We start from the raw sequence: 57,671 nt of genomic DNA on the forward strand, positions 1-57,671 counted from the left end.
ATTTGAAGATTTGAAGATTTGAAGATAGGCTAATTTTTTAGCTCTTAAAATGTAAAAAAGAAGATAAAGCTTAAGCTTGATCTTCTTTCTGGCCGTAGAACCAAGTAGCAGCGATATAAAGACTAAAAGCAATTACCATCAATACACTAGTCAGGGTCATAAAGAAAACTCATCATTCATTTGATAAGCGCATTATGTAAAAGTTTTATGACAGTTATATGACAATGATGAAATTTTCATAATTTCAATTAACCAATAAAAATCATACACTTAATATAAAGTTAATTATATTTAAATAAACTTTAAGCTGCAATATGACAGTAAATATGACAAAAACCTGTCATTTTTAGCCAATCTTTCAGCCAAAGTCATATGCCTTATTGCTTAAACTATAAACTTTTGGCCAATGTCCCTGCAAAACGCCCACAACCGGATTCATTTGTCTTATAATTTAGCCCGCTAGCTAACAGCCCGCTCAAGAGATATTTGTATGACAACTATTATCAAGCAAGATGACTTGATCACATCGGTTAAAGATGCGCTTCAGTTCATTTCTTACTATCATCCACAAGACTTCATCCAAGCGATGAGCCGTGCGTACGACCGTGAAGAGAACAAAGCTGCGAAAGATGCGATCGCACAAATCTTAATTAACTCACGCATGTGTGCAGAAGGCCACCGCCCTATCTGCCAGGATACTGGTATCGTCAACGTATTTGTTGAAGTGGGCATGGACGTTAAATTTGATTTAACCATGAGCCTGGACGATGCGATCAACGAAGGTGTACGCCAAGGTTATCTTGAAAACTCTAACGTACTTCGTGCCTCTGTACTGGCTGACCCTGCTTTTGGCCGTAAGAACACCAAAGACAACACGCCTGCTGTGATCTATCACAAACTTGTTCCAGGTAACAAAGTAGACATCACTGTTGCTGCTAAGGGTGGCGGTTCAGAAAACAAATCTAAACTGGCAATGTTGAACCCGTCTGACTCAATCGTGGACTGGGTATTAAAAACTGTTCCAACTATGGGTGCAGGCTGGTGTCCTCCTGGTATGCTGGGTATCGGTATTGGTGGTACTGCTGAAAAAGCCATGATGCTTGCAAAAGAAGCATTGATGGAAGAGATCAACATGGACGAATTGCTTCGTCGTGGTCCACAAAACAAACTTGAAGAACTTCGTATCGAAATCTTCGAGAAAGTAAACGCGTTGGGCATTGGTGCTCAAGGTCTTGGCGGTTTAACCACTGTTCTAGACATCAAGATCAAAGATTACCCTTGTCACGCTGCGGGCAAACCAGTCGGCATGATCCCGAACTGTGCAGCAACCCGTCATGCACACTTTACACTTGATGGTTCAGGCGTTGCGCATATTCAAGCACCAAGCCTTGAAGACTACCCATCAGTCACTTGGGATTCTTCATCTTCTAAACGTGTTGACCTAGACAACATCACTCAAGAAGAAATGAACTCTTGGAAACCAGGTGATACGCTGCTTCTAAACGGTACAATCTATACTGGCCGTGATGCTGCACACAAACGTATGGTAGACATGCTGAACAACGGTGAAGAACTTCCTGTTGATCTAAAAGGCAAATTCATCTACTACGTAGGTCCTGTTGATCCAGTGGGTGATGAAGTTGTAGGTCCTGCAGGTCCAACAACTGCAACTCGTATGGATAAATTCACTCGCCAAGTATTAGAAGCAACTGGTCTTTATGGCATGATCGGTAAAGCGGACCGTGGTCCTGCTGCTGTTGAAGCAATTAAAGACAATAAAGCGACTTACCTTATGGCGGTTGGTGGTGCTGCATACCTCGTATCTAAAGCAATTCGTGAAGCTGAAGTAGTTGCATTTGCTGATTTGGGTATGGAAGCGATCTACAAGTTTGTAGTGAAAGATATGCCTGTTTCTGTTGCAGTTGACGTAAATGGTACATCTGTACACGCGACTGCTCCAAAAATCTGGCAAGCGAAAATTGGCAAGATTCCAGTAGTTGACGCTGCTGCAGGTTAATTTAAGCTAGATAAAAAAAGCACCCTACTTGGGTGCTTTTTTATTGGAGTTTTAAAATTAATTACCAGGTTCTTGGATCCCAAAGTTTAAATGGTGTGGTTAACTGTACATCTGTAGATGGATCATATTCAGTCGCTTTAATTTTCTGGGCTTTCTTGCGGATTTTCCCAGTTTCCTGATCCTGTGCAAAAAAGTTAAAACTGTCCGATTTTAACTGGGTAAAAGCAATTTCATTGAGGCCCACACTGCTCGGCATCAGCATCAGAGGCCCCGGAACACTACGACGGGTGCTTAGATTTTCTTCATCATACTTAATAAAATAGGATTGACCTGCTTCTACCGTAAAGTCCAGATATTTAGGTTTCTGGAAGTGCAACGCACCTAAAGGACGACTGGTACTCAAGCGATAAGTACCTGCAGGTAGCTCAATCCAGTAATGATGATTATGCAATAAACTCGGAATACGATGCTGATTGATAAACAGACTGGCAGCGACAATTTCCTGACGGTTCCATTTGGAATCCGGGCGGTATAAATAAACGATCGCAGCGTCCTCATGCTGAGGTTTAACTGCCTGAAAATGATTGCCCTGTTTCTGGTTGACCCAGCCACCAATCGTAAACATCCCCACCCGATGCTGTTCAACAAAGCCCGGTTTTTTTTCAAGATCAATATTTTTTAAAGTGCTGAGTGGCTGTGTAGGCTCAACTACGGCTTTTTTACCGTGACAACCCATCAGCGCCAAACTGCCGATGAGCACCATTGCGACTCCACGCATGCTTATCCCTCACTGCGTCTTTATTCTTGTATGCAAGTGCTTTGCGATATATTTTTATAGCTTTCGGCGTCCACGCCTAGATGTTGAGATTAGCATCTGCTTTTATCTTTTGGAAATAAAAAACGTGCGAAAACACGGGGTTTTCGCACGTTTCTGACGAATAGCAATCAAGCAGATTTGCTATTCACCACCTTTAAATCAACTTTTGCCGCTGTTTCTGGCTCGTCATGTGGTTGACGTTCAGCACGAAATTCTGGTGCAGCTTCACCATTAATGACAGCTTCATTCACCACCACGGTGCCTACATCGCTACGACTCGGCAGGTCATACATGGTTTCTAGCAATGAATTTTCCAGAATCGAACGCAGGCCACGCGCACCAGTATTACGTTCCAGTGCTTTTTTCGCAACGGCACGTAGTGCTGAATCTTCAAAGACCAAGTCCACATTTTCCATCTCAAACAAATGTTTATATTGACGAGTTAATGCATTCTTCGGCTCAGTCAGAATCTGCATTAAAGCTTCTTCATCGAGCTCATCCAAAGTCGCAATCACGGGTAAACGACCAATGAATTCTGGAATCAGACCAAATTTCACTAAGTCAGTCGATTCGACCTGACGGAACAATTCAGACAACTTTTTGCTTTCGTCTTTATTACGGACTTCTGCAGTAAAGCCAATACCACCTTTCTCCTGACGCTGCTGTACGATTTTCTCAAGACCTGAGAATGCACCGCCACAGATGAACAGGATATTCGAGGTATCAATCTGAATGAATTCCTGCTGCGGGTGCTTACGACCACCTTGTGGTGGAATTGAAGCAACCGTACCTTCGATCATTTTCAGCAAGGCTTGCTGTACGCCTTCACCTGATACATCACGAGTAATGGATGGGTTTTCAGATTTACGGGTAATCTTGTCGATTTCATCGATATAGATAATGCCCTTTTGCGCTTTTTCGACATCGTAATCAGCTTTTTGCAAAAGCTTTTGTACAATGTTTTCAACATCTTCACCCACATAACCCGCTTCAGTTAGGGTTGTTGCATCTGCCATGGCAAATGGAACGTCCAGAAGACGGGCAAGGGTTTGTGCCAGCAAGGTTTTACCTGAACCGGTCGGACCGACCAGCAGGATATTACTTTTGGCAATTTCAACGGAATCATCTGCTTTCTTACCATTGGTCTGTACTTTCAGACGTTTGTAATGGTTGTATACGGCCACAGATAATGTCTTTTTCGCTACGTCCTGACCAATCACATATTGATCGAGCGCCGCACGGATTTCATGCGGTTTCGGTAAAGGACGGTTCGCCCAGTCATTGGTTTCGACCTGTTGACTGGTTTGAACCAAATCTAAGCATACGTCCACACATTCATTACAAATGTATGCGTCCTCGCCTGCAATCAGCTTTCCGACTTCAGACTGCGTTTTACCGCAAAATGAACAATGCTTTTGTCCTTGAGGATGTTCGGACATATTTACTCCAATATCTCAATCTCTAAAACTTATGGACGTTTCGTTAGAACTTCATCCACAAGACCGTATTCTTTCGCTTGCTGAGCAGTCATGAAGTTGTCACGGTCTGTATCGCGTGCCACTTTTTCATAGTCCTGACCGCTATGTTCAGCCATTAAACGGTTTAAACGTTCTTTAATGAACAGAATTTCACGTGCGTGAATTTCAATATCTGATGCCTGGCCTTTGAAACCACCCAAAGGCTGGTGAATCATGACACGTGCATTTTCAAGGCAGTAACGTTTGCCTTTAGTTCCTGCATTGAGCAGGAATGCACCCATTGATGCTGCCTGACCCATACAGTAAGTCACAACATCCGGTTTAATAAACTGCATGGTATCGTAGATCGCCATGCCAGCAGTCACCGAACCACCCGGTGAATTGATATATAAATGAATATCTTTATCTGGGTTCTCAGCTTCTAAAAACAACATTTGCGCAACGATCAGGTTGGCCATATTGTCTTCAACTTCACCTGTCAGAAAAATTACCCGCTCACGTAAAAGGCGTGAATAAATATCAAAAGAACGCTCACCACGAGAGGATTGTTCTACCACCATTGGCACTAAAGCGTTTTCAATCGTTGGAACATACATAGGTTTATTTATTCCTAAATTTTTGTGACTTAATCCATAATCACAATATGAGGGATAATCAATGAAATTGCAAAATAATCGCGAATAATTCCATCATATTTTTTGCATTAGTTTTGTGAAAATCAGATATGTCAAGAAATTACTAATATGAAAAAAGGCGCACGAAGCGCCTTTTTATGGAAAGCTTGAATTAGCCTTGTTGACGAGCTTGTTGCTCTTTCAATAAGTCTTCATAGCTTACAGTCGCATCAGTCACTTTAGCAGATGACAGAATGTGATCAACAACTTGATCTTCAAGTACAACTGCTTCGATTTGAGCACGTTGTTGCTTGTCATTTTTGAAGTATTCGATCACTTCGTTTGGATCTTCGTAAGAAGAAGCCATGTCTTCGATATAAGCTTCAACGCGCGCTTGATCTACTTCGATTTTCGCATCAACAAGAATACGGCTTACCAATACGCCAAGTTTAACTGATTTCTCAGCTTGTTCTTTGAACAGGTCATCTGGAAGCATGCTTGAATCAAATGCTTTCGCGCCTTGAGCACCGAACTGTTGAGTGAACTGCTGGATCATTTGTTGACGTTGACGGTCAATTTCTTGAGCAACCATTGCAGATGGAAGTTCAACTTCGTTTGCAGCTACAAGTGCATCGAAAGTTGCGCCTTTAACCTGGTTACGCAGGCCGTTTTTCACTTCACGTTCCATGTTTTTACGAACGTCAGCTTTCAGTTTTTCAACGCCATCTTCTTCAGAAATACCGAAGATTTTCAGGAATTCAGCATCAATTTCTGGAAGTTTTTGTTTTTCAACAAGTTTCACATTGATTTTGAATTGAGCTTGTTTACCAGCTAAGTTTTCAGCTTGGTAATCTTCAGGGAAAGTAACATCGATCACTTTCTCTTCGCCTTTCTTCATACCGATGATGCCATCTTCGAAGCCAGGGATCATACGACCAGAACCTAAAACAAGTTTAAAGTCTTGCGCAGCGCCGCCTTCAAATTTTTCGCCATCAACAGTACCTTCGAAATCGAAAGTTACTTGCATGTCTTTTTTAGCCATGCCTTTAGTTTCAGCCCAAGAAGCACGTTGTTTTTGAAGATTTTCAATCATCTTCTCAACGTCTTTGTCATTTACTTCAGACGCTTTACGTTCAACTTCCAGACCTTCGAATTTCACTTCAACTTCTGGATAAACTTCAACAGTCGCTTCATAAACTAAAGCATCATCTTTCATTTCAGTTTTTTCGATGTTTGGCATACCAACAGCGTTGATTTTTTCTTGTTGGATTGCTTCGAAAACTGTGTCACGAATGATGTCGTTGACAACTTCTTGGTAGATACCAGCGCCGTATTCACGACGAACTACGTTTACAGGTACTTTACCTGGACGGAAGCCGTTGATCTTCGCAGTTTTAGCAGTGCGTTTTAAACGAGCTTCAAATTGCTCATTAATACGGCTCGTCGGTACAGAAACATTTAAACGACGGGCAACGCCCGAAACCGCTTCAGAAGTTACTTGCATGGCTTCCTCTATATATTTGGTAATAACAGGTTTATAAAAATGTGCCACATTATATGACAACATTTGCAGATATACAAAACACAATACTTGAATCGTCTTTATTGATGCTGTAATAATCAAATTTATTCAGTCAAATTCATTTTTCTTTGATTAAATATCCCTTCCCTCAAATAAGAATAGATATATTGATTACTCAAACTGGACAGATCATCCCATTCTTCTGCATTTATGGATTTTTATAGGACTTTTAGTAAACTTTTCTTTATCTTTTCTTCAAAATTTTTAAACTCTAATAATCTCAATAAAAGTAACGATAATAATCTATTAATCAGATCTATTTTAAATACATTAACTTAGAAACATTTTGATACACTATCACATTGATCAAACCAATTAATACAATCCTTAAAATCGTCATTTCCTATCAGCAAGTAATTCTTAATTTAAATAAGAATTATTATTATTCGCATACATAAATTTTAAGCTTTTTTTCGGGTTCCCACATGTCGTTTATCAAATCACGTAAAAAACTCGTTTCATCGGCGATTGCCTCTTCCCTCTCGATTGTAACCGTAAATGCTGTGGCTGATGAAAATGTGGTCAAGCTCGAAACTATTCATCAAGAAGTTAAAGCTGAACAGACACCAAGTTTAAAAGTAGATAATTCCGCAAATAAGAAATTTGTTGCACCTTTACTGGATACACCTAAATCTGTATCAGTCATTTCTAAGCAACTGATTGAAGACACTCAAGTCACTACACTTTCTGATGCTTTACGTACTGTACCTGGTATTACTTTGGGTGCGGGTGAAGGTGGCAACCCGAATGGCGATCGTCCATTTATTCGTGGTTATAACTCTGAAAGCTCAATGTATGTAGATGGAGTTCGTAGCGCGACTTCACAAAACCGTGAAATGTTTGCGGTCGAACAGGTTGAAGTGACCAAAGGCTCTTCTTCTGCAATGGGCGGTGCCGGTACGACTGGCGGTAGCATCAACATGATCTCTAAGGTTGCTAAAGCTGGTGATTCTTTAGAAGGTTCCATTGCACAAGGTACCGATAATTACCAGCGCATCACTTTAGATGGCAACAAAGATTTCGGTAATGGCATTGCAGCGCGTATTGCTGTGATGGGTCATCAAAATGAAAAAGCAGGTCAAAAAGACGGTACTGAATATAAACGTGCAGGTATTGCGCCAAGTATTATTTTTGGCCTGGATACCCCTACCCGTGCAACCTTAAGTTATTACTACTTAAAAACTGATGACACGCCAGATTCAGGTGTACCTTATAACAATCCATTTGGTGCCCCAGCTACTGGTGCGACAGACAATAGACCTTTAAATGGCAATGGTAAACCAATTAATGTTAAACAAGGCGTTTACTATGGTTGGGAAGATCGCGACTTCCAAAAACAGGAAAATCAAATCGGTACGATCAAACTTGAACATGATTTAACCGACAATCTGACAATTTCCAATACTGCTAGCTACAGTAAATCTAAAAATGATTACCTGTGGACCAATCCTGATGACTCAAAAGGTAACATTTATCTAAATAATAGTGTTTTTGCACGTGCAAATTCACGTGTAGCTGATACAGATACTTTTACGGATCAATTAGCACTTACAGGTAAATTCAATACTGGCTCACTACAACATAGCTTTAACTTGGGTGCCGAATATTCTGACCAAGAAAATGACCGTACTCAGTACATTATCAATGGCTTAAATGCTACTGGTAATGCCTATCAAACATGTGCTGATAGTGCACCAGCTGGTTGGTGTACTCCAGTTCAAAATCCCAACCGAGGCCCATGGACTGGCACAATTAGTACAGAGGGCGCTGATCAATACAACACAAGAACCAAATCTACCTCGATCTATTTCTTAGACAGTATTGAATTTAATCCTCAATGGATTTTGGATCTAGGTCTTCGTTGGGATAAATTTGATACAGAGCAAACCATGACTTATGGCGCGAATAACGCTGCAACAAAGCCAACAACCGTAGATGGTGTTGTCATTCCTCCTAAGAAGAATGTTGGTGACCAAGACACGGTAACAAGCGATACCGACTTTTTCACCTACCAAGCAGGGGTAACTTTCAAACCTGTTGAAAATGGTTCAATCTATGCAAGCTATGCAACTTCAGCTAACCCAGTTGGTGTTGATGCAGGTGATGGCTCTGAAGGTATCGGAGAGGCTTACAGTAACCTTGACCCAGAAGAAAGCCGTACTTTTGAAGTGGGTACAAAATGGGATTTATTCGATGATCGCTTGAATTTAACCGCTGCGATTTTCCGTACTGAAAAACAGAATGCCCGTATCCAGCTTGATTCAACCACCTATGCAAATATCGGCGAAAGTAAAGTAGACGGTTTTGAACTTGGTTTGAACGGTAACATCACGGATAAATGGGCAGCTTCTCTAGGTTACACCTACTTAGATAGTGAACAAACAGATCCAGGTCCATCTTGTACACGTGCTGGTGTGTGCACCTACCCGAATGCTGCAAAAGGCAAACGCTTACCAAATGTTCCTGAAAACAGTGCAACTCTTTGGACGACTTATGACCTAACCCCTGCTTTCACAGTTGGTGCGGGTGCAGTTGCCATGGATAAAGTTTACGGTAATGCCGACAACACCAAATATGTTCCAGGTTATGTTCGCTACGATGCAATGGCGCGTTATAACGTGAATCAAAATGTTGACCTGCAGTTGAATGTAAACAATCTGACTGATCAACGTTATTTCACTAAAGCTTATGCATCTCACTATGCAACTGAAGCAGAAGGTCGCAATGCAGTCCTTTCTCTAAACTTTAAATACTAAATTTTCGCTTCTTCCCTATTTAAAGATAGCCTCATTCATGAGGCTATCTTTATTTCTGTCCTATATATCAAGGACTACTTGAACATACTGTTTTTAACACCTGTTAGTTATCTTATTTAAGTCATGGCTTAAAACCTCAAGAAAATATAGACCTTACCTTTTTTCTATAGAAATCCTGAATCAAATTCTAAAATTTAAACAGTAATTTCATCCATAAATTCATAAGAATGATTTAATTAAATATTGTTAATGATAATTATTATCACTACAATTCGCAAAATTGTTAAAGGCCATAACAATAACTCCATAATTGCTGCTATTTGATGAACTCGAGCATATCAAGGTGGTAAGGGAAATATTATTCAATTCAGGAATTCTGTCACATGGCGCATATCAAAAGCCGAAAACATCATTACAAGACTTCATTGGTCGCACTTGCTGCAACTTTGCCACTGATCACTCATGCAGATAACATCACCAATGAAAGCGTTATTCAGCTTCCAGAAATTACAGTTAAGAATAAAACTGCAAATGAATATAAAATGGATCAATTGAGTTCTGCTAAATCTAGCCAAGCTTTAGTAGATACGCCTCAAACCGTTTCGATTATCAACAAGAACTTATTAAAAGAACAAGGTGCAACCACCCTGGTTGAAGCCTTACGTAATACGCCAGGAATTACCCTGCAACTCGGTGAGAATGGGAATACCAGTGCTGGCGATGCCTTCCAGATGCGCGGCTTTTCAACTCAAAGCTCCACCTATCTGGATGGTATTCGTGACCTCGGCGCTGTGATTCGTGATGTATTTAACCTGGAACAGGTGGAAGTCGTAAAAGGCCCTGCGGGTGCCGAAGGTGGACGTGGTACGGCGTCTGGTTATGTGAATCTGGTCAGCAAATTGCCTCATTTGGAAAACAGTCGTGAAGTCTCTGCCACCTACAATACGGCTGAACATACGCGTCTTGCCACTGACATTAATCAGGCGATCAATGACAGCGTTGCTGTCCGTTTAAATGCGATGGGTGAAAATGGCGGTGTAGAAGGCCGCGACTTTATCGAGAATCAAGGCTGGGCTGTTGCCCCTTCTATCGCCTTTGGTCTGGATAGTGATACTCGCCTGTATCTTTATTCCCAGCATATCCGCCAACGTAACATTCCGGATGGCGGTATTCCGACGATTGGCATGAAAGGATTTTGGAATGCAGACCCGCTGATCGCCAGCGCACCTAAAGTAGACCGTGAAAATTATTATAGTCACGCAGATGACCATGAAGATGTTGATGCTGACATGTATACAGCCAAAATCGAAAGTGACTGGGCTGAAAATCTGAAATTTACCAATATTACCCGTCTGGGCAATACCCATATGCAGCGCACTTTGACGGGGATTAATAGCCTTTCAAGAAATGACTCTACCAATCCTCAAGACTGGACTGTAAGCCGTTCACGCCAGGGTGTCGATCAGGAAAATGAAATTCTGGCCAATCAGAGCACGGTGAACTGGAATATCAAAACCGGTTCAGTAGAACATGATCTGGTCGCTGGTGTAGAGCTATTAAAAGAGCAGCAACATTCCAGAACACTGGCTACACACATGCCAGGACAGCCAAGCAACACCACACTACCCGCGAATCTATACCATCCTGATCGTCACCAGAATCTGCCTGATCCTGTGTATACGGGCGCTTATTCGGATGGTGAAACCCAAACGGCGGCTGCTTATCTTTTTGATACGCTCAAGTTTGGTGAACGCTTTCAGTTAAATGGTGGCGTCCGTGTCGATTATTACGATACCAACTACGATGCACTGGGTTATTCAACCGACAGTACGACACTAGCAGTGACTGAAACCAAAACAGATTTAAAAGCCCATGACACTTTATTCAGCTGGAAGCTCGGTGGTTTATATAAGCCAACTGCCTACAGCAGTGTCTATGCATCTTATGCCAAATCCCTGACACCACCGGGTAGCAGTAACTTTAGCCTTTCATCCACAGGAATAAACAGCTCAGCCGCAGACCCTCAAGAAACTCATCATTATGAAATTGGCACCAAATGGGATCTGCTAGAGGGTGATCTGGCTTTAAATGCTGCGGCATACTACACCGAAAATGAAAACCAGTTTACCCAAGATCCAATTACCCGCGAGTCTGTTCAGGAAGGTAAAACTACAGTTAAAGGAATCGAATTGGGTGCTGTCGGTAAAATTACTGATGCCTGGAATATTTCAGCAGGTGTTGCCCATATGAAAACCGAGCAAAAACACCAGTTCAGTGTCAACTCCAACACGGGTGTAGTGACCCAGACCAATAGTGTACGTTGGTCACCTGAATGGACCGCTTCTTTATGGACGACCTATAACATTGCTGGTTTAAAACTGGGCTTGGGCGCACGTTATGTGGATGAGCAAAAACGTGTGATTACCGATAGTACTGCAGCAGCGAATATGCCAAGTATTCCAAGCTATGTGGTATTTGATGCTATGGCCGGTTATACCTTTAATGACCAAACTTCCTTAAACCTGAATGTTTATAATCTGGCAGATAAAGAGTACATCAGCACGCTGAATAATGGAGGTGGCCGTGTGATCTTAGGCCAACCACGTTCAGCAGCTTTAACCCTGAACTATAAATTTTAATTCAGCTTTTATCTCTATCTATCAATATCGTGTATTCTCTTGAATGCACGATATTTTCAATTGCAGGAATGCTTTTAAAATGATGTTACATATCCCGGCAGTATTAAGCAAAGCACAAGTTGCCGAACTGAGACAACAACTAGATCGTTCAGAACACTGGATGAATGGGCAACTCAGCGCCGGGAGTCAGGCACAGAAAATCAAAAAGAACCTGCAGCTGGATTCTTCTTCTGTCCTGTATCAGCAGATTAGCCCTATCATTTTACAAGCGCTTAAAAGTCATCATTTAATTACCTCTGCTGCCCTACCGAAACATATCCTGCCGCCCCTGTTTAACTGCTATCAGGATTCTGGCACCTATGGCAATCATGTCGATAATGCCATTCATTACTCTCCTCTACTCGGACAGGCCATTCGTACCGATGTGTCACTGACTTTATTCTTATCTGAAATCGATGAATATGAAGGTGGTGAGCTGGTCGTTGAAGACCAGTATGGCTGCCATGAAGTCAAGCTGGATGCGGGTGATGTGATTGTTTATCCATCGACCAGCCTGCATCGGGTTGAACCAGTAACTCAAGGCAAACGTATTGCTGCCGTAACCTGGATTCAAAGTATGATCCGTGAAGATGCTAAACGCAGTATGTTGTTTGATCTGGACATGACCATTATCAAACTACGCCAGCAGATTGGCGATACTGAAGAAGTCCTGCAGCTTACCCATCATTATCACAACCTGATTCGTCAATGGGGTGATTTATAATGTCACGTGAACCAATGGCGCCATTAACCCAGATCCCGGCCTACCTACAAACCATCGCCGATTATGAGGTCGAAGCAGAAAAACATCTCTCCAGTATGGTCTGGAACTATCTGCAAGGTGGCTCCATGGATGAAGTCAGTGTCCGGGACAATTTACAGCAATTTCAGGATATTCAGCTTCTGCCGCGTATGCTGAAAGATCTGACCCAAGGCAACACTGAAATCGAAATATTCGGACAAAAATTTCCGTATCCAATTTTTTTGGCACCAATTGGACACCAGCAGCAGTTTCATCCTGAAGCCGAAGCCGCTTCTGCCCTCGCTGCAGAAGTGATGGGCAGCAATATGATTCTCAGTACGTTTACCAATACGGATATGCGCGCATTAAAGCAGGACAATCCACACAAATGGTTTCAGCTTTACTGGCAAGGGAATCGGGAAAAATCTTTAGCTTTGGTCAAAATGGCTGAGGCACACCATTATACGGCGCTAGTGATTACGGTAGATTCACCACATACTGGCATCCGCGATCGTGAACGTCGTGCGTTTTTTCATTTACCGGAAGGCATGCAACATCCGCATACGCCTACGCATATTCCCCTTCCAGAATTAAAGGAAGGTGATCATCCTGTCTTTAACGGACTAATGAAAATTGCCCCAACTTGGGAAGATATTGCCTGGATGGTACAGCAGACTCACTTACCTGTGATTCTGAAAGGCATTGTGCATCCTCAGGATGCCCAGCTGGCGATTCAGCATGGGGTAAAAGGCCTGATCATTTCCAATCATGGCGGTCGCGTGCTGGATACCTGCATTTCTCCTCTCATTGCCTTGCAGCTGATTAAAAAGGTGGTGCCAGCAGATTTTCCTCTGCTCTATGATGGCGGCATCCGTCGTGGATCGGATGTATTCAAGGCAATTGCCCTAGGTGCTTCTGCTGTCCTGATTGGCCGTCCTTATATTTATGGTCTGGCGACTGCGGGAGCACTTGGGGTCGCGCATGTGATCAAAATCCTGAAAGAAGAATTTGAGATTACCATGGCCTTAATGGGAACAGCGACCGTGGCAGATATTCAACCGAGCTGTCTATTTAGGGGAATTGATTAATTAGGATTTAATTGAAAATAAAAATGAAAAATAAATTAGTTAAATATCTTACCCTTAACTCCTTGAAGCGTCTTTAAAGGCAATTCAACATAGCTTTATATATCAATAGCTATTATCAATAAAAACCAAATAAGATCCATATTTAATCAATCTATATTAAAAACATGGTTTTAATTCTCAGTTCGCACTCTAGTCTATCTATTTTTTAAATTGATTAAATTTTGTTCATTGCCAATATCAATGTAAGAAGGATAGCAACGATAACAATAATAATTATTATTTGCGAATCCAAACTTAAAAATAAAAAAGAATGATTATGAGTTATATAAAATCTCGTAAAAAAATAGTTTCTTCAGCCATCGTTTCTTCCCTTTCTTTTGCATCTGCACACACGATTGCACAGGAAAATGTGGTGCAGCTTGAGACCATTCATCAGGAAGTACAAGCTGAACCCGTGCCGGGTCTAAAAGTCGATCAGTCAGCCAATAGCAAGTTTGTTGCGCCACTCCTGGACACGCCAAAATCTGTGGTCGTGATTCCCCAACAACTGATTGAAGATACGCAGGTTACGACCTTGGCTGATGCTTTGCGTACCGTACCAGGTATTACTTTAGGCGCAGGTGAAGGCGGCAATCCGAATGGGGACCGGCCTTTTATTCGAGGCTATAACTCGGAAAGTTCGATGTACGTCGATGGCGTACGAAATTCGACTTCACAAAACCGGGAAATGTTTGCCATTGAGCAGGTCGAAGTTACCAAAGGTTCTGCTTCTGCCATGGGCGGTGCGGGCACTACGGGTGGCAGTATTAATATGATCTCCAAAGTGGCGAAAAAGGGAGATGCGCTGGAAGGCTCTGTTGCGGGTGGTACAGATATGTATGCCCGTATCACTTTGGATGCTAACAAGGACTTCGGCAATGGCATGGCTGCTCGTGTCGCGGTCATGGGTCACCAGAATGAAAAAGCGGGTCAACATGACGGTGCTGAATATAAACGTGCTGGTATTGCACCCAGCTTCAGTTTTGGCCTGGACAGCGCAACGCGTGGAACTTTAAGTTATTACTATTTGAAAACTGATGATATTCCAGACTCCGGCGTTCCCTATAACAATCCATTTGCAGCGACCAATGCCAATGCCGCTTTAAATGGCAATGGTAAACCAATTGATGCCAAAGCTGGTCAATACTATGGCTGGAAAGATCGTGATTTCCAGAAACAGGAAAACCAGATTGGTACCTTTAAATTGGAACATGACCTGAATGACAATCTGACCCTGAGTAATACGGCGGTATTTAACCGTTCCAAAAATGACTACCTCTGGACCAACCCCGATGATTCACGCGGGAACTTCATTTTGAATGGCAATGTCTGGGCACGGGCCAATTCACGTATCGCAAATACCGATACCTTTACTGACCTACTGGCTTTAACAGGCAAATTTGATACTGGTGCTATTCAACACAGCTTTAACCTGGGTGCAGAATATTCAGATCAGGATACCGAACGTACCCAATATATTATTAATGGTCTGAATGCTACTGGAAGCTCTTTTGCGGCCTGTGGTACTCCTGCCAATGTGGCCTTAGGCTGGTGTACTTCTGTAGACAATCCAGACCGGGGTGCGTGGACGGGGACACTTAATACAGATGGTGCGGACCGTTATGATATCGAGACCAAATCAAAATCGATCTACTTACTGGACAGTATCGAATTGCATCCGCAATGGATTCTGGATCTGGGTATACGTTGGGATGATTACAAAACTCAGCAAACCTTGACCTATGGACGATTCAATAATGCGGTGACAGGTGCAAACAATACACCGATTACCGCCGTTCCAGGTGATCAGCTGACCCTCGAAAATGAAGAAGACTTTTTTAATTATCAGGCGGGTCTGGTCTTTAAGCCAAGAGAAAATGGCAGTATTTATATCAGCTATGCCACTTCCTCGAATCCGGTCGGTATCGATGGTGGTGATGGCTCTGAAAGTATTAGCGCAGCTATTGAAAATCTAAAAGCTGAAAAAGTCCGCACCATGGAACTGGGAACTAAATGGGATCTTCTGGAAGATAAACTGAATCTGACGGCAGCCATTTTCCGTACTGAAAAAACCAATACCCGCTCCACCGATGCTGATGGCAGTACCCGTAATATCGGTGAGACCCGTGTCGATGGGATTGAGCTGGGTATCAATGGAAATATTACTGAGAAATGGGCAATTTCCGCAGGCTATACCTATTTGGATAGTGAACTGATTGATGATGGCTTTGAAAATATTGGAACCACGGCCGAACCGGTTTATGTTCCAAGCACAAACAATGGCAATCAGGTTCAGAACGTAGCAGAAAACAGTGCAACTCTATGGATGACCTATCAGGTCATACCTCAACTAACATTGGGTGCCGGTGCTGTGGCAATGGATAAAGTTTATGGCAATGCTGCCAATACCAAATTTGTTCCCGGTTATGTGCGTTACGATGCCATGGCACGTTATCAGGTGAACCCAAATGTAGATCTACAGTTGAATATCAATAACCTGTCCGATACACGTTATTTTAGCAAAGCCTATTCTTCCCACTATGCTACAGAAGCAGAAGGCATCAGTGCCGTTTTAGGCCTGCATTTTAAATACTGATCTGAGCAATCTTCATGATATTAAAGACTAGTCTGAATCCATCAAACTAGCCTTTATTTTTTAATATGAAAGATTTCATGCATACATTGCTTAAGAACTTCTAACAAAGCTATTATATAAAGAAATATTTTAGCCTTATCGCTTAATTACAGGAAAATCCAACAAGATTAAAATAGATTAGAGAAATATTTTCCCAATTAGCAACTTTATAAGAAAATCTTTTTAAGATACGACTAAAATCCATAGAAAAAGCAAAAACTTTTCACGTTTTCTGGACTAAAATTTAATTATAGGTTCACCATGCAGGTGTCTGGTTGATCCTGATGATCAAAACTTAAAAAAGACAGGATTGATCTAATTTACCCTCACCTGCCTGTAAACGAATATATAGACAAAATCTATGCTGTAGACCGAGCAACTGCTACACCAAGCAAGTATGCCAGGCTACCTAAGGAGCTCTCTCATGATGTTGGCTGATCCAAGTAAAAAATACCGTCGCATGTATCAACGTGTGGACTTACCAGACCGTCAATGGCCGAACAATGAAATCACTAAAGCGCCAATCTGGATGAGTACTGACCTGCGTGATGGTAACCAGGCGATCTTCGAGCCAATGAACATCGAGCAGAAGTTCAAAATGTTCCAGATGTTGGTAAAAATCGGTTTCAAACATATTGAAATCGGCTTCCCGTCTGCATCGCAAATTGATTTCGACTTCACTCGTAAATTGATTGAAGAAGGTCATATTCCGGATGATGTTTACATCGAAGTATTGGTTCAGGCACGTGACCATTTAATCGCACGTACTTTTGAATCTTTACAAGGTGCGAAACGCGCAATCGTGCATATCTACAACTCTAACTCTCCAACCTTCCGTCAAAAAGTGTTGAACGTAGACGTTGAAGGTGCAAAACAGTTGGCGATTAATGCAGCGCAAAAAGTGAAAGAATACGCAGCAAAACAGCCTGAAACTGAATTTGTTTTCCAGTATAGCCCAGAATGTTTCTCTGCAACTGAATTGGAAGTGGCAAAAGACGTTTGCGACGCTGTGACTGAAATCTGGGAAGCATCTCCAGAAAACAAAGTGATCTTGAACTTGCCAGCCACTGTCGAAGTGTCTACACCAAACGTGTATGCCGATCAGGTGGAATGGATGCACCGTAACATCGAGCGTCGTGACGGCGTGATCATTTCAGTTCACTGTCATAATGACCGTGGCTGTGGGATCGCAGCGTCTGAATTGGCGATTATGGCCGGCGCTGACCGTGTTGAAGGTTGTGTATTCGGTAATGGTGAACGTACCGGTAACGTGGACGTAGCGGCAATTGCCTTGAACATGTATACCCAAGGTGTTGCACCAAACTTGGATTTCTCGAATATCAACGAAATCATTGCAACTGTTGAAGAATGTACTGGCTTGCCTGTACATCCACGTCATCCATATGCGGGTGACTTGGTCTTTACCGCATTCTCTGGTTCACACCAGGATGCAATCAAAAAAGGTTTCGAATTCCAGAAAAACGAAGAAATCTGGGACATGCCGTACTTGCCGATCGATCCGAAAGACTTGGGCCGTGACTATGATGCTGTCATCCGCGTGAACTCACAGTCTGGTAAAGGCGGTATCGCATACTTGTTAGAATCGAACTACAACGTGACCTTACCACGTCGTTTACAGATCGAATTCTCGCAAATCGTGCAGCAAAAAACTGATGAAGATGGTACTGAGATTTCAGCACAAGCGATCTGGAGCTTGTTCAAAGAGACATATGTTGCCGCAAAAGATGCGCATTATTCAGCGAAAAACTACAAATTGTCAGATGAAAATGGCAATCAGGTGATTGAGCTGGATATTGAAGTGAATGGTGAAACCCAGCACTTACGTGGTGAAGGCAACGGTCCGATCTCTGCGATCTTGGATGCCTTACAATTGCCGATTGATGTCTTGAACTATGAAGAACGTAGCATCAGTTCAGGTGCACATGCCAAAGCCTTGGCATTGGTTGAACTTCAAGTAAAAGGCACAGGTAAATCTGCCTTTGGTGCGGGCGTGCATGACAACATCGTGACCTCTTCGATTGAAGCAATTATTGCATGTACCAACCGTCTGATCGATCAGGATGTGTTAAGCACCGAACAGGTGATTGCTGCTGCCGTCTAAACCCGGTATTTGAATTAGCAATAATTCATAGCATTAAAAAGACTTTAGAAGGATACCTGCAAATGGTATCCTTTTATTTATTCATACTAAAGATTTAAGGCGAATCATTCCCGTGTCTTTTCCAGCTGACTCAGTGGGCCTTGTTGTCCCACAAAAGTTCCAATTCGAACAGCCGTTAGAGCTTGAATGCGGTCGCATCCTCCCACGTTTTGAACTGATGGTAGAAACTTATGGCGAACTGAATGCCGATAAGTCCAATGCCATTTTGATCTGCCATGCCCTGTCTGGCCATCACCATGCTGCCGGTTATCATCATGAAGATGATAAAAAACCAGGCTGGTGGGATGCCTGTATTGGCCCGGGCAAGGCAATCGATACCAATAAATTCTTTGTGGTGGCGCTGAATAATATCGGCGGTTGTAATGGTTCTACTGGTCCTACCTCTCCTAATCCCGAAAATGATAACCGTCCATATGGTCCAGACTTTCCGCTAGTCACTGTGCGTGACTGGGTAAAAACACAGGCGATGCTGTCTGACCGTCTGGGGATTGATGTGTGGTATTCCATCATTGGCGGCTCACTCGGGGGCATGCAGGCCTTGCAATGGTCGGTAGATTATCCGGACCGTCTGCAAAAATGTGTGATTATTGCCAGCGCACCAAAACTGTCTGCACAAAATATTGCCTTTAACGAAGTCGCGCGTCAGTCGATTCTGTCAGATCCGGACTTCCATCATGGCCGTTATCTGGAAAATGACAGCTATCCAAAACGTGGCCTGATTCTGGCACGGATGGTTGGTCATATTACCTATCTGTCTGAAGAAGCCATGAAGCAGAAATTTGGCCGTGATTTAAAATCTGGCAAATTCATGTATGGCTTCGATGTAGAATTCCAGGTCGAAAGCTATCTGCGTTATCAGGGTGAACAGTTTAGTCGTAACTTTGATGCCAATACTTATCTGATCATGACCAAAGCACTGGATTATTTTGATCCTTCACGTGAATATCAGCAGTCACTGGTCAAAGCGATGGCGCAAACCAAATGTAAGTTCCTGGTAGTTTCTTTCACGACTGACTGGCGTTTCTCGCCTTCACGTTCTGTTGAAATCGTGGATGCCCTCATTACCAATCATAAGCCGGTCAGCTATGTCGATATTGATGCTGAACAAGGCCATGACTCCTTCCTGTTCCCGATTCCCCTGTATGTAAAATCCTTGCGCGCCTTCCTGGGCGGTGAAGAACATCTGCGATCAACACCGAAGGAGGCTGTGTAATGCGTATTGACCAACAACTTGCTGAGAAATGGATCAAGCCCGGTTCACGTATCCTCGACCTCGGTTGTGGTGATGGCGAACTGCTGGCCCATATGAGCAAAAAGCACAATATTCGTGCATATGGATTAGAAATTGATCAAGAAAAGATTGCAATTGCGATCAGTCGCGGGTTAAATATCATCCAGCAGGACTTAAACCTCGGTTTAAGCCGTTTTGCTGACCAGTCTTTTGACTATGTGGTGATGGCACAGGCTTTGCAAGCTGTAGATGCACCAGACGTATTATTGCGTGACATGGTGCGTGTAGGGAAACAGGCCATTATTACCTTTCCAAACTTTGCGCACTGGAAGACTCGTTCTTTCTTGGCATTAAAAGGGAAAATGCCGGTTTCGGAAGCCTTACCCTATATGTGGTATAACACCCCGAACATTCACCTATGTACCTTCCGTGACTTTGAAGCATTATGCGCGGAAAACAACATAAAAATTATTAATCGACTCGCTGTGAATGGGAATCAAGAAGATAGTTTGCTGAGCAAACATCTCCCAAATCTATTTGGTGAAGTCGCAATTTATCGAGTGAGCGCTCTATGAAAAAATTATTATTAAGTACGACGCTACTGGCTGGACTTTTTGGCATGCAGGCCCATGCCGATTACGTTGCACCAACGCCTTCTGTGGCCAGCCAAGCAGCGCAATATTCAGTAATGGACATTCATAGTCTGACTAAAGCGGCTAAAGCAGGTCAGCCTGGTGCACAATTTTATTTAGCAACAAAATACCAGTATGGTAAAGACATTCAGAAAGATGAACGTCAGGCTTTTGCCTGGTATAAAGCAGCAGCAGATCAAGGTCTGGCAGTGGCTCAATTGAATGTAGGCCGTATGCTGGCAGATGGTATTGGCACCAAGAAAGATGAAACACTGGCTCGCCAGTACTTTGAAAAAGCAGCCAGCCGCGGTGATAATCGTGCTAGCTTTAACCTGGCGATGATGGAAGAGAAAAAGAAAAACTATATGGGTGCTTATCAGTGGTATGAACTCTCTACCCGTGACGGCATGCTGGACAATAAAGTGATTACTTTATCTGAAGGCAAAAAAACTGCATTGGCAGCCAACTTGACCCAGGAACAGATCCGTCAAGCACGTGATCGTGCAGACCGTTGGATTCAGGCACAATAAGCTGGATCTGCAAAAGAGCGCCTTCGGGTGCTTTTTTTATGGCCTAAAAACTGCAGCAAGTTGCTACACTACATATATGTAATTTGAAAGATGAGTAATTGATATGGCTTCAACTGACTGGTTATCCCAAGGCACACTGGTACTGGCAAGTAATAATAAAGGCAAGATTGCAGAATTTGAAAAGATGTTTGCAGAACTCAAACTTCCAGTTGAAGTTATTCCTCAAGGTAAGCTGAATATTGAAGACGCAATTGAAGATGGTTTGAGCTTTGTTGAAAATGCCATTATCAAGGCACGTCATGCCTCACGTATTTCTGGCAAACCTGCGATTGCTGATGATTCAGGGATTTGTGTACCAGTTCTGGGCGGTGCACCTGGAATTTACTCTGCACGTTATGCGGGTGAACATGGTGATGATGCAGCGAACAACGAAAAATTACTGGCTGACCTGAAACCACTGCGTAAAGACGGTGAAGCGATTGAAGGCATGTTTGTGTGTGTACTGGCCCTAGTCCAGCATGCTGAAGATCCACTGCCACAAATTTTCCAGGGCATCTGGAAAGGTGAGATCTTGGAAGCAGCCCGTGGTGAAAATGGCTTTGGCTATGATCCGCTGTTCTGGTTACCTGAACTGGGTATTGCGAGTGCGGAAATGAGCAAGGAAGAAAAAAATAAAATCAGCCATCGTGGTCAGGCGATGAAACTGTTTAAGGCGAGTTTGGAAAAATAAATCTAATTCCTAAAGGAGTCCTCCCTCCTTTTAGGAGGGAGTTAGAGGGAGGCCATTTCCTCACCCTTGGGGAGAAGGAGCCCCTCCCTTTTTCAAAGGGAGGTTGGGAGGGATTTAAATAGTAAATTACCTCTCCCTAACCCTCTCCTACAAGGAGAGGGAACTTTCATAACGTTGGCACCACCGCATGTACCACCATCCCATACACCCCAATCAAAATTGCACTCGCAATCGTTCCTGAGGCAATATATTTCGCTGAATAACCTGTGCCCTGATAATGGGTTTCCAGCGCCACAATATTCGCGGCGGGTGGAAGCAGGAAATACATCATCATCACAGCATAGATCAGGGCTTGATGTGGAATCGGTAATAAGAAATAAGCCCCTGCTGCCAGACCTAGAGCCAGCACAAAACGACCGCTGATCAAGATCAAACTACGTTTTAAATCACTCAGTTGAATCCTGACTTTACTCAACCACATTCCCAGAATACACATACCGGCAAAGGTCACCAGAAACTTGTTCGTGGCATAGCCCCATTGAATCAGCGGATGCGCTTCATAGGTAGTAAAATCCCAGAAGGACAAAATCGCTGCAATAGAAAGCGCAATCACTGGCGGGGATTTCAACATATTTTTAATAATGAATTGAGGAGCCTGTTTTTCAGCACTGACTGCCACTACTGCACTGACATTGCCAAATAAAGAACCGCCAATATAAAGAGCAACAATAGTATTTAAGGCATCCGGACCAAATACAGCTAAGGCAAAAGGAAAGCCAAGCCAGACCCCATTTAAATAACTAAAACATAATGCCCGCAACTTATCTTTGGAGAAAAGAAAGAACAGGCCAAACAGAAACAGCGAGCTAAAGATACTAAAACCGATCAACCAAAGACTGCCCGGCTTATAAAACACCATGTTGTAAATGACAATCAAGGGAATCAAAAGACGTGCCAGCAAGGCCGCCATAAATGGACGGATCGACTTTAAATAATGGACGCCCCAGAATCCAATCAGAAATGAAATAAGCGGAAGGAGCAGTGCCATAGGAGAGCTGAAAATTGCGTAGATAGATGGGCTTTATCCTAGCACACCTATCTACATTCAGAGTTCACTGTTTAAACTAAGCTTTTTATCAAGATCATCATGAATACTATTATTTATACAATGATCTGAATGACTTTTTCTACGATCTGTCCTGCACTATCTCCCTGCTGGGACTTTTCCAGCCATTGCCAATGCTGCTGATGCAATCTTAGAAAATTGGAACAACGTGTGCCGTAGACCGGACTTTGAATAAATGTAGATGATAGGAGTTCTTCCATCTCCTCGTTAATTCCGGTTTTGGGCAATAGTGCCGGAATCACTTTACGTTCATCTTCTAGAATATCCCAGGCAGCATGATAAATGTCTGCTTGTGGAATGCTGTTCTGTTGAAGCATCGGCAGAAGCTCCTGAGTAAAGCGCTTGCGCAAATGCCTGGTCTTTTGCCAGTCTTCGCTCATCAGGCCATTTGAGACTACATATACCCCATGTGCCAGTACTTGTGGCGCCTCACCACGATTACTCATATAGACGGCTTGATCACGATCACCGACAAACAGGTTAAAGCCCGCATAATCACATTGACGTTTTTCCAACTCTTGAGCAAACCGGATAGGTTTCAATTCAGATTCCAGAAAATGCTGAATGATATGTCCACGTGAAGTTGGGTAGTTATTCTTGTCATTACCATCCCTGAAATTGGTAATCACTGCCCATCGTCCTGAAGCAGTTATACCCATCCAGGTACCACCAGACTGCAGATCCTGCCCGGCAATAATCGGACTGTTCTCCCATTCATATAATGCCTGTGTTGGACGTTGATAGAACTCATCACGATTTGAAATCAGACATAAAGGCGTTTCATCCAGAACTCGCCAAGCCAGTGCCACAATACACATAATTGATGCTCTCGATCTTTACACATTGAATGTACAACAATTTTCTTCGCTTTCAGCTAAAATCTGTGCAAAACAGAATCACAAGGAACAGGAATGCTCACCTATCCAAACATAGATCCCGTTGCAATTTCGCTCGGGCCTTTGCAAGTCCACTGGTATGGACTGATGTATCTCTTGGCTTTTTTATTTGCCTGGGGACTGGCGACTTATCGCGCTAAACAACGCGGCTGGACACCAGATATGGTCTCGGATCTGATTTTCTTTGGGGCTTTGGGTGTGATCATCGGCGGCCGGGTCGGTTACGTTTTATTCTACGGTTTTTCTCAGTTTTTGGAAAACCCACTCTGGCTGTTCCAGATTTGGACCGGTGGGATGAGTTTCCACGGCGGTTTCCTCGGCGTAATCGTAGCGATGTTGTGGTGGTGCAAGAAATATAAGATGGCCTGGTTCCAGACACTGGACTTTATTGCGCCCTGCGTTCCGACAGGCCTGATGTTTGGCCGAATTGGTAACTTTATTGGTGGTGAACTCTATGGTCGTCAAGTCACTGATCCAAATTTTGCCTTGGGCATGATTTTCCCAACCGATCCGCTGCAGCTGGTACGTCATCCCTCACAACTGTATCAGGCGCTCTGTGAAGGCTTGATTCTGTTTATCGTACTGTGGTGGTTTAGTAGCAAGCCACGTCCACGTATGGCAGTTTCTGCGGTATTCCTGACCGGCTATGGTCTAGCCCGTTTTATCGTCGAGTTCTTCCGTGAACCGGATAATGGTCAGCTATTTATTGGCTGGATGAGTAAAGGACAATTCCTGAGCCTGCCAATGATCCTGGTTGGTCTGTGGATGCTTTGGTATGCCTATCAGAAGAAAGTTTATGACTGGGGTCCACAGAAAAATAACGGATAATTTTCCTAAATATTGCGAGGCCTCTGCCTCGCTTTTTTATATTTAAAATATGCTAAAGTACTTTTTATCTTTTCTGTTCATACATCATCATGCTTGAGTTCTGGTTCAATCCGCAGGTGTCGCTCCTGAAAAAACTGCTGTTCTTTGTTGTGATTGCTGCAATTGCCGTAGGTCTGTACTGGATGGAACCTTTGCCTTTAGATGCCATCCTGATGTTTGCCGGTACCGGAATTATTTTTCTGATTTGTCGTTACTGCAAAATTCATTTCGCAGCAAAAAATCCGACTGGCCTGTTCTATCGTGTCCTGACCTGGATTCCGATTGCCTTATTAATCAGCCTGATTTTTATGAACATGAAACAGGGTGAAATTCTGCTACCGGGCGCTCAGGGAATTGCCTTTATGGCTTTGGCGATCTGCCTGTTTTCGCCTCTGTCTTTGCTTAATCAGAACAAGTCGGATTCAGGTTCCCCACATGCTTGAGTTCTGGTACTCCGAACGCTGCAACCGTCAGCTCAAGCTCATCATTATTATTGCGGTATGTATCGTAATTTACATAGCATCGACTGTAGCGAAACTGGGTCCGATATTTGTTGGAATCAGTCTGGCGATTGGAATGCTGATACACGTCTTGCGTGAATTCAGATTAAAGCTTGCTCCTGAAAATCCTTATGCCGAAGGTTTTCGTGCTTTAACGATGGCGATTCCGATTGTGGCAGTAATTAGCCTGATCGGTTATTTACCCAAAACGGGTGAGCTCTGGAAAACTGTAGCGCTAGGTCTACAATGCTTGGGTTTTGTGGCGATTGGACTGTTTATCTTGTCGATTTATAATCAACGTGCGAAACGCTTCGAAGATTGAACCATTTCGCGACTTTCATTTTTAAGTTCTGAAATTTTCAGCGTCTGATTTAAAGATATGAATCCAGACGGTAATATGTGTATTTCACATCGGAATTACGATAGACCGCATAGCCATTCTGTTTAAAATCAGAAACCCAAGCAGAACCAGAATACGCTGCAATATGACCATACTGATGCTGTGAAGTCCGGTCGATAATGTAGATATCACCTTTTTTCGGACGGTCAAAAGACAGGTTGATTTTTCGATAGCCTAATTGCTGGAGGGTATTGCCCCAGTCAGCTGCGGCAACAGGATGATTCACAATTTTTGCGCCTGAAGACTGCAAACCGACGCGAATACTGCGTGCACATTTCTGTGTACTGGTACTGCGGGTAATGCCTTGCAGGTAGCTGGTGAATTTTTCAATATCGAAACGCTGACCGTTCATTGCACTAAAAGTCTTGCGAGATTCAGAGCTTTTGTTACGAGCTGACACAGAGGTATAGCGCTGAGGCTGACGTTTGGAATTTTGTCCCGATTGGGAACGAATTATGACGTTCGCTTGAACAGGAGCATGCACTTCGCTCATATTCACTTGATGATCATAAATCATATTGGACCAAGTACTCCTCGCCTGTAAGTTTGGCTTTCAAATCTTCAACACGCGGTGAATACTAGACGGTTAAATGTTACTTTTCACGTTAAAAATGTAAATATATTTTTCCGTATTTGTTTAATTTTACTTAACTTGTTATTTCTTTTAGATTTATAAAATTTACAATTTTCACAAAAAAGTTATAAATTCACTACTTTTCAAATTAATTAGCAGTTCTGCTCAGACTATTTCTAAATCAATATTTGAGCGCCTTTCTGACTAAATCTGTAATTTTACTCACGATAATAAAGTCAACATTTCACTACAGGATTACATCATTCCGGCTAACAACTCTCGTATTAGACTGATTTAGTAAATTTAAATTGAGATGATGAGGAAGAAAAATATGAGTCATGATGTAAAGACTATTTCAAATTTCAATTTAGAACAATATTTAGGGATCTGGTACGAAATTGCTCGTCTACCCATGAAACACCAACCTGAAGACAGTACTGATATTTCCGCAGTCTATAGCCTGAATGAAAATGGCACAGTCCGCGTCCAGAACCGTTGTCTGGATGGTGCGGGCAAACTGGATGAATCTATTGGGGAAGCCACCATTGTGGATGCTGAGCATGGGAAACTGGAAGTCAGTTTCTTGCCTGAAGGTTTGCGCTGGGTACCTTTTACCAAAGGGGATTACTGGATTCTCAAACTGGATGACAATTATGAAACTGCATTGGTTGGTGAGCCAAACATGAAATATCTATGGCTCCTGCATCGTAAGCCGACACTGGATGAAGCAACCAAACAGGAATATCTGGCCTATGCTAAATCTCTGGGTTATGACCTGTCTGATCTGATCCATACGGTACATACCGGTAAGCCAACAGCTTAAAAAAGATGATAAAAAAGCATCCATCATGGATGCTTTTTTATGCCCTTTTCTCTTATGTTTAATCATTTTCACTGCTATGCGGAAGTGCTCAAAAAAATGTTATGATGAGCGCAATTTTAAATTGCCCAATTCAAAGAAAAGCAATTTGCAACAGATTTTAAGAGAGACCTATGCGCCAATATCTTGACCTTTTACAACATATCCTCGACAACGGCGGCGATAAAGGCGACCGTACCGGCACAGGTACACGCTCGGTATTTGGTCATCAGATGCGCTTTGATCTTTCCAAGGGTTTCCCTTTACTCACCACCAAAAAAGTTCATTTTCGTTCGATCGTGATTGAACTGCTGTGGTTCCTGAAAGGTGATACCCATGTAAAGTATCTTCAGGACAATAAAGTCACCATCTGGGATGAATGGGCAACTGCAGAACAGACTGCACGTTTTGGCCGTCCGGAAGGTGAGCTTGGTCCAGTCTATGGCCATCAATGGCGTAATTTTGGTGCCACTCAAAATGCAGATGGCAGCTACAATCAGGATGGTTTTGACCAGATCAAATGGCTGATCAATGAGATCAAGACCAATCCGAATTCACGCCGTCTGATTGTATCGGGCTGGAATCCGAATGAAGCGAGTCAGGTGGCTTTACCGCCTTGCCATACCCTGTTCCAGTTCTTTGTACATAATGGCAAATTGTCTTGCCAGCTTTATCAACGTAGTGCTGACGTTTTCCTTGGCGTTCCATTTAATATTGCTAGCTATGCTCTATTGACTCATATGATTGCACAGGTGTGTGATCTGGATGTCGGTGATTTTGTCTGGACGGGTGGTGATACGCATTTATATGCCAATCATTTTGAACAGGCCAAACTTCAACTCAGTCGTGAGCCTTTAGGCCTGTGCCAGTTGAAACTGAATCCTGAAGTTAAAGACCTGTTTGATTTCAAATTCGAAGATATTGAAATTGTCGGTTATGAATCACATCCAGGAATTAAAGCACCAGTTGCAGTTTAATTCTGGTTAAGCCCCGGAAAATATTCAAATCCCACTTTGCTTAAAGTGGGATTTTGCATTTTAATAGCAATAATTTTTATCTGTTTTTGAGTATGGGTATGGCATTTCAGGATTTAGAAGTCGTTCATGTCGTGGCAATGGATCAGCAGCGCTGTATTGGTAAAGACAATGATCTGCCTTGGCATATCTCAGCAGATCTCAAGCACTTTAAGGAAATTACCCAGGGTGGCGTGATTGTCATGGGCCGTAAAACGCTTGAGTCGATGGGCCGTGCGCTGCCTAAACGTGTGAACTGGGTGATTACCCGCGATCCTGACTGGTCTTTTGAAGGCGTCAAAGTCACGCATACGATTGAAGATGCCTTGACTCAAGCCGTGGCCGATGTGCAGGCTTCAGAGAAACCGAATGCTATTTTTATCATTGGCGGCGGTGAAATCTTTAAACAGACTCTGGAGATCGCTGATCGTCTGGAACTGACCCATGTTGAACTGGATGTACAGGGTCATGCCTACTATCCGGAAATTCCAGCCGAGTTCAAAAAAGTTGCATCAGAACAACATATCGATGACAAAACCGGTATTGCATTTGAGTTCGCAACATACAGAAAATAAAGCCTATTTTCTATAAAAGATTGAACATGCAAGGACAAGATCATTCAGAAAAGCATTGGAGCCTGTGGTTATTAGGGAGTCTGTTTAGTGTATTTGTCCTGTGTTCAAGTCTTTGGCTGAGCCTGATGCTCTGGGTGCAACAACCCTTGGGTAAAATTGGCAGCATCATTCTGATCGGTCTCTGGCTTCTATTTGCCTGTGTGGTCTTGGGCATTTATTTCACCAAGCATCTGATTTCCCGCCAGGTGGATACAGTGCTTTATCTGCTAGCCTTTCTGGTCAGCTTACTGGCTTATTTAAGCATAGAACCTCGTCAGGATCGTGACTGGAATCCTGAAGTTTCCCGACTGCTCTCCTATGAGCAGCAAGGCAATCAAGTCACCTTGCACAATATCCGTAATTTTGACTGGCAAGCAGAGGGTCAATATACCGAACGCTGGGAAAGCCGGAGTTTTGATCTAAACGACATTACCGGGGTAAACATTATTACCTCTTACTGGATGGGACCTAAAATTGCCCATACGCTGGTCAGTTTTGATTTTGCCAATCAGAAACCGCTCGCCTTCTCGATCGAAATTCGCAAAGAAAAGGATGAGAAATTTTCTGCTATTGGTGGCTTCTTCCGAAAATATGAACTGAGTTTGGTCGCCTCAGATGAGAAAGATATTGTATATACGCGTAGCAATATTCGTGGTGAGCAGGTTTACTTTTTTCCGGTCAAAATGCCGCAAGCAGAAGCTCAGGCCCTATTTAAAGAATATCTGCGTAAGGCTGATGAACTGGCCAAAGAACCTAAATGGTATAACACCTTGAGCAGTAACTGCACGACGCTGGTCTTTGATATGGCTCAGGCAGTATCTCAACAACAGCTTCCTTCAGATTACCGTCTGCTGGCTTCTGGATATTTACCCGATTATCTATATGATTTAAAAGCGCTAGATCAGCGCTGGGATATACAAACCTGGTATCAGCGTGCACACGTTAATCCACGGGTTAAAGATATCGGTCAGATCTCCAGTCAGGAGTATTCACAACGCCTGCGTCAAGGCCTACCTGAGCCGAGTTCCAGATAATTTTCTAAGCTATCCAACTTAAAGAAAGATACAAAATCAACTGGCATATATTGCATTTTTTTGTTTATATACAAATAGCTAACTCAGAATTAGAGTCTCTCTCATGCTAAAAAAATTAACAGCAATCATGATTTTAGGTTCAGTCTTTGCTATATCAGGTTGTGAAACCGTACCGAGTACTTCATCAGTCAAAACTGAAAATAATTTACAGCTCCTGCAAAATCGCACCTGGATTGTGAACCAGATTGGTAATACCGAAATTACTACAACACCGACAACACGCAATATTCCAAGTCTGCAATTCGATGCAGCGACTCAACGCGTGTCTGGCGCAGATGGCTGTAATCGTATAATGGGCAGCTACACTGCCGGCAAAGACACCCTTAACTTAAGCCAGATGGCGAGCACCGAAATGGCTTGTCTGGATAATGCAGGTCTGGATCAGAAATTTAAGGAGGCACTGAGCAAAGTGACTCATTATCAGGTCTATGGTAAAACCCTGAAATTAATGGACCGTCATGGCAATTTACTCATTCAGTTAGAAAGTGCAGTACAGCCTCGCTAAGTTTTGACTACAAAAAACCTGTGTCGTGCAGGCTTTATATCTTTCATACTCATATGAACATTCAATAATCAGCACTCTACAATGATGAGGACTTAACCATGCAACAAGCACTATTTGGTGGTGGATGCTTTTGGTGTACCGAAGCAGTATTTTTACAGCTTCAGGGCGTACAGAAGGTCGTCAGCGGCTATGCGGGTGGACAAAATCCTAATCCGACCTATGAGCAAGTCTGCGGCGGTGATACCAATCATGCCGAAGTGATCCTGATCGATTTCGATGAAAATCAGATTACGTATAGTCAGTTGCTCGAAGTCTTTTTCGCAACCCATGATCCAACGACATTAAACCGTCAGGGCAATGATGTCGGCACGCAGTATCGTTCTGTGATTTATTATTTTAATGATGAGCAGAAAGAAACTGCACAGCTCACAATAGACTCATTGAAAGCTGAAGGATTGAATATTGTGACTGAACTTAGCCCTGCACCGACTTTCTACCCTGCTGAAGAATATCACCAGAATTTCTTTGCCAAGAATCCGAATCAGGGCTACTGTAATTTCGCGATTCCGCCCAAGCTGAACAAATTACAACATAAGTTTATGACGCTGCTCAAAACTCATTAATCTGGATGCGGCTTGATCAAATGCCCTCTTAAATTAAGGTAATAAAAAAGCGACTGAGATCAGTCGCTTTTTTCATTGAGAGTAAAAAATTAGTTATCAGTTGCAAAGGCAATATCGCTGAGTCCGGCTCCACTCGCGCGTGACATCACTTGAGCAACGGTGTCATAACGTGATTCTTTATCTGCTTTCAATACGATGGTCGGTTGACGCTGTGCCTGGCTCGCCTCATTGAAACGGGTTTCAAGTTGATCCAGGGTCAGTACATCACCATTCCACGCTACATCACCTTTGGCATTGATGCTGATGGTGACATTTTCAGGTGGCAGGTCAATAATTTCTGCAGTGGTTTGCGGCAAGGTTAATGGAATTGATGGGTTCGCAACGGTCGCTGTCACCAGAAAGATGATCATCAATACCAACATGATGTCGATCAGGGGAATGAGATTCATCTCATTCATGCCTGTATCGTTGTCTTCACCCAATTGAAAAGCCATTAAGCTTGACCTCCAACTAAACTGTCTTGTGCTACTTTTGCATCAGCCTTCTTTGCAGAAGAATCCTGTTGCAACATGGTGTCAATCAATAAGCTATGCGCATGGTCTTGCAGTTCATTGCTTAAAGTACGGTTAACACGTACACAGATGTTATATGCAAGTACCGCAGGAATCGCCACAGCCAGACCCAGACCGGTCATGATCAGCGCTTCACCCACTGGAGTGGCTACTTGTGCCAGACCTGCCTGACCACTCTTACCCACGGCAACCAGTGCGTGGAAGATCCCCCATACTGTACCGAACAGACCGACAAAGGGTGAAATTGAAGCGATGGTACCCAAGACAGATACACCTTTTTCCGCATTACCTTTTTCTAATGCGATCTGACGCAATAAAGCCTGCTCAGCTACAGCTTTACGTTGTTCAAATGCCAAAGGAGTCATTTTATTTTTCAATTGCCCTAATGCTTTAGATAATTGAGCATAGGCAATCTGTTTAAGTTGGCGAGTGCCCATCAAACGCAGCACAAAAATGGTCCATGTCGCAATCGACATTGCCAATAACACGAAATACAGTGTTTTACTGACTGCATCAGCGTGTTGCCAATAAACTGAAAAGTTCATATTCGAACTCCTAATGGGTTAGCCGTTATTTGGTAATCTGAAAATCGAAAGGCTGTTCCACACGGGTTGGATAAGCCACACCATTTTCAACATATTTGGTCAGTTGTGCACGACGTACCGCTGATTCAACTTTGCGCGTAACGGCCGGACTACAACTCGAATTTCGTGCGGTCGCAGAGACCACTTTCCCCTGCTCATTTGCAGATACATCCACCACCAATGAACAGGCTGATTTTAACTCTCCTGCCGAGAGCGACACTTTTGGTGCACGCTGCCAAGATACGCCGCCGCCAATTGCAACACTTTTCGGTGCTGGCGGTGCAGGTGGAGCCGGCGGTGCGACAGGTGCTGGTGGCGCAACCGGTGCAGGCGCAGGTGCCACTTTTTTAGTTTCAGTCACGACCGCAGGAACCACTGGACTTGGTGCCGGTTTGGCCTCAACTGGCGGTGCAGTAACAGGTTTAGGCGTTTCTGCTTTTTTCACCTGCTCAATTTTTTCTACTTTTTTGGGTGGCGGTGGCAGCGGTTTTTCTACAATTTTAACTTCTTTCGGCTTTGGTGGCTCTTGTTTAGGCTCTGGCGGCTTTGGCTTGGGTGGTAAAGGTTTTGGGGCTTCCTGAAGTTTGACAAAACGAACCTTTAAAGGTTCTTTATCGACCTGTTTCAGTTCAGGTGCTTCCATCTGGCTGACTGCCCATAAAAGACCCACGTGTCCAACCAGAACCGCCGCCAGAATAGAAACGACTTTCTTTTTCATCTGATTTGACGGTGGTGGTGTCATGGGAGCAGCAACTTGACTCATTAAATCTATTTACCTCGAAGAGATGATGCGAAACAAACTATCAAGCTCATCGGTTAGCACAATTAAAGTACGCCAATAATAAATGAGAAGTGTTTTCATTTGCAACTACTAATCCCACTTTTCTCCATTATTTTTGTTTCAAACAAAAAAGGCATACTTAAAGTATGCCTTTTTTAAACCGAGATGCAAGCGCTTATTGGAACACGACAGTTTTATTGCCGTCGACAATCACACGGTCTTCCAGATGCCATCTCACTGCACGTGCCAGCACATTACGTTCAACATCCTGACCCAATTCACGCAGCTGTTCAACAGTAAAGTCATGGTTCACACGCTCTACATCCTGCTCGATGATTGGACCCTGATCCAGATCAGCTGTCACATAGTGTGCAGTTGCACCGATCAGTTTTACACCTTTGTCATAAGCCTGTTTGTAAGGATTAGCACCCACGAACGCTGGCAGGAATGAATGGTGAATATTGATCACTTTCATTTCCCATTTACTTACGAACTCTTCATCGAGAATCTGCATATAACGGGCTAATACCAGCAGATCGTTGCCCTGCATCAGTTCATCAATCTGTGCATAGGCTTCACGTTTGTTCTCTTTGGTCACAGGAACCACTTCAAACGGAATACCAAAGTTTTCTACTGATTCACGTAGAGTTTCGTGGTTAGATACCACTTTAGTGATTTCACATGGCAGACCGCCGCGTGCATGACGCCATAACAGCTCTAGCAACGCATGGTCGACTTTAGAAACCAGAATACCGACCTTTTTCACATCACTGACCAGTGCCAGACGCCAGTGCATGCCATAGCGCTCTGCAACATTGCCAGCAAAAGTCTGCAACAGGCTTTCTTTACGGCTTTGCAGATTGTCCAGTTCAAACTCAACACGCATGAAGTAACGTCCGCCCTGCGCTGCTGTCGCGTATTGATCAAGCGCCGTAATGTTGGCACCCTGATGATACAAGAAGCTTGAAACAGCCTGCACGATGCCTGGCTTGTCTTCACAAGTAATCAATAAACGTGCGGTATTAGCAGTCGTCATATTCATGTTGGTTAAGGTCACTAATTAGTTAAATTAAAAAAATAAGCCGAGTATTCTAACGCGTTTCTTAGATATTCTGAATAGTTTGTTCAGATTCAGGCGGTTTAGGCGACGACAGACTGGCAAACAGCTCTGAGGAACCGAACGAGTTAAGTAAGCTTTCATACGTCTGACGGCTTTCACCACGCAGATAAGCACCTTCCAGGAACACCATCTGACGCAGTGCTTGCCAGACCCATTTTTCTTCCAGAGTGTTGGAATCGGTAATATGTCCCGACATATACAGGAAGTTGGTCCAGTTGGTCAGTACGATCCAGAGGTTAATGATCAGCGCTTCAATTTCTGAATCGGTCATTTCCATCAGGCCGGCATTTACGAAGGCTTTATAAATTTTTTGTCCCTGCTGCATAACCTGTCCGGCAAAACGCGGATAAAGCTTGCGGAAATCTTCGTTATTTTCGACCAGATGGTATACGTCACGGTGCAGAAAACGATAAGCCCAAAGTTGGCTGCTCAGTACCTGAAAATAATGAATCTTGTCATTGGCATCCAGAGCACGGTCTTCCGGAAGTGCCAGCATTTCCAGCGTCTGATGCTGATACTGCTCCATCAGTTCCTTGATAATTTCATTTTTATTACGGAAATGGTAATACAGATTACCCGGACTCATGCCGAGTTCAGCAGCAATATGGTTGGTGGTTACAGATCGTTCGCCACGTTCATTAAACAACTGCAAGCTGAGCTGTAAGATACGCTCTTTGGTTTTTAACGTTTTGGTTTGGGACATCCTAAAATAACCATTCAGTTCATGCATTAGTAAGGCTAACACACAAAGTAACTTGACTAATTAGAGTATTTGCTCTAAAAATTAATTAATCGATTTTGAATAATGGTAGTGCGGCATGAACAGTCACACAAAAACAACTTCAATGACACCACATTTTCTTGATAGCCAGCACCTCAATGAAATTCTGGCTCAACAAAAATACGCCTACTTACGCTACCCACTGCCGACTGCAAAGGAACGTATCGATCGTTTAGCTCGGCTTAAGCGTATCTTAGTTAAGTATCAAGATCAATTTGCCGATGCAATTAATCAAGACTATGGTAACCGCTCTATCGGGGAAACCAAAATTGGCGAGTTACTGACTTGTCTTGAACATATTAAATATTACAGCAAAAACCTGACCGGCTGGATGAAACCGTCCAAGCGTCATGTCGGTATTATTCACCAGCCGGCAAAAGCCTGGGTACAGTATCAACCTCTAGGCGTGATCGGCATCATCGCACCGTGGAACTACCCTTTATTATTATCCATTGGTCCTCTGATCTGTGCGTTAGCTGCGGGCAACCATGCCATGATCAAAATTTCCAGTTCATCCGCTGCCTTTGGCAAGGTACTGGAAAAAGCCTTAGCTGAAGCCTTTCCTAAAGAACTGGTTGCCGTGGTGAATGGTGGCGGTACGGTATCTGATGCCTTCTGCCGACTGGCTTTTGACAAGATGATTTTTACCGGCTCAACGGCTGTGGGTAAAACCGTGATGGCAGCAGCTGCGGAAAATCTGGTACCTGTGATTCTGGAACTGGGTGGCAAATCCCCTGTACTAGTGCATCCATCCATTGACCTGCGTGATGTAGCTCAGCGTATTGCCGTGGGCAAGCTCTGGAATGCGGGCCAAACCTGCGTGGCACCGGATTATATGTTCCTGCCGCGTGGCAAAACTGCCGAGTTTATCGATCATTTTAAAGCCTGTGTCGAAAGCATGTATCCGGACATCAGCCATAATCAGGATTACACCTCGATTATCAATGACAAGCAGTACAATCGTTTGCAAGGTTATCTGGATGATGCCCGTGAGCAAGGCGCGCAGATTATTGAAATCAATCCACGTAATGAATCGCCAGCAGACCTGCGTAAAATTGCACCGACCATCGTGACCAATGTTATGCCAAGCATGCAGATCATGCAGCATGAAATCTTTGGGCCGCTCCTGCCGATCATGGAATATGATCAAATTGACGACGTTATCGACTTTATTAATAGCCGTCCGCGTCCACTTGCATTATACTATTTCGACTTTGATCAGGCGCGTGCTGATTATGTCGCACAGCGTACCCATTCAGGGCATTTCGGGCAAAACACTGTATTAACCCATGTCGCACAGGATGACCTGCCATTTGGTGGTGTCGGTGCTTCCGGTATGGGTAAATATCATGGGCCAGAAGGCTTCTTCAGTTTGTCGCATGAACGGTCTGTAATGTCGAATCCTAAGCTGTATAGCTTGAAATACATTCTGCCTCCGTTTAATAAGCCGATCCATAAGCTGATTTCGAAGACACTTCTTCGATAAATGATCAAGGCATGAGCTATCACACGGGCTCATGCTTCGTTTTAGACAAAATCGCTTGTCTTTTAAGCGCATTTTTGATATAAAACGCCCCTTGAATGAATTCAATCCGTTTATTTTTGACTGGCCATACAGATTTGCTGTTGGCTAAATCAATGGAGTTACACCATGTCTAAGGTTTGCCAAGTTACCGGCAAGCGTCCAGTCGTTGGTAACAACGTCTCACACGCCAACAACAAAACTAAGCGCCGGTTCGAGCCGAACCTGCACCACCACCGTTTCTGGTTAGAAAGCGAAAAACGTTTTGTACGTCTTCGTTTAACCACTAAAGGTATGCGTATTATCGACAAATTGGGCATTGAAAAGGTTGTTGCTGACCTTCGTGCTCAAGGTCAAAAGATCTAAGTAAGGAGTCAGGACAATGCGTGATAAGATTCGCTTAGTTTCTTCAGCTGGTACAGGTTATTTCTATACCACTACTAAGAACAAACGTACTATGCCGGAAAAAATGGAAATCAAAAAATTTGATCCAAAAATCCGTCAACACGTAATCTTCAAAGAAGCTAAAATCAAATAATTTTAGTTTTTTGAAAAAAGCGACCTTCCCGGTCGTTTTTTTTTGCATTTTTTTTATGCGGCTTGATAAACTTTCTGTTTCTTCTGGCATTTTCTGTGCTTATTTCCCATAAAAAACTGAAATTTCATAAAATTTATTTTAAAGGAGTGTTTAGTGCCACATGACGTAGAGCTCATTATCCTGTTAGCTGTCGGTTTTGGCTTGGCCTTGGTTTTTGGCTATATCGCTGCACGTCTACGCCTTCCCCCACTGATTGGTTATCTGGTTGCCGGGATTCTGATTAGCCCGAACACCCCAGGCGTGGTTGGAGATGTGCATCTGGCGAACCAGCTGGCCGAACTTGGCGTCATGTTCCTGATGTTTGGTGTCGGGATGCACTTTTCTCTGAATGACCTGATGCAGGTCAGGCGTATTGCCTTGCCGGGTGCAGTCTTGCAGATTGCAGTCGCGACACTGCTCGGGGTCGGGGTCTCCATGCTCTGGGGCTGGAATTTTGGCTCTGCCTTGATCTTTGGTTTAAGCCTGTCCTGTGCCAGTACCGTCGTGCTTCTCAAAGCCCTAGGGGATCGTGGCCTGCTCGAATCCATTAACGGGAAAATTGCAGTCGGCTGGCTTCTGGTTGAAGATCTGGTTATGGTTCTGGCACTGGTATTATTACCCGCAACTGCAGTACTTCTCGGTGGTCAGGCACTGGAAGGCAGTAGTAGCGATCAGAATGTCTGGATCACCTTAGGCATTACCTTGCTCAAAGTAGCCGGCTTTATTGCTTTCATGCTGATTATTGGTAAACGTTTAGTGCCAATGATCATGCAGGTGGTGGCACGTTTAGGCTCACGTGAGCTATTTACCTTAACCGTCGTAGCTGCAGCCGTATCGATTGCCTTTGGGGCTTATAAGGTCTTTGGCGTATCCATGGCACTCGGTGCGTTCTTTGCCGGGATGGTAGTGAAAGAGTCTGACTTCAGCCACCGTGCCGAAGAAGAAACCTTACCGCTGCGTGAAATCTTCTCGATTCTGTTCTTTGTGTCCGTCGGTATGCTGTTTGATCCGCGTATCCTGATGGATCAGCCACTTCATGTGTTGGCGGTGCTCGGTATTATCATGATTGGTAAAACCATCGCAGCGATGGCACTGGTGCTGTTCTTCCGCTACCCAATCAATACGGCACTCACCGTCGGTGCATCTCTGGCACAAATCGGTGAATTCTCTTTTATTCTGGCCGCACTTGGTGTATCGCTAAATCTATTGTCACTCGATGGACAAAACCTGATTCTGGCGGGTGCCCTGATTTCGATTACCCTGAACTCGTTTATTTTCTCAGCAGTAGAACCGGTACAAAAATGGATCCGCGAACGTTCGTCTCTGGCGCGCTTATTGGAGCGTAGTGGTGATCCGCTTGCCATGCTACCGGATGAGGTCTCGCAGGACTATCTGCGTGATCAGGTGGTGATTGTGGGGCATGGTGAAGTCGGTCGTCGAATTACCTTATCTCTAATGGAGCAAGATATTAAGGTAGTCATTGCCGAAGAAAACCGTGAGATCGTAGAGAACTTGCGTAAAAAAGGCATTGCGGCAGTTTCTGGTGTCGCAACTGAACCCGGTGTGTTGATTCAGGCTCACATTCAGCATGCACGTCTATTGGTGATCTCACCGATGGATATTATTGATATCCATAAAATCGTGGATATTGCCAAGACCCTAAACCCTGCTATTCAGATCCTGCTATGTGCGGAAAGCAAGGAAGAAGCCGAAGTGATTCGCCGTGACAATATTGGCGAGGTGTACTATGCCAAAGAGGAAATGGCGAGAAATATGAGCAATCATATTTTGAACCAGATCGAGATTGCACATAACCATCCACCTACGCATTATTCAGGCTGATTCATTAAAGAAGTTGTCAAAATTGACAACTTCTTTTTTTATTGATTGGACTGGAATTTATCACATCGGCAAACCATAAAATTTCAGATTACTTTTCTGTTTAATAGACTTAATTTTTTTCTCTTATTCTCTATTTTTTTCATTTTATAAACACAAAAAAAGCACACTTCAAGTGTGCTTTCCTGCTCGCCAGGGTAGGCAATTTAGCTCATATATTTGGGCTCTTCATCCACAACTTCAGCTTGCCATTCATTGACCTGCTGTTCCAGCAAACCATATAAAGCGGCCTGAATCATGTGTTGTGCAATCACAGGCGTTTGATCACCCAACAGGGCTTTGACCTCGTCATTAAACTGAATCATGACTAATGGCTGTTTTTTTGAGCCCGCATTTCGTAATGCCAACGCGCCACCTTCAAGTTGAACGAGTTCTAAAATCGCGTCTTGATTACCAAATAAATCTTTCAACTGTTCTATAGACATATATCCTCCATGTTCAACATGGTGGCAAAGAGCGATTGCACTTTGCATCATTAGAGTAATTGATATAGGGTTAATAATCGCAATTTCAAGTACAGCTGATCAGATTAAAATTCAACCATCTCATTACGAAAACCATCAATAAGCTGCGTCAGGTCACGATGCCATTCTCGTAATATAGCAGTATCAGGTAACCAGGCTTGTGGTGTCTGTGTGACTTTAATGATGAGATTTGAAGAAGTTTCGTCTTCGGGTTGTGGCGAACTTGGCTCTGGCGCATATTGGCAGAGACGGTAAGCACGTTTCAGTTCAGCAAGAAAACCATCTTTGGATAAATGCTGTAATACGGTCACTTCAGGTGATACCTGCCCCTTAGCCGCCATAAGCTCTTCAATCGATTTCAGCGTCGGGCTCAGGTCATTCAGACGGTAATAGCGTACCAGTTCCTGCAAAAAGGCCAGCAGCGCCCCATGCAGATGGAATACGGCAGCTTCACGATGAGCTTGTGCCTGCTGCACATGATCAGTCTGTTCAGCCTGCTGACAGGCCATACGGGCGAAATAAAGTTTTTGATTGGTACGGTCCGCATGATAGCGAGCAACTCGTGTCATCGAGATTTCCTAAGCATTAAAACAAATTTTGGCTCTTATAAAGTAAAACGTCCGCTCGCATTACGCAATGCAAGATTGTCTACGCTGTCGATCTATTCTGCATGATCTTGATACTTCAGACTGCTGATATTAACCCTTCAGTAAAAATCTAGGCCTTTTTAAAGGCAAAAAAAAGAGCATCATACATGCTCTTTTTTATCAGCTGTTATTTAAGCCTGTGGCTTTTCTTCAGCTTGCTTCACACGAATCCCCTGACCATGCAGGCGCAGTGTATTTAAACCTTTAATCGCTTTAACAGCTTCACGGCCATGTGGCATTTCTACAAAGGCAAAACCTTTAGACTTGCCTGTTTCTGCATCCATGACCAGCGTACAAGACTCAACAGTACCATATTGCTGAAACAGGGTCAGCAATTCAGCTTCTGTTACAGTGCGCGCCAAGTTACGAACTAAAATTTTCATCGGATAACCTTAAGAAGATAGGCAAAAATAATCAAAAAGCACGTGCCTACTCTACTTTTTGCGTCAAACCCAGAAGGGATAGTTTAATCGAGATCAATCCCAAAATCTAAATTAATCGACTGGCGCTCAATTAAAGCACTTTTCACAGTCTGTTGACGGGTTTTGTAATGAGTTTCTGTGACACATAAATTGCGGGTCAAATCATTGAGAAAATAGCTTTCAATTTTACGCCCCTGCTCATCTACCGTTTCACGCGCCCAGTGATTCAGGTTTTGCTTGGTCAGAATCAGTTCATTCTGTGCACGAGTCAGCGCCACATACAATACACGCCGCTCTTCCTCGACATCATCAAAATCCCCTTGCGCCCGTGCATGCGGATATTGTCCCGGCGTAACATTAGCCACATAACAGACTTTCTGTTCCGTACCCTTGGCCGAGTGAATGGTAATGAGGGTCACCACATCCGTATCCGACTGGCGTTCAATTTCGGAAATAGAGACCGGATCGAGCACATACTCTTCCAGAAACTCACTCAATTGAGCATGCTTGGAAGCCAGCTGTTTTACCAATTCAAAATCTCCCTGACGGCGATTCCAGTCTTTTTTATAGTTCTCGGCCAGTTGTGCTTCAATGGCCTGGACTGCCAGACTGACACAGGCTTGTACTTCGGTTTTGAGTACCGCCATTTGCTTCATAATCAGAATGGTTTCCAGTGGAATCTTGCCAAATTTTTCTAGCTTGTCGGCAATGATATCCATCTCTGGCTCAGCTAAAAGCTGCTGAGACAGCTTACTCGCTCCGACATCACCCACACCATTCCACAACGTTAAAAAACGCATCCAGGCAATATCATCCAGAGGATTCGCCACCACACGCAACAGGCTGAGCAGATCTTTCACATGCGCAGTTTCTAACAGTTTCATCCCGCCGATGAATCGATACGGAACATTGGCCGCGATACAAGCTGCTTCAATATGTCGCGCTGCATAACTGGAACGTACCAGCACCATATGATCGGACCATTTGCTGCCTTGCAGATAATGGCGCTCTTTAATATCAATCGCGATCCATTTCGCTTCATCAAACTCGTTCGGGAAAATGTGCATCTTTGGCTTGATGCCTTCACCACGATGCGCATCCAGACGCTTGTCATATTTGATTTCGGACTGATCCAGCAGCCAGTTAGATAGATCCAGAATTTCCTGAGTTGAGCGGTAATTCTTTTCTAGTTTAAAAATTTTTGCATCCGGTATCCGTTCCTTGAAATGGTGAATATTTTCAAAATCAGCACCACGGAAACCATAAATCGACTGTGCATCATCGCCAACACAAAACAGACTGATCTGATCTTTTAGCGGTTCCAGCAATGCCCATTGCAATGGATTAGTATCCTGCATTTCATCCACCAGCATATGCCGACAAATTGAGGACACATATTCCACTAGCCCTTCAGACTGTGCCAAAGCAGTCGCCACCACAGCGAGGATATCATCATAATCCAGAAAACTACGCGCACGCTTACGAGCTTCATATTCTTTCATGATGTCGGCAATCTGGTCTTTGAGTGCCAGACATTCCGGCATCTGCTTTTCCAAAGCCAGACTCAGTTTCTGCCGGGTATTCCGCGCAAAGGAATATAGATCACAGAGTTCCTGTGGCTTCGGCAAGTAATTCGGATTTTTCTTGTCATCACGCCCGCGAATCAGGCGGAACATCATCAGCTGATCATCACGGTCAATAATTGAAAACTGTTCCAGACCAAAAGCCTTTGGAATCCGGCGCAGCAGATACATACAGAAGGTATGAAACGTCGATGCACGTAAGCCTTTGGCCTGTTCACCGAGTGCCAGTTCCACCCGTGCCACGATTTCACTGGCTGCACGACGGGTAAAGGTCAAAATCTGAATCTGGTTTGCCGGTACGCCTTGATCAATCAGATAAGCTGCACGTGCCACGATAGTTTTGGTCTTGCCACAGCCTGCCCCAGCCAAAACCAGACTATGCTTAGCATCCGTCGTCGCAGCTTGCTTTTGTTGGGGATTCAGTTCATCAATTAGGGCGGCTAAACTCATGGTCACTCATCTTTTTGTGGATAGATGTAGTTTAACAGAGCTGTTCCTAGAAAACGTATCCTCAATATTCTAGAAAGCATTTGATTCCGGCCAGGCGGCATGGATGCCGCCGTTATTCAGTGATGCAGGGATGCATCATCTGAATAACACTGGAGTTTGGTTACTTTGCTCCGTCAAAGTAACAATGTACCTACGTAACCCGCACGCATAAGTTTAGTAAACCGTAAATGAGGTCGTGCATTAAGCTAAGTTAGCTCATAAAAATTTATCTATCTTATTGTTCAAACTTTATTTTAATTTCTTTCATAACACGAGCACACGCTTGCTCTAGGTTTTGCTCAGCATCTTTTAATGCTTCTTCCAATAAAAAATCTGGTGGATTAATCCCCACAATCTGACTAAAACCAACCTGATACAGTGACTCAATCCCCTCACCGACCAAACCTGCAAACGCAATTACCGGTTTATTTAATTGCTGGGCGACCTGAGCCACACCAAATGGTGTTTTTCCTAAAGCAGTCTGATGATCAATCTTGCCCTCGCCAGTGAAAACATAATCTACATTCGCAATTTTTTGTGCCAGTTTATTCTGTTCCATAATTAACGCTACACCGGATTGCAGCTTTGCTCCTGCAAACGCCATCAGCCCAAAACCTAACCCACCGGCTGCCCCTGCGCCGGGAAGGTTTTTAGAAGAAATATCTAAGCTTGTTTCAACCAGATCAGCAAAATGACTCAGGTTCCGATCCAGTTGTTGCACCATTTCCGATGTTGCACCTTTCTGCGGCCCAAAGATCGCTGAAGCACCATTCGACCCACAGAGCGGATTATTCACATCTGAAGCGATCAAGATTTCCGTATTGTTTAAACGAGCATCGAGTTGGGAAAAATCAATTTGATCAATCTGATCCAGATTACCACCGCAGACCTGAATTGATTCTCCTGCAGTATTTAAGAATCGGACTCCCAAAGCCTGAGCCATACCGGCACCACCGTCATTGGTAACACTACCACCGAGCCCAATAATGATTTTCTTTACGCCAAGATCTAGCGCCTGTTTGATCATTTCCCCTGTGCCATAAGTCGAGGTCAACATGGGATTACGCCGAGTAGCTTCGAGCAGATGAATGCCATTGGCCTTGGCCATTTCAATCACTACGGTCTGACCTGCATTAACCAATCCAAAATAAGTTCCGATCGACTGACTGGCTAATGGCCCTGTAACTCGGCACGTTACTCGTTCACCCTTTAGACTTGAGATTAATGCATCTACAGTTCCCTCACCACCATCTGCCATGGGTACAGTAATACAATTTGCGTCAGGAAAGACCTGCAAAATACCACGCTGCATCGCCTGACAGGCCTGCTCGGCAGTCATACTTTCCTTAAAAGAATCTGGCGCTAGAACAAAGGTTTTCATGAATATGATCGGCCGCGTGATAGGTTTTATACTAATTTGAAGTGCATACCCATCTTACAGGCAAAGCTGAACATGCCAATAAAAAAGAGCGCTGATTCACACTCTTTTTTATACTGATCTTACTTAAAGATCTGCGGAGCTTTTTGGCACACGATGTTTGATATAGGAAGCCAAAGTCAAATAGTTAATCCCTTGGAACAAAAGATCGATTGCCAGAAAAGCGCCCAGAACCCAGAACGGTGCATTCGGTGACAATAGAATCAGGATACCTGTAGCTAAAGTTAAAATCCCGGAAAATAAAGTCCAGCCCCAGCCACGGAATGCTTTAAAGATAAAAGCATTGAAGATGCGAATTATTCCCGCCGCAAGCAAAGCAATCGCAAGTAGATTGGTCAGTACAATCGCAGTTTTCGCTGGCGTGCTAAAAGCATAATAGCCCGCAATAAAATAGATAATACCAAATAGCAGCCAGAGCCAGCGAAATGCCCCATCGAAGATTTTAATCCCGGCGATCAGATGAACCACCCCACCTATCATCATCAGGACCCCAAACAAGAATACGATGGATAAGGTGGCAAAAGGCAGCGACGCTAACAGTACGATTCCAAATAACACTAATAAGGCACCCAGGCCTAAATACCATTTACGGTTTTCATGCAATTGATGCCGAACAAGATCATTTCCAACAGTCTTCATATTCTTCTCAAGTCATTGGCTATGACTTTGATTATACTCTTAAATCATGGAGAAATTTGTTAGAAATTCACTGAGTTTATCTATAGAAATAGTAAGTTATGCCGGTTTATTTAGCACTTTGTTAATTATTTTTTCCAGCCAAGTTCAATCGCCGTGATTTCATTAATCAGGGTCTGATTTAAAGATTCTGGCATTTTACTGGTACTTTGCGATACCGGAATGTGCCCTGCCATCAGCTCAGCTTTGGTTTGGGGAAATAAAGGCTGCTGATTGGGATTGGCATAACCCACTGGGTATATCGGCTGGCCTGTGGCGAGATCATATTTATCTGAAGCGCCAAAGGCATGCAGTAATTCATGCACTAGGACAATCTTATTCTGGTCAGACTGTCTGCTTGAAGCAAATAGATTGACTGAACCGATTCGGCCTTTTTGCAGAGCCGTTGAATGTTTTAATTGCTGGGTGTGTGCAGGATCATAATAATTTAAAAAGAGAGTAACATTCGATGAAGGATCTGAACCTTGCTGCTGTTGCCAGGCATAGAAACGGAATTTCAGACTCCATAAAATATTGCCAAGTAAGGAGGCCTGCTCCGGCACTTTAGGCGGCAATTCTTTAAGTTCACGCCCCAGATTAAAATAAAAATAAGTGGGCTGTCCACGGTACTGCTGGGCCGCTTTTTCCAGATATTCTTGTGTTCCTTTTAGATCCTGAGCAGACAATTGCTGGATATATTGCTGTGTGGTCGCCAATCCATCTGCATTGATCGGATGCAACAGAACAAAGATTGGTTTGTTCCAGTCCTGATTCTGATCTCGATAAGCATTTACTGCCACCACAAACAAAATCATCAATAAAATCAGGATTCGGATTTTTTTCCACATATGAACATGCCAATAGAGAGTTAATTTAAATGTTATTTTTGTTTCGTTTTTTGATCTTCAGAGCGCAGATATAAAACACAGCTCAAACTAACCAGTGACATAATAATCACCAGAATCATCAGCATTCCCCGATCCATAGGAATACCCATTTCATTAATCTTTTTAAGCATGAAATAGAGGATAGATCCTAATCCGATACTTAAGAACAGGAATTTATCTAGCCAAGTCATGCATGATTCCTATTTTAATCTTTTATTATTTAACGCCTAGAATATCCTAGAACTGTGTTGATCAAAAATACTTAGTCATAAAAAAATGCCGACTTTCGTCAGCATTTTCTTGATGTCTTATAGCTTAGGCCTCAACCCATTTGCCATCCTGATAGACCAGCGACCATTTGGTTTGCTTGCCTTCAGGGGTTTCCGAACCAATATATTGAGACTGGTTCTTACGGCTGAATTTCACCAAGGTTGGATTTCCTTCAGGATCCCCATCTGGTGCCTGCAAAATAAACTGATATTTTGGATCTAGCTGATCCGCTACAGTACGCAGTTCTGCAACCTTCGGTGCGCGAGTTTCACGGACTTTCGGGAACTTGCTCGCGGCCAGGAACAGACCGGCGGCACCATCACGCAGAACAAAGAAATCATCATGCTTGGTTGAACGTAAGTGTTCCATCTTGATCGGATCAACACGCGGAGGCGCAGGTTGACCATTCTTCAAGACTTTACGGGTATTCTCACAGCTGGTACAGGCAAAATATGGACCAAAACGGCCAGTTTTCAGCTGCATTTCACCATCACATTTATCACATGGGATGGTTGGGCCATCATAACCCTTAATCTTGAATTCGCCTTCTTCCAGCTCATAACCTGTACAGTCCGGGTTATTACCACAGATATGCAGTTTACGGCCGCCATCAATCACATAGCTGTCCATTGCAGTGCCACAGACTGGACAACGTTTTTTCGACATCAGGTCAGCAGTTTCTGCTGCATCATCATCAGATAGTGCAGCCAGAGATTCAACCGGAGTCAGGTTCAATGTACCTTTACAACGTTCTTTCGGTGGCAAGTTATAACCCGAACAACCCAGGAATACGCCTGTTGTACCGGTACGGATCTGCATCGGACGGTCACATTCTTTACAATGGACTGCTTCAACTTCTACAGGCTGATTGCGGCGCATGCCGTTTTCACCCTGAGCATTGGTCAGACGTTTTTTGAAGTCACCATAGAAGCTGTCTAACAGATCTTTCCAGTTACGCTCACCATCTGCCACTTTATCCAGCTGACCTTCAAGGTCTGCAGTAAAGTCATAGTTCATCAGGTTATTGAAGCTTTCATCCAGACGATCGGTGACGATCTCACCCATCTTCTCAGCAAAGAGACGACGGTTCTCCAGTTTTACATAACCACGATCCTGAATGGTCGAGATAATGGCAGCATAAGTCGAAGGACGACCAATACCTTTTTTCTCAAGCTCTTTGACTAAAGATGCTTCAGTAAAACGTGCCGGTGGTTTGGTAAAATGTTGAGATGGATCTAGTTTTTCCAGCTTCAGCACTTCACCAACTTTCACAGCAGGCAACAGTACATCATCATCAGATTTGTTCTGGCCACGAACTTTGGTGAAACCATCAAATACCAGAGTACGACCTTTGGCTTTCAGTTCAACACCATTCGCATCCACTAAAATAGTCGATGATAAATATTCTGCTGGTGTCATCTGACAAGCTACAAATTGACGCCAGATCAGGTCATACAGACGCTGTGCATCACGTTCCACTCCAGCCAGACTATCGCCTTTCAATGCCACATTGGATGGACGAATGGCCTCATGGGCTTCCTGCGCACCAGCTTTATTACCATAACGGTTCGGCTTGGCTGGCAGATATTTCTCGCCATATTCAGACTCGATATGACCACGCACCATATTGACTGCATCATCACTCAGGAAGGTGGAGTCAGTACGCATATAGGTAATGAAACCAGCTTCATACAGGCGCTGTGCCAGCATCATGGTTTTCTTCACCGAGAAACCTAGACGGGTACTTGCGGCCTGTTGCAAGGTAGACGTGATATACGGCGCGCTTGGATTCACCTTGGTCGGCTTATCTTCACGGCTAATAACTTTATATTCAGCGTCTTTAATCAGATTCAGTAAAGCATCTGTTTCAGCTTTATTATGCAGCTTTAAAGTCTTGCCATTTTGCTTGACCGCTTCCAGACGAATATCATCTTTCTTGGATTTGGTATCTGCAAAAACCTGCCAGTATTCTTCAGGAATGAACTTACGAATTTCACGTTCGCGTTCCACGACCAGCTTTACAGCGACAGACTGTACACGCCCCGCAGACAGACCACGGGCAATTTTTTCCCATAGCAGTGGCGAAATCATGAAGCCGACGACACGATCCAGGAAACGGCGTGCCTGCTGGGCATTGACCTTATTGGTATCTAGACGTGAGGGCTGTTTAAACGCTTCCTGAATGGCATTTTTGGTAATTTCGTTAAAGACCACACGTTGATAGCGTGAATCATCGCCGCCGATCACTTCTTTTAAATGCCAGGCAATCGCTTCCCCTTCACGGTCCAAATCCGTTGCGAGATACACTTCATCGACTTGCGATGCCAGTTTTTTCAGTTCAGCGACTACGCCTTCCTTGCCCGGAAGGACTTCATATTTGGCTTTCCAGTCATGTTCTGGATCGACACCCATCCGGTTAATCAACGCCTGCTGTGATTTTTCCGCTTTTTCTGCTTCAGTCAGCTTGGTTCGGGTCACCGGTTTTTTCTCTGCAGTTTTCGCAGAGCCGCCCGTCGGCAAGTCACGCACATGACCCACCGAGGATTTCACGATGTAGTTTGAACCGAGATACTTGTTGATTGTTTTCGCTTTTGCAGGCGACTCCACAATCACCAAGGCACGTTTACTTCCAGCGTCGGAAGACTTCGCCGTGCTGCTTTTTGATGTGGACCGAGGAGCGTTCGCCATATTAACCGTTTAATCCTGTTTATTTCTAAAATTAAAGTTCAGCCAAAGAATGTAATAGTGCCTTGATGTCATCAAGTTGTGTGGCTCTAAGATCAGATTCTTCATCCCAATAGAGTCCTACACAGTTTGCCTGCATATCAATAGCATAAATGCCCTTTAATGCAATGGGAAAATCTTTAAATTTGTCATCCCCATGCACCAGTTCAAGTTTGTTATCAACCACGCGGGCACGCATCAGCGGTAAACGGGCATCTGGAAGCAGCACACTGTAATAGGCCACCATACTGGCACGACTTTCAGTCGCCTTGGGAATATTGGTCCAGTCCGGCGCAACCACCAGACGTGGATGTAAGCCCATCTTGCGGGCTTTATCACGCATGAGTCCTAATGCCTTTTCTCTGGGACTCACACGCAGACCAAAAATAGACCCCAGTACGAAAACGATGATGACAACTGCCACCCAGATTCCGGTATTTTCCATAGTTCAACCTTTATGTTCTTATATTAGATTTGCATAAGCCCGCTATAAAAGGCAAGCACCGCTTGCGAAATACTATTTTATTCTCTGTACTTATTACTTTTACGTCTTTGTTTTAAGATAAGATTTCAGTGTTTGGCTGATTGATGATATGCGGTTGTATCGCCATTGGAATCAGGCAGGACTTATCCAGATTAGCCCAAGCCTGTATGAGCAGGCTGTTATAAATCAACTTGGTATTGTCCTGTTTGAGAATATCCTGCTTCTTTAAAACCTGAATGAAATCTTGCGCCGCTTGCTGGTGTTCTAAGCCTAAGATTGAGCGTACTGAATTTAATAAACTTGCAGTTTTGGCCGGACGGCTACTTCCACTCTTCGCCAGATAATCACTATAGATTTTGACCCGCTGTAAATGAGGCTTTAACTGAATATCAGCAATACTTGGTAGAGTAATCGCTATGGGTTTCGATTGTTTGAGCGCTTCCAGTTTTAACAGTTCGTGCATCCGATTTAGCTCATAACTTACTTTTTGATCCTGAATCTGAATCAGCTGATAATTTTTTAACTGGCCAATGACCTGCTTGATAGTGGCAGAAGTTCCTTTTAGCCAAGACTTTAAGGCATTGTTTAGAGAGTTAAATTGTTTAGGCTGATTTTTTACTAATAGTTTAACCGCAGCGAAAAGCAGTTTGAATTCGGCTTTTTCTGGATGAATGTGCTCTAAAGATAATTTAGTGGAACATGTGGACTGAATTTCTTTTTTCTTCTGTTGTGCCTGAAACCCCATCACTTTGAGTAAATCGACAATATATTCAAATTTCTTGTCATTCGACATGACATCAAATTCAGCTTCAGATGCCTGCATTTGTATAGACAACTGCCCGGCTACAAATGCCAAGCCAAAATCAGCAGCATCAGGTCCGGTTTTTGGCATTTTAATTAAGACCAGACGCTTTTGAACTACATGAGCAGACAGATTTTGCAATCCATCCAGACTCAAGGCTACAGGGGATTTTGCATAAACCAGATAAACAAGGGCATAGGATTTGAGCAGGCTGAGTAACTCATTTTCTGTTTTAGGCTGATTTTCAATATCCAATAACAGTATTTTTTTCATATGCCCTCATGAGATTATTCTAATTTAGAAACATCTCATGACTATATAACACTTCGTGACCATTCCAATAAATATATCCTTTTTCAATCAACTCTTTAAGTAAAAGACGGACATCTGACTTTGGAAATAACTGCTCGAGTAAATCACGTAATTCATAAATATCTTTAGGCTTATTTCCCTGTAATTCGCGCAGCTTGCGTGCGACTTCAAGCTGTACCGGATCAATTTTATTAAAGTTTTTGAACAGACCTTGCTGGGCAGACTGGATTGGAGATTGAACAGGCTCAACAACAGGCTCTTCAGGATTAAGCTTCGAGACTACCTGATCCAAAGCTGGTTTTTCAGCGGATACATGTTCATTGAGATCTAGCTGCACCCACTGTTTCAGCACTTTTTTACGGAAACTGATCTGCTCGTCATAGCGTTTGACTATTTTCAGATTAATCAGCATGCCAACTACATGCTGGGCTTTGCTTGGTAAAACTTGCAGAATATTAGTGACTGAATTTTTTAAGGTGTCGAGCGTGGTCGGTTTGCCACTCATCTTGCCGAGCGCATCACAGTACTTTTTCACCAGCTGTAAAGCTGGTTTTGCTTTAATGGCTTCAATACTTGGCAACTGGATTTTAGGTTTATCTTGAGTCTCTGTGGATGCATCCTCTGGTAGGACCTGAATCAGGCTGCAATCAACATCTGAAGCCTGCAGCATCTGCATTAGCATTTCACTGCTATCCATCGCAGAGATCAGCTCGACATGAGTATCTGCTTCCAGCAAAGCCATCAGCTGCCCCACAATCACGGCATATTCATATTCCTTATGCTCTGCTTCCGGGACATCCAGAATGATAATTTGTCCACTGCTGATCCAGCTCGCCAACTCAGTCAGTTCTTCTAGAGCAAACTCGAATTTTCCGGCACAGTTAAACAAATACAAGGTCGGATAATGTTCAACAATGTCACGTAACAGTTTGGCTGTAGGAAAGTTATTTTCGAGATCAAGAAGGACAACTTTTTGGCGCATAAGGCAAGATTAAAAACTGAGCTAGAAAAATACTATTAGAGTAGGAAGTGTGTGAAAGGTCAAATAGTTTCCTCCTTCCATGAAGATATTTAGATTTTAAAGATCATCTTGGACGAAGTAAAAGTGGCGACTTGGTTTAGGTTTATCGAGCTTCACCTGCTTAAAAGAAAACCCTCACGACTGGAGGGCTTTCTTTTTGTTTTCTTTTTAAAAATTATTTGTAAATTAATAATGCGGTGGACGGTTGGTGACCGGATCAAAAGCATCAATCCCTTCGGACAAATCTGCAGACTCAACACGTTGATATAACAACTGCATTTGTTTTTTTAAATCGGCAATTTCCAGATTCTGGCGAGTGACCTGCTGATTCAGCTGTTCAACTAAATCATCTAAAAATGCAATTCGCACTTGCAAATCTTCAATGGGTGCGGAAAATGACGCCTGATCATTTAGATTTTGTTGTTTAGTCATTTTAAGTCCTCATTTGGGATTTCAGGAAACATTAACATTATGGCCTATATTACTTTAAGGGATGTCCAACTGGCATTTGGCGGACCTGCCTTGCTCGACGGCGCCAACTTTAATTTGGAACGCGGTGAACGAGTATGTTTGATTGGCCGTAATGGTGAGGGTAAGTCTACCTTACTTAAACTGATTGAAGGAAGTTTACTCCCGGATAGTGGTGAAGTTTCGTTACAAAATGGCATCACCATTTCCATGCTGGCCCAAGACGTGCCAATGGATTCCGGCAAGGTTGCAGATATTGTTGCCGACGGCGCTGGTGAAGCTTCAGAAGTGTTGCGTGCCTATCATGAAGCCAGTGAAGCCTGTGTGCTGGGCGATATGGAAGCCTGTGATCGCATGGGACATTTGCAGCATCAGATGGATCAGCTGGATGGCTGGGCTTTGGAAACTAAGGTCAACTCAATCCTGAGTAAAATGGGACTGGATCCTGAAGCGGATCTGGCCGATTTATCTGGCGGTCGTAAACGCCGTGTCCTGTTGGCACGTGCCCTGCTCACCCAACCTGATGTGCTGTTACTCGACGAACCGACGAACCATCTGGACGTCGAAAGTATTGAATGGCTGGAAAAATTCTTGCTCGAGCAGAATAACTTGACCTTACTGTTTATTTCGCATGACCGTGCCTTTGTGGACAGTATTGCGACCCGTATTGTCGAGCTGGACCGTGGTATTTTGCGTAGCTATGAAGGCAACTATTCACGTTACCTCGACCTAAAAGCTCAGCAGCTGGAAGCAGAAGAAAAACAGAATGCCCTGTTCGAGAAAAAACTCGCTGAAGAAGAAGCCTGGATTCGTCAAGGCATTAAAGCACGTCGTACCCGTAACGAAGGTCGTGTCCGTGCTCTGAAAGAATTGCGTGAAGAGTCTAAAGCACGCCGCTTCCAGCAAGGCAAAGTCAACATGTCGACTCAGGAAGCACAGCGTTCAGGCAAAGTGGTGTTCGAGATTGAACATCTCAGCGTGAAGTTTGGTGACAATGCACCGATCATTAATGATTTCTCGGTGCTGGTAATGCGTGGCGATCGGATCGGTCTGGTGGGTGATAATGGTGTCGGTAAAACCACACTAATCAAAGCCATTCTGGGAGAAATCGAGCATGGCGGTACAGTCAAAACCGGTACCCAGTTGGAAATTGCTTATTTTGACCAGCTACGTAATGTGCTGGATCTGGAAAAATCAGTTAAAGATAACGTTTCGGAAGGTTCAGATCATGTCGATGTGAATGGCCAACGTCGTCATATCTATAGCTATTTACAAGACTTCCTGTTCTCCCCAGAACGTGCCCGTACGCCAGTTAAAGCCCTTTCAGGTGGTGAACGCAACCGTATTCTGCTCGCCAAACTATTACTGAAACCATCCAACCTGATCGTGATGGACGAACCGACCAACGATCTGGATATGGTGACGCTAGAACTGCTGGAAGAAATGCTGGCGGAATACAAAGGCACCCTGCTACTGATCTCGCATGACCGTGCTTTTATGGACAATGTCGTCACATCAACCTGGGTCTTTGATGGCAAAGGCAATATTGATGAATATGTCGGTGGCTATCAGGATTATCTGGAACAACGTCCAGATCAAACTGTGGTTGACCAGAAAATGGCTGTCAAAAAAGCTCAGGCCAAAGCCGAAGCAGCAGTTACACCTGTAGCATCGGCTCCGAAGAAAAAACTCAGCTACAAAGATCAGCGTGAACTGGAAATGTTACCGGCTGAAATTGAAGCACTGGAAAAAGAACAAGCTGAACTTTCTGACAAACTGGCGGATGGCTCGTGGTTTGTCACAGATGCAGCAGCAGCGACCAAGGCCTCTGAACGTTTAGGCGAAATTGATGAGATTTTGCTGGAAAAAATGGAACGTTGGGACGAACTGGAAAATATGACCAAAGGCTAATCTTTAAATCGCCTAGTCACTAAGCATCTGTATTCGTACAGGTGCTTTTTTATTTTACAGTTTTTTATTTCAAAAAGCTCTTCTGCTACACTGCTGACATCTTTGATTTCAAATATTGAATTTATGAGTCGAACGCCAGAATACAAACCCGGTGAATTTCAATGGTCATTCCTGTTGCCGCAATACTGGGGTATCTGGGTGGGTATTGTATTTCTGATGATTCTGGCCATCTTACCTTGGGCGATTCAGCATCGTCTGGCACGTCTACTCGGCCAGATGGCATTTAAATATTTGAAATCTCGCCGTGAAACTACGCTTCGCAATCTGGAGGTCTGTTTCCCGGAATGGTCAGCTCAAGAAGTTCAGGACAATGCTCGTATGGTCTTTATTGACCAGATGCTCGGTGTATTTGAGACCTTGAATGCCTGGTACTGTCCAAAATGGTTTAAAGGCCGGGTACAGATTGAAGGGCTGGAACATATCCAGCAGGCTCAGGCAGAAGGTAAAGGGGCTTTATTGCTCGGTACCCACTCGACTTTGCTGGATGCAGGTGGTTATTTATGTGCACAGTATTTTGAGCCGGATGTGGTGTATCGACCACAAAATAATCCCTTGCTCGATATGCTGATTTACCGCTGCCGTACCACCATTTATGCCAACCAGATTGACCATGATGATATGCGCGGTCTGGTGCGTAACCTGAAAAATGGCCATGCTATCTGGTACAGTCCGGATCAGGATTTTGGTTTAAAACAGGGTGTGATGGCACCCTTTTTTGGAGTACCTGCAGCCACAGTCACTGCACATCGTCGCTTATTAAAAATGACCAAAGCCGCTGCCATTCCACTCTATTTTTATCGAACTGGTGATATTAAAGATCCATGCTACTGTGTGTTGATCGAGCCTGCGGTAGAGAACCTGCCAAGTGCGGATGAAGTCGATGATGCAACCCGGGTAAATCTGATTATTGAACGCCAGTTGCGCATTGCACCGACGCAATATATGTGGTTCCACCGTCGCTTTAAGACCCGTCCTGAAGGCTATGATAAAATCTATTAAAAACTAGAAAAAATATGGACGGTATTATTGGCAAGACAACTCAATGATCCGTTCCTTGATAAATCCACATCGCTTCTGTATGCCCTGCACGCTCAAAACCTAGAGCTTTATAAAATTCAGTGGCATGCTGATCAGCCACCAGAATTTTCTGATGAAATCCTGAATAACGTTGCAGCATTTCTTGCATGATCAGACGACCAATACCCTGTCGCTGCACCTCCGGGTGAACCAATAAATGTGGGAAATACACCACCAGATAACCATCTGAAATCGCATTTCCCAAGCCGACCAGCCGACCGTTGATACGTGCCGTCACCAGACTATGAGAATGCTGCAAAGCCTGTAAAAGCAATTGAGGTTTTTCTGCAGCTGACCATTGATTGACAAGATAGAGCTGTAGCACTTCGAATTCATTGACTGAATCATGATCGGAAATCATAACTTCCATTCAGGTAATATCCATTTTTTAATTTAAATTTTATTTAAATAATCAATTAATTATAATAAAAAAATGAGCCAAAAATAATTTAACCCGGGTTCTACATCCTGTAAAACCCGGGTTAATGAGGTTGTGCTTTCATATGTTATAATTGCTTCTTCGTTGTTGTGATTTCCCTTTCAGCATCATTTCCATGATGTTTTCATTCAGCTTCGTCTTCCTTATGAGAATATCCTTTCTCGACTCCCTGTGCTGATAAGCTTAGAATACGTGGATTCCTCTGTACTGCCCATTCGCAAGAAGCGGAAACTGCTGTAAGCAATATCGTACACTTTTCAGCTAAAACTATAAGAATTTCTCCTCATTCTTATAAGCCATCGCAATCTTATCAGTGACTTTCTTCTCTTCTTTCTCTGCCTTTTCAATTCCTTCCTGAATGGCTTCTTTGGCTTCCTGATCATCCTGATCCGTTTCTTCCAGTTCTTCCTGATGATGCTCAAATACCCGGCCAGTTTGTAATACCAGATAAACCGGAAAATGATCTGATCCGACGTGTTTTAAACGCTCCATATGCACCAGAGCGAAATCGGTGCTGTGAAACACATGGTCAAGTGACCAGCGCAATAAAGGATAATCGGCATGGAAGGTATTCACATAACGTCGGCCAACACGCGGATCCAGCAAACCGCTAATGCGCTGAAATAAACGTGTTGTGCGTGACCAGGCCACATCATTCAGATCTCCCATCACAATGCAGCTTTCATCCAGATCCTTAATCTGGTCCCCTACAATCAGCAGTTCCGCATCACGTAAGGTTGAATCTTTGGCTTCAGTTGGGCTTGGCGGTTTCGGATGCAAACAATAGAGCTGTACCGGCTGTCCGGAACGTAACAAGACCTTGGTATGAATCGAGGGAATTTCATCACTCAGAATAAATTTAACCTCGGTTTCACTCAGCTCAAGTTTGCTGTACAGATGCATGCCATACAGATTATCCAAAGGTACAGGTACCCGATAGGGATAATCTGGCTCAATGACAGCCAATGCATCCTGCCATGTCTGATCGGTTTCCAGCGTTAAGACCAAGTCTGGCTGATGGATCTGAATCTGTTCAATCAGTAAATGATATTTGGTATTGGTGGTGAGGACATTAGAGACAATCAGGGAAATCTGACGATCCGGATCCAGCTGATCCTGCTTGACCTGCTTGACCTGTTTTTTCCAGACAAAGGTATAGGGCAAGACCATTTTCAGCTGATACGCCAAAGCTGCGATCAGACCAACAAAAAGCAGCTGATTGAAGGCCGTCCACGGGTGATCGACGAGGAGAAAAAGAACAAAGGCAATGAAGCCCAAAACCAGAATCTGCAAACGTGGAAAATCTGCACCACGAATCCACCATTCATCTCGGGGAATCAGCGACCAGAAACTTAACCAGATGACCACGATTGCCATGATCTGGATAAACCCTACCATAAGATACACTCTTTACTAAGTTATTATTTTTTCTAAAAGAAAAATTGCTTTATCAATTTTGTATGTATCATAAAGCAGATATTTCGCTCAAGAATATTGATGTTTTGATTGTGTAGCTCTTGCAGTCACGTCCCTTTTTGATACACTCGAATCCCTTTTGATTTTTTAACGCACCGAGGCAAAGTGACATGAAAGTAGGTCTGGTCGGTTGGCGCGGGATGGTAGGTTCCGTCCTTATGCAACGTATGGTTGAAGAGAATGATTTTGCTCATTTTGAGCCATTCTATTTTTCTACCAGTAATGCGGGTGGTGAAGCTCCGGCATTTGGTGGTAAGACTGCCCCAGCACTTATGGATGCAACAGACATTAACAGTCTGAAGCAAATGGATGTCATTATTACCTGTCAAGGTGGCGATTACACCACTGAAGTTTTCCCGAAAATGAAAGCTGAAGGCTGGGATGGCTACTGGATTGATGCAGCATCTACCCTGCGTATGGATGATGAAGCAATCATCGTACTTGATCCGGTGAACATGCATGTAATCAAAGATGGTCTGGTCAAAGGCACCAAAACTTTCGTGGGCGGTAACTGTACCGTTTCCCTGATGTTGATGGGCTTAGGCGGTCTGTTCCAGAACAATCTGGTGGAATGGGCAACTTCCATGACTTATCAGGCAGCTTCTGGTGCTGGCGCGCAAAACATGCGTGAGCTGATTACTGGTATGGGTTATTTATATAACAATACCAAAGACTTGCTAGATGATCCGCGTTCACCAATTCTGGACATTGATTCTAAAATTGCTGAATTGCAACGTGGTGAAGGCTTCCCGTCTGCAAACTTCGGTGTACCTTTAGCGGGTTCTCTGATTCCATACATCGACAAGCAACTGGAAAGCGGCCAGTCTAAAGAAGAATGGAAAGGTCAGGCTGAAACCAACAAGATCCTGGGTAACCAGCAGATCGTACCGATTGATGGCCACTGTGTACGTATCGGCGCAATGCGTTGTCACTCTCAGGCATTAACGCTGAAACTTCGCAAAGACGTTCCACTGGATGAGATCGAAGATATCATTGCAAACGCAAATGACTGGTCTAAAGTTGTGCCAAACACTCGTGAAGCATCAATGACTGATCTGACTCCTGTTGCAGTCACTGGCACATTAACTGTACCTGTTGGTCGTCTGCGTAAACTGAACATGGGTAAAGAATACTTAGGTGCATTCACAGTCGGTGACCAGTTGCTTTGGGGCGCTGCAGAACCTTTACGTCGTATGCTGCGCATCTTGATTGACTATAAAAACTCTTAAGTTTCCGTCAGGAAATAAAGCACAAAGCCGATCTTTATTGATCGGCTTTTTTGTGTAACTATTGCGTAAGTATTTTACAAAAAACAAACATCCCGTTAATCTATAATTTTCGCTATGCGATAATGACTGAGCTCA

General features: G+C 43.6%; 54 protein-coding genes. 27 read left to right on the forward strand and 27 right to left on the reverse strand.

The features are described 5' to 3' along the window. Positions 1-490 precede the first annotated feature (490 nt). Positions 491-2,017 (forward strand): fumarate hydratase, encoded by a 1,527-nt coding sequence (locus G5T77_RS10845; RefSeq protein WP_005232211.1) that lies wholly within the window; start codon positions 491-493, stop codon positions 2,015-2,017. Between the two features lie 61 nt (positions 2,018-2,078). Here the strand turns inward: G5T77_RS10845 and G5T77_RS10850 are convergent, their stop codons facing one another. From G5T77_RS10850 to tig, 4 genes are all read right to left on the reverse strand, one after another. Further along, a complete protein-coding gene (locus tag G5T77_RS10850; protein ID WP_004781989.1) occupies positions 2,079-2,795 on the reverse strand; it encodes a DUF2846 domain-containing protein in 717 nt (238 codons plus the stop codon). Between the two features lie 167 nt (positions 2,796-2,962). Next, on the reverse strand, positions 2,963-4,273 hold the full coding sequence (gene clpX, locus G5T77_RS10855; RefSeq protein ID WP_166136306.1) for an ATP-dependent protease ATP-binding subunit ClpX: 1,311 nt from the start codon (positions 4,271-4,273) through the stop codon (positions 2,963-2,965). Between the two features lie 29 nt (positions 4,274-4,302). Beyond that, complete coding sequence (gene clpP, locus G5T77_RS10860) at positions 4,303-4,908, reverse strand: ATP-dependent Clp endopeptidase proteolytic subunit ClpP (RefSeq protein WP_004781985.1); 606 nt, start codon at positions 4,906-4,908, stop codon at positions 4,303-4,305. 190 nt (positions 4,909-5,098) lie between these two features. Next, the gene (gene tig, locus G5T77_RS10865) at positions 5,099-6,430 is read right to left on the reverse strand and encodes a trigger factor (protein ID WP_166136303.1); all 1,332 of its coding nucleotides are present in this window, start codon (positions 6,428-6,430) and stop codon (positions 5,099-5,101) included. A gap of 503 nt (positions 6,431-6,933) precedes the next feature. Between tig and G5T77_RS10870 the strand changes: the two genes are divergently transcribed. From G5T77_RS10870 to rdgB, 10 genes are all read left to right on the forward strand, one after another. Then, positions 6,934-9,264, forward strand: a complete 2,331-nt coding sequence (locus tag G5T77_RS10870) for a TonB-dependent siderophore receptor (RefSeq protein WP_166136300.1) — start codon at positions 6,934-6,936, stop codon at positions 9,262-9,264. Positions 9,265-9,647: 383 nt separating this feature from the next. Next, the gene (locus G5T77_RS10875; protein ID WP_166136297.1) at positions 9,648-11,903 is read left to right on the forward strand and encodes a catecholate siderophore receptor Fiu; all 2,256 of its coding nucleotides are present in this window, start codon (positions 9,648-9,650) and stop codon (positions 11,901-11,903) included. A gap of 79 nt (positions 11,904-11,982) precedes the next feature. After that, positions 11,983-12,666: a Fe2+-dependent dioxygenase gene (locus tag G5T77_RS10880; protein ID WP_034704407.1), complete on the forward strand. Its 684-nt coding sequence runs from the start codon at positions 11,983-11,985 to the stop codon at positions 12,664-12,666. Further along, positions 12,666-13,772 carry an alpha-hydroxy acid oxidase gene (locus G5T77_RS10885; RefSeq protein WP_166136294.1) on the forward strand — a complete coding sequence of 369 codons (1,107 nt, stop codon included), beginning with the start codon at positions 12,666-12,668 and terminating at the stop codon, positions 13,770-13,772. Before G5T77_RS10880 ends, G5T77_RS10885 begins: the two co-directional genes overlap by 1 nt. Positions 13,773-14,088: 316 nt before the next feature. Continuing rightward, the gene (locus G5T77_RS10890) at positions 14,089-16,407 is read left to right on the forward strand and encodes a TonB-dependent siderophore receptor (protein ID WP_166136291.1); all 2,319 of its coding nucleotides are present in this window, start codon (positions 14,089-14,091) and stop codon (positions 16,405-16,407) included. A 463-nt stretch (positions 16,408-16,870) separates the two neighbouring features. Then, positions 16,871-18,568: a 2-isopropylmalate synthase gene (gene leuA, locus G5T77_RS10895; protein WP_034704399.1), complete on the forward strand. Its 1,698-nt coding sequence runs from the start codon at positions 16,871-16,873 to the stop codon at positions 18,566-18,568. Positions 18,569-18,680: 112 nt separating this feature from the next. Next, positions 18,681-19,841 carry a homoserine O-acetyltransferase gene (locus G5T77_RS10900; protein ID WP_034704397.1) on the forward strand — a complete coding sequence of 387 codons (1,161 nt, stop codon included), beginning with the start codon at positions 18,681-18,683 and terminating at the stop codon, positions 19,839-19,841. Next, on the forward strand, positions 19,841-20,434 hold the full coding sequence (gene metW, locus G5T77_RS10905; RefSeq protein ID WP_004781976.1) for a methionine biosynthesis protein MetW: 594 nt from the start codon (positions 19,841-19,843) through the stop codon (positions 20,432-20,434). Before G5T77_RS10900 ends, metW begins: the two co-directional genes overlap by 1 nt. Continuing rightward, positions 20,431-21,021 (forward strand): tetratricopeptide repeat protein, encoded by a 591-nt coding sequence (locus G5T77_RS10910; RefSeq protein ID WP_166136288.1) that lies wholly within the window; start codon positions 20,431-20,433, stop codon positions 21,019-21,021. Before metW ends, G5T77_RS10910 begins: the two co-directional genes overlap by 4 nt. A gap of 103 nt (positions 21,022-21,124) precedes the next feature. After that, entirely contained in the window at positions 21,125-21,751 is a 627-nt protein-coding gene (rdgB, locus tag G5T77_RS10915; RefSeq protein WP_166136285.1) for an RdgB/HAM1 family non-canonical purine NTP pyrophosphatase, read from the forward strand. Between the two features lie 166 nt (positions 21,752-21,917). Here rdgB and G5T77_RS10920 read toward each other — a convergent pair whose 3' ends face one another. Together G5T77_RS10920 and G5T77_RS10925 are read right to left on the reverse strand one after the other, a co-directional pair. After that, entirely contained in the window at positions 21,918-22,799 is an 882-nt protein-coding gene (locus G5T77_RS10920) for a permease (protein ID WP_034704389.1), read from the reverse strand. 113 nt (positions 22,800-22,912) lie between these two features. Next, positions 22,913-23,695, reverse strand: coding sequence for an NRDE family protein (locus tag G5T77_RS10925; protein WP_166136282.1), 783 nt, complete (start codon positions 23,693-23,695; stop codon positions 22,913-22,915). Between the two features lie 93 nt (positions 23,696-23,788). Between G5T77_RS10925 and lgt the strand changes: the two genes are divergently transcribed. From lgt to G5T77_RS10940, 3 genes are all read left to right on the forward strand, one after another. Further along, the gene (gene lgt, locus G5T77_RS10930) at positions 23,789-24,601 is read left to right on the forward strand and encodes a prolipoprotein diacylglyceryl transferase (RefSeq protein ID WP_034704387.1); all 813 of its coding nucleotides are present in this window, start codon (positions 23,789-23,791) and stop codon (positions 24,599-24,601) included. Positions 24,602-24,690: 89 nt separating this feature from the next. Further along, the gene (locus tag G5T77_RS10935; RefSeq protein WP_159123610.1) at positions 24,691-25,083 is read left to right on the forward strand and encodes a hypothetical protein; all 393 of its coding nucleotides are present in this window, start codon (positions 24,691-24,693) and stop codon (positions 25,081-25,083) included. Then, positions 25,076-25,462 carry a hypothetical protein gene (locus tag G5T77_RS10940; protein ID WP_166136279.1) on the forward strand — a complete coding sequence of 129 codons (387 nt, stop codon included), beginning with the start codon at positions 25,076-25,078 and terminating at the stop codon, positions 25,460-25,462. Before G5T77_RS10935 ends, G5T77_RS10940 begins: the two co-directional genes overlap by 8 nt. 49 nt (positions 25,463-25,511) lie before the next feature. Here G5T77_RS10940 and G5T77_RS10945 read toward each other — a convergent pair whose 3' ends face one another. Beyond that, entirely contained in the window at positions 25,512-26,057 is a 546-nt protein-coding gene (locus G5T77_RS10945) for a CHAP domain-containing protein (protein WP_166136276.1), read from the reverse strand. A 388-nt stretch (positions 26,058-26,445) separates the two neighbouring features. Here G5T77_RS10945 and G5T77_RS10950 point away from each other — a divergent pair, with 388 nt between their 5' ends. From G5T77_RS10950 to msrA, 6 genes are all read left to right on the forward strand, one after another. Next, entirely contained in the window at positions 26,446-26,937 is a 492-nt protein-coding gene (locus G5T77_RS10950; RefSeq protein ID WP_166136273.1) for a lipocalin family protein, read from the forward strand. A gap of 170 nt (positions 26,938-27,107) precedes the next feature. Next, entirely contained in the window at positions 27,108-27,950 is an 843-nt protein-coding gene (gene thyA, locus G5T77_RS10955) for a thymidylate synthase (protein ID WP_034169878.1), read from the forward strand. Positions 27,951-28,048: 98 nt separating this feature from the next. Further along, entirely contained in the window at positions 28,049-28,561 is a 513-nt protein-coding gene (dfrA40, locus tag G5T77_RS10960; RefSeq protein ID WP_166136270.1) for a trimethoprim-resistant dihydrofolate reductase DfrA40, read from the forward strand. A gap of 26 nt (positions 28,562-28,587) precedes the next feature. Beyond that, positions 28,588-29,634, forward strand: coding sequence for a DUF4105 domain-containing protein (locus G5T77_RS10965; RefSeq protein WP_166136267.1), 1,047 nt, complete (start codon positions 28,588-28,590; stop codon positions 29,632-29,634). 103 nt (positions 29,635-29,737) lie between these two features. Beyond that, on the forward strand, positions 29,738-30,199 hold the full coding sequence (locus G5T77_RS10970) for an META domain-containing protein (protein WP_004781908.1): 462 nt from the start codon (positions 29,738-29,740) through the stop codon (positions 30,197-30,199). A 98-nt stretch (positions 30,200-30,297) separates the two neighbouring features. Then, complete coding sequence (gene msrA, locus G5T77_RS10975) at positions 30,298-30,822, forward strand: peptide-methionine (S)-S-oxide reductase MsrA (protein ID WP_004781907.1); 525 nt, start codon at positions 30,298-30,300, stop codon at positions 30,820-30,822. 89 nt (positions 30,823-30,911) lie between these two features. Here the strand turns inward: msrA and G5T77_RS10980 are convergent, their stop codons facing one another. From G5T77_RS10980 to G5T77_RS11000, 5 genes are all read right to left on the reverse strand, one after another. Next, on the reverse strand, positions 30,912-31,316 hold the full coding sequence (locus tag G5T77_RS10980) for a biopolymer transporter ExbD (RefSeq protein ID WP_004781905.1): 405 nt from the start codon (positions 31,314-31,316) through the stop codon (positions 30,912-30,914). Continuing rightward, a complete protein-coding gene (locus tag G5T77_RS10985) occupies positions 31,316-31,939 on the reverse strand; it encodes a MotA/TolQ/ExbB proton channel family protein (protein WP_004781903.1) in 624 nt (207 codons plus the stop codon). Before G5T77_RS10985 ends, G5T77_RS10980 begins: the two co-directional genes overlap by 1 nt. Before the next feature lie 25 nt (positions 31,940-31,964). Next, positions 31,965-32,741, reverse strand: coding sequence for a TonB-dependent receptor (locus G5T77_RS10990; protein ID WP_166136265.1), 777 nt, complete (start codon positions 32,739-32,741; stop codon positions 31,965-31,967). Positions 32,742-32,934: 193 nt separating this feature from the next. Continuing rightward, positions 32,935-33,801, reverse strand: coding sequence for a formyltetrahydrofolate deformylase (purU, locus tag G5T77_RS10995; protein WP_004781900.1), 867 nt, complete (start codon positions 33,799-33,801; stop codon positions 32,935-32,937). 61 nt (positions 33,802-33,862) lie between these two features. Continuing rightward, the gene (locus G5T77_RS11000; protein WP_034580311.1) at positions 33,863-34,582 is read right to left on the reverse strand and encodes a TetR/AcrR family transcriptional regulator; all 720 of its coding nucleotides are present in this window, start codon (positions 34,580-34,582) and stop codon (positions 33,863-33,865) included. A gap of 115 nt (positions 34,583-34,697) precedes the next feature. Here G5T77_RS11000 and G5T77_RS11005 point away from each other — a divergent pair, with 115 nt between their 5' ends. From G5T77_RS11005 to G5T77_RS11020, 4 genes are all read left to right on the forward strand, one after another. Next, the gene (locus G5T77_RS11005) at positions 34,698-36,146 is read left to right on the forward strand and encodes a coniferyl aldehyde dehydrogenase (RefSeq protein ID WP_004781896.1); all 1,449 of its coding nucleotides are present in this window, start codon (positions 34,698-34,700) and stop codon (positions 36,144-36,146) included. A 165-nt stretch (positions 36,147-36,311) separates the two neighbouring features. Continuing rightward, the gene (rpmB, locus tag G5T77_RS11010) at positions 36,312-36,548 is read left to right on the forward strand and encodes a 50S ribosomal protein L28 (RefSeq protein WP_000048256.1); all 237 of its coding nucleotides are present in this window, start codon (positions 36,312-36,314) and stop codon (positions 36,546-36,548) included. A 16-nt stretch (positions 36,549-36,564) separates the two neighbouring features. After that, positions 36,565-36,720 carry a 50S ribosomal protein L33 gene (gene rpmG / locus G5T77_RS11015; RefSeq protein WP_001205031.1) on the forward strand — a complete coding sequence of 52 codons (156 nt, stop codon included), beginning with the start codon at positions 36,565-36,567 and terminating at the stop codon, positions 36,718-36,720. A gap of 153 nt (positions 36,721-36,873) precedes the next feature. Further along, positions 36,874-38,601 carry a cation:proton antiporter gene (locus G5T77_RS11020; protein ID WP_159123619.1) on the forward strand — a complete coding sequence of 576 codons (1,728 nt, stop codon included), beginning with the start codon at positions 36,874-36,876 and terminating at the stop codon, positions 38,599-38,601. 203 nt (positions 38,602-38,804) lie between these two features. Here G5T77_RS11020 and G5T77_RS11025 read toward each other — a convergent pair whose 3' ends face one another. From G5T77_RS11025 to G5T77_RS11085, 13 genes are all read right to left on the reverse strand, one after another. Further along, positions 38,805-39,083, reverse strand: a complete 279-nt coding sequence (locus tag G5T77_RS11025) for a hypothetical protein (RefSeq protein ID WP_004781893.1) — start codon at positions 39,081-39,083, stop codon at positions 38,805-38,807. Positions 39,084-39,187: 104 nt separating this feature from the next. After that, entirely contained in the window at positions 39,188-39,691 is a 504-nt protein-coding gene (locus tag G5T77_RS11030; RefSeq protein WP_159123620.1) for a DUF6586 family protein, read from the reverse strand. Positions 39,692-39,900: 209 nt separating this feature from the next. Continuing rightward, a complete protein-coding gene (locus G5T77_RS11035) occupies positions 39,901-40,152 on the reverse strand; it encodes an RNA-binding protein (RefSeq protein ID WP_004781890.1) in 252 nt (83 codons plus the stop codon). A gap of 83 nt (positions 40,153-40,235) precedes the next feature. Beyond that, complete coding sequence (locus G5T77_RS11040; protein ID WP_166136262.1) at positions 40,236-42,224, reverse strand: ATP-dependent helicase; 1,989 nt, start codon at positions 42,222-42,224, stop codon at positions 40,236-40,238. Between the two features lie 274 nt (positions 42,225-42,498). Further along, a complete protein-coding gene (locus G5T77_RS11045) occupies positions 42,499-43,644 on the reverse strand; it encodes a glycerate kinase (RefSeq protein ID WP_166136259.1) in 1,146 nt (381 codons plus the stop codon). A 123-nt stretch (positions 43,645-43,767) separates the two neighbouring features. After that, positions 43,768-44,340, reverse strand: coding sequence for an HdeD family acid-resistance protein (locus G5T77_RS11050; protein ID WP_166136256.1), 573 nt, complete (start codon positions 44,338-44,340; stop codon positions 43,768-43,770). A gap of 125 nt (positions 44,341-44,465) precedes the next feature. Next, complete coding sequence (locus tag G5T77_RS11055; RefSeq protein WP_159123624.1) at positions 44,466-45,224, reverse strand: hypothetical protein; 759 nt, start codon at positions 45,222-45,224, stop codon at positions 44,466-44,468. 32 nt (positions 45,225-45,256) lie between these two features. After that, a complete protein-coding gene (locus G5T77_RS11060; RefSeq protein ID WP_004781881.1) occupies positions 45,257-45,454 on the reverse strand; it encodes a hypothetical protein in 198 nt (65 codons plus the stop codon). 124 nt (positions 45,455-45,578) lie between these two features. Next, positions 45,579-48,221 (reverse strand): type I DNA topoisomerase, encoded by a 2,643-nt coding sequence (topA, locus tag G5T77_RS11065; protein WP_166136253.1) that lies wholly within the window; start codon positions 48,219-48,221, stop codon positions 45,579-45,581. Positions 48,222-48,252: 31 nt separating this feature from the next. Beyond that, positions 48,253-48,702, reverse strand: coding sequence for an ammonium transporter (locus G5T77_RS11070; RefSeq protein WP_004781877.1), 450 nt, complete (start codon positions 48,700-48,702; stop codon positions 48,253-48,255). A 112-nt stretch (positions 48,703-48,814) separates the two neighbouring features. Beyond that, entirely contained in the window at positions 48,815-49,816 is a 1,002-nt protein-coding gene (locus tag G5T77_RS11075) for a PIN domain-containing protein (RefSeq protein WP_166136250.1), read from the reverse strand. Positions 49,817-49,835: 19 nt separating this feature from the next. After that, complete coding sequence (locus G5T77_RS11080) at positions 49,836-50,837, reverse strand: hypothetical protein (RefSeq protein WP_166136246.1); 1,002 nt, start codon at positions 50,835-50,837, stop codon at positions 49,836-49,838. A 225-nt stretch (positions 50,838-51,062) separates the two neighbouring features. After that, positions 51,063-51,308, reverse strand: coding sequence for a SlyX family protein (locus tag G5T77_RS11085; protein ID WP_004781873.1), 246 nt, complete (start codon positions 51,306-51,308; stop codon positions 51,063-51,065). Between the two features lie 39 nt (positions 51,309-51,347). Between G5T77_RS11085 and G5T77_RS11090 the strand changes: the two genes are divergently transcribed. Then, a complete protein-coding gene (locus G5T77_RS11090; RefSeq protein WP_166136243.1) occupies positions 51,348-53,255 on the forward strand; it encodes an ATP-binding cassette domain-containing protein in 1,908 nt (635 codons plus the stop codon). 123 nt (positions 53,256-53,378) lie between these two features. Further along, positions 53,379-54,314, forward strand: a complete 936-nt coding sequence (locus tag G5T77_RS11095) for a lauroyl acyltransferase (RefSeq protein WP_166136240.1) — start codon at positions 53,379-53,381, stop codon at positions 54,312-54,314. Between the two features lie 40 nt (positions 54,315-54,354). On the opposite strand, the gene G5T77_RS11100 is transcribed toward G5T77_RS11095, so the two are convergent. Together G5T77_RS11100 and G5T77_RS11105 are read right to left on the reverse strand one after the other, a co-directional pair. Continuing rightward, positions 54,355-54,762, reverse strand: coding sequence for a GNAT family N-acetyltransferase (locus G5T77_RS11100; protein ID WP_166136237.1), 408 nt, complete (start codon positions 54,760-54,762; stop codon positions 54,355-54,357). A 336-nt stretch (positions 54,763-55,098) separates the two neighbouring features. Next, a complete protein-coding gene (locus G5T77_RS11105) occupies positions 55,099-56,229 on the reverse strand; it encodes an endonuclease/exonuclease/phosphatase family protein (protein WP_166136234.1) in 1,131 nt (376 codons plus the stop codon). Positions 56,230-56,417: 188 nt separating this feature from the next. On the opposite strand from G5T77_RS11105, the gene asd reads away from it, so the two are divergent. Continuing rightward, positions 56,418-57,536, forward strand: coding sequence for an aspartate-semialdehyde dehydrogenase (gene asd, locus G5T77_RS11110; protein ID WP_166136231.1), 1,119 nt, complete (start codon positions 56,418-56,420; stop codon positions 57,534-57,536). Positions 57,537-57,671 lie beyond the last annotated feature (135 nt).

It is taken from the genome of Acinetobacter sp. GFQ9D191M (assembly GCF_011174875.1).
Taxonomy (GTDB): Bacteria; Pseudomonadota; Gammaproteobacteria; order Pseudomonadales; family Moraxellaceae; genus Acinetobacter.

Excerpts from the sequence above, each read along its gene's own strand:
- G5T77_RS11035 (WP_004781890.1), bottom strand. The coding sequence starts at position 40,152 with ATGAAAATTTTAGTTCGTAACTTGGCGCGCACTGTAACAGAAGCTGAA.
- G5T77_RS10980 (WP_004781905.1), bottom strand. The coding sequence starts at position 31,316 with ATGGCTTTTCAATTGGGTGAAGACAACGATACAGGCATGAATGAGATG.
- lgt (WP_034704387.1), top strand. The coding sequence starts at position 23,789 with ATGCTCACCTATCCAAACATAGATCCCGTTGCAATTTCGCTCGGGCCT.
- clpX (WP_166136306.1), bottom strand. The coding sequence starts at position 4,273 with ATGTCCGAACATCCTCAAGGACAAAAGCATTGTTCATTTTGCGGTAAA.
- topA (WP_166136253.1), bottom strand. The coding sequence starts at position 48,221 with ATGGCGAACGCTCCTCGGTCCACATCAAAAAGCAGCACGGCGAAGTCT.
- G5T77_RS11000 (WP_034580311.1), bottom strand. The coding sequence starts at position 34,582 with ATGTCCCAAACCAAAACGTTAAAAACCAAAGAGCGTATCTTACAGCTC.
- dfrA40 (WP_166136270.1), top strand. The coding sequence starts at position 28,049 with ATGGCATTTCAGGATTTAGAAGTCGTTCATGTCGTGGCAATGGATCAG.
- G5T77_RS11045 (WP_166136259.1), bottom strand. The coding sequence starts at position 43,644 with ATGAAAACCTTTGTTCTAGCGCCAGATTCTTTTAAGGAAAGTATGACT.
- G5T77_RS10945 (WP_166136276.1), bottom strand. The coding sequence starts at position 26,057 with ATGATTTATGATCATCAAGTGAATATGAGCGAAGTGCATGCTCCTGTT.
- G5T77_RS10880 (WP_034704407.1), top strand. The coding sequence starts at position 11,983 with ATGATGTTACATATCCCGGCAGTATTAAGCAAAGCACAAGTTGCCGAA.
- G5T77_RS11060 (WP_004781881.1), bottom strand. The coding sequence starts at position 45,454 with ATGACTTGGCTAGATAAATTCCTGTTCTTAAGTATCGGATTAGGATCT.
- purU (WP_004781900.1), bottom strand. The coding sequence starts at position 33,801 with ATGAATATGACGACTGCTAATACCGCACGTTTATTGATTACTTGTGAA.
- G5T77_RS11105 (WP_166136234.1), bottom strand. The coding sequence starts at position 56,229 with ATGGTAGGGTTTATCCAGATCATGGCAATCGTGGTCATCTGGTTAAGT.
- leuA (WP_034704399.1), top strand. The coding sequence starts at position 16,871 with ATGATGTTGGCTGATCCAAGTAAAAAATACCGTCGCATGTATCAACGT.
- asd (WP_166136231.1), top strand. The coding sequence starts at position 56,418 with ATGAAAGTAGGTCTGGTCGGTTGGCGCGGGATGGTAGGTTCCGTCCTT.
- G5T77_RS11050 (WP_166136256.1), bottom strand. The coding sequence starts at position 44,340 with ATGAAGACTGTTGGAAATGATCTTGTTCGGCATCAATTGCATGAAAAC.
- G5T77_RS10890 (WP_166136291.1), top strand. The coding sequence starts at position 14,089 with ATGAGTTATATAAAATCTCGTAAAAAAATAGTTTCTTCAGCCATCGTT.
- G5T77_RS11100 (WP_166136237.1), bottom strand. The coding sequence starts at position 54,762 with ATGGAAGTTATGATTTCCGATCATGATTCAGTCAATGAATTCGAAGTG.
- G5T77_RS10965 (WP_166136267.1), top strand. The coding sequence starts at position 28,588 with ATGCAAGGACAAGATCATTCAGAAAAGCATTGGAGCCTGTGGTTATTA.
- G5T77_RS10940 (WP_166136279.1), top strand. The coding sequence starts at position 25,076 with ATGCTTGAGTTCTGGTACTCCGAACGCTGCAACCGTCAGCTCAAGCTC.
- G5T77_RS10990 (WP_166136265.1), bottom strand. The coding sequence starts at position 32,741 with ATGAGTCAAGTTGCTGCTCCCATGACACCACCACCGTCAAATCAGATG.
- G5T77_RS10910 (WP_166136288.1), top strand. The coding sequence starts at position 20,431 with ATGAAAAAATTATTATTAAGTACGACGCTACTGGCTGGACTTTTTGGC.
- G5T77_RS11025 (WP_004781893.1), bottom strand. The coding sequence starts at position 39,083 with ATGTCTATAGAACAGTTGAAAGATTTATTTGGTAATCAAGACGCGATT.
- G5T77_RS10950 (WP_166136273.1), top strand. The coding sequence starts at position 26,446 with ATGAGTCATGATGTAAAGACTATTTCAAATTTCAATTTAGAACAATAT.
- G5T77_RS11055 (WP_159123624.1), bottom strand. The coding sequence starts at position 45,224 with ATGTGGAAAAAAATCCGAATCCTGATTTTATTGATGATTTTGTTTGTG.
- G5T77_RS11090 (WP_166136243.1), top strand. The coding sequence starts at position 51,348 with ATGGCCTATATTACTTTAAGGGATGTCCAACTGGCATTTGGCGGACCT.
- G5T77_RS11030 (WP_159123620.1), bottom strand. The coding sequence starts at position 39,691 with ATGACACGAGTTGCTCGCTATCATGCGGACCGTACCAATCAAAAACTT.
- G5T77_RS10970 (WP_004781908.1), top strand. The coding sequence starts at position 29,738 with ATGCTAAAAAAATTAACAGCAATCATGATTTTAGGTTCAGTCTTTGCT.
- G5T77_RS11040 (WP_166136262.1), bottom strand. The coding sequence starts at position 42,224 with ATGAGTTTAGCCGCCCTAATTGATGAACTGAATCCCCAACAAAAGCAA.
- G5T77_RS10935 (WP_159123610.1), top strand. The coding sequence starts at position 24,691 with ATGCTTGAGTTCTGGTTCAATCCGCAGGTGTCGCTCCTGAAAAAACTG.
- metW (WP_004781976.1), top strand. The coding sequence starts at position 19,841 with ATGCGTATTGACCAACAACTTGCTGAGAAATGGATCAAGCCCGGTTCA.
- msrA (WP_004781907.1), top strand. The coding sequence starts at position 30,298 with ATGCAACAAGCACTATTTGGTGGTGGATGCTTTTGGTGTACCGAAGCA.
- G5T77_RS10925 (WP_166136282.1), bottom strand. The coding sequence starts at position 23,695 with ATGTGTATTGTGGCACTGGCTTGGCGAGTTCTGGATGAAACGCCTTTA.
- G5T77_RS10875 (WP_166136297.1), top strand. The coding sequence starts at position 9,648 with ATGGCGCATATCAAAAGCCGAAAACATCATTACAAGACTTCATTGGTC.
- G5T77_RS10985 (WP_004781903.1), bottom strand. The coding sequence starts at position 31,939 with ATGAACTTTTCAGTTTATTGGCAACACGCTGATGCAGTCAGTAAAACA.
- clpP (WP_004781985.1), bottom strand. The coding sequence starts at position 4,908 with ATGTATGTTCCAACGATTGAAAACGCTTTAGTGCCAATGGTGGTAGAA.
- G5T77_RS11080 (WP_166136246.1), bottom strand. The coding sequence starts at position 50,837 with ATGCGCCAAAAAGTTGTCCTTCTTGATCTCGAAAATAACTTTCCTACA.
- G5T77_RS10850 (WP_004781989.1), bottom strand. The coding sequence starts at position 2,795 with ATGCGTGGAGTCGCAATGGTGCTCATCGGCAGTTTGGCGCTGATGGGT.
- G5T77_RS10845 (WP_005232211.1), top strand. The coding sequence starts at position 491 with ATGACAACTATTATCAAGCAAGATGACTTGATCACATCGGTTAAAGAT.
- G5T77_RS11070 (WP_004781877.1), bottom strand. The coding sequence starts at position 48,702 with ATGGAAAATACCGGAATCTGGGTGGCAGTTGTCATCATCGTTTTCGTA.
- rpmG (WP_001205031.1), top strand. The coding sequence starts at position 36,565 with ATGCGTGATAAGATTCGCTTAGTTTCTTCAGCTGGTACAGGTTATTTC.
- G5T77_RS11075 (WP_166136250.1), bottom strand. The coding sequence starts at position 49,816 with ATGAAAAAAATACTGTTATTGGATATTGAAAATCAGCCTAAAACAGAA.
- tig (WP_166136303.1), bottom strand. The coding sequence starts at position 6,430 with ATGCAAGTAACTTCTGAAGCGGTTTCGGGCGTTGCCCGTCGTTTAAAT.
- rdgB (WP_166136285.1), top strand. The coding sequence starts at position 21,125 with ATGGCTTCAACTGACTGGTTATCCCAAGGCACACTGGTACTGGCAAGT.
- thyA (WP_034169878.1), top strand. The coding sequence starts at position 27,108 with ATGCGCCAATATCTTGACCTTTTACAACATATCCTCGACAACGGCGGC.
- G5T77_RS10870 (WP_166136300.1), top strand. The coding sequence starts at position 6,934 with ATGTCGTTTATCAAATCACGTAAAAAACTCGTTTCATCGGCGATTGCC.
- G5T77_RS11095 (WP_166136240.1), top strand. The coding sequence starts at position 53,379 with ATGAGTCGAACGCCAGAATACAAACCCGGTGAATTTCAATGGTCATTC.
- G5T77_RS11085 (WP_004781873.1), bottom strand. The coding sequence starts at position 51,308 with ATGACTAAACAACAAAATCTAAATGATCAGGCGTCATTTTCCGCACCC.
- G5T77_RS10920 (WP_034704389.1), bottom strand. The coding sequence starts at position 22,799 with ATGGCACTGCTCCTTCCGCTTATTTCATTTCTGATTGGATTCTGGGGC.
- G5T77_RS10885 (WP_166136294.1), top strand. The coding sequence starts at position 12,666 with ATGTCACGTGAACCAATGGCGCCATTAACCCAGATCCCGGCCTACCTA.
- rpmB (WP_000048256.1), top strand. The coding sequence starts at position 36,312 with ATGTCTAAGGTTTGCCAAGTTACCGGCAAGCGTCCAGTCGTTGGTAAC.
- G5T77_RS11005 (WP_004781896.1), top strand. The coding sequence starts at position 34,698 with ATGAACAGTCACACAAAAACAACTTCAATGACACCACATTTTCTTGAT.